The sequence below is a fragment of the Arsenicicoccus sp. UBA7492 genome (assembly GCF_002479615.1).
Taxonomy (GTDB): Bacteria; Actinomycetota; Actinomycetes; order Actinomycetales; family Dermatophilaceae; genus Arsenicicoccus; species Arsenicicoccus bolidensis.
This window is the reverse complement of the sequence record NZ_DLOE01000003.1, coordinates 57,169-107,134: the sequence shown is the minus strand read 5'-3', so window position 1 is coordinate 107,134 and position 49,966 is coordinate 57,169. Positions and strand designations below refer to the sequence as shown.

Below are 49,966 nucleotides of genomic sequence, written 5' to 3'. Positions count from 1 at the left end.
CCTCAAATGGCACGAGTCAGGCGCATCGCGGGGCACAAGGCGTTCGACGCCTCGCAGGACTGGTTCCAGGACCTGCTGCGCCAGGTCGGCCAGGCCTGACCGCCCCTCCCCCCCTCGGCTCCCTCGCAGATCTTCGGGTTGCAACCCGGAGATCTGCGAGGCGCGTGAGGGCCGCCTCGTCCACAGGGCGATCGCCGCGCGCGGATTGCCGCGCCGCCGTCCACAGGGTGGCGCCAGGACGTTCGCCGCGGGCACCGGTCCGGCCACCCTGCCCGCATGGACCTCCCCCAGAGCTGATCGCCCGCCCCGTCTTCTCGACGGCGGAGGCTCGTGCCTGCGGTGTCACGTCGGCAGACCTCGCCTCGGCACGGCGAGAGGGGCGGATCTCGTCCGTACGGCGCGGGTGGTGGACCGCCAGGTCGGTGCGCTGGCCGTCGGAGCGTGGCGCGCCTCGCCGCGGTCCTGCACCTCGTGGACGTGAGGCACGAGTCCCCCGGAGAGTCTCGTATGACGTGGGTGGCGCACGGCCTGAGATACCGCCTAGAGCCCCAGGTGCCGGTCATGACCCGGCGCGGGCCCAGGCGACTGGACGCCATGCTCGAGGGGGAGTGGGTGGCCCTCGAGCATGACGGTGAGGTCAAGTACGTCGCCGGCCCGCAGGACACGACGCGCAACGACGTGCTGCTGCGCGAGAAGGTCCGCGAGGACGACGTCCGCGACCTCGGGGTGGAGTTCGTGCGGGTGAGCAAGGCGATGCTCGACACCCCCGCGCTCCTGCTCGAGCAAGTCGAGAGGGCACGGGTGCGCGCCCGTCGTCGCCACGGTCAGGCCCGTCGCCGAGCCGGCCGCATCTGAGTCGTCCGCCTGCTCAAGCCCGCCTCCTCGTACGCACTCGCTCCCTCGTCCAGCCTGCATTCGCCTCCGTGGCAGATCTTCGGCTTCCAACCCGAAGATCTGCGACGGATCCGAGTAAACTAGTCAGACGCCCTAGGTAGACAGGCTGATTAAGTAGAGATACTGTCTAGCCATGCCCCAGCAACCGTGGCCGAGCGAATGGCTCCGAGGACTCCTCACCCTGGCGGTCCTCCGGGTCCTGGCGGACGGCCCCACCTATGGCTACGCCATCGCGACGACCCTCGAGGACAACGGGTTCGGCGCGATCAAGGGCGGGACGCTCTATCCCTTGCTCAGCCGCCTGGAGACGGCCGGTCAGGTCACCACCGAGTGGCGCCAGGGCGACGGCGGCCCCGGCCGCAAGTACTTCCAGCTCACCGACGACGGCCGAGAGGCCCTGGGGTGGCAGTCCACCCAGTGGCGGGAGTTCGCCCACCACACCACACGTTTCATCTCCGAGGGGGAGCAGTGATGACCATGACGGCACAGGACGGGAAGTGGATCGAGGAGCTCGTCATCGCGCTGCGGCTGCGAGACGTGCGCGGGGACGCGATCGGCGACGCCGTCGCGGCCGTCGAGTCCCACTGCGCGGAGAGCGGTGAGACCCCCCACGAGGCCTTCGGCGACCCGCACGACTACGCCGCCAGCCTGGACTTCCCGGACGACCTGTTGATCACCACCACGGCCAGGGATTGGCTGGGCCTCCTGGGGCCGGTCGTGGCGGGCCTGATGGGTCTTACGGCAGCCACCGCCACGGTCCGGGCCGTGCGCCTGGGGCAGGAGGTCGAGATCTCTGTCGGTCAGCTGGCCTCGTTCGCCTTCCTGGCCGTGTTCGTGCTCCTGACCGCGCGGGTCCTGGCCGCGTTGCTGCGTCACGTGGTGGCCGGGTCCCTCTTCCTGGGCGCCGGGCTCGTGGGCGCGACCGCCCTTTCGGTCGTGCTCCAGCAGACGGCGTTCTCAGCGGATCCGTTGGTCATGGGCCTCGTGGCGGCACTGCTCCTGGCGTGCTCCGTGGTCGGCAACCGGCGTCTGGCCGGCCGTCCGACCGACCCGGTCCGCGACCCGCGGGATGGTCGCGACCGCTACGACCGATCTGACACTGCCGGCGGTGGGCTCGCCGCGGGACGGGCCCTCGCTGCCGCCAGTGGCTGGGTCTACGTGCTGGCCGCGGTGGCGCTCGGCGCCCTCACCTGGTTCACGGCCGGCTGACACGGCACCGCGCGGTGCTGTAGGAGCTCGGGGCGGGGTGCGCGTCAGGGGAGGCGCACCCCGCCCCGTCATACGGCAGACTGACCGCCATGCCTGCCGAGGACCGCAACCGCCCCGCCATCCTGGTCGTCAGCGGTGCGCACGGCCCCGACATCGAGCGGGAGCTGGCGGCTCGCTACGGCACCGACTACGACCTGGTCCTCACCACCGGGCTGCACGAGGCCCTCGACGTGGCCCAGGGGTTCGCGGCGCGCCAGCGGCTCGTGGCACTGGTCGCGGCCGAGGTGGAGCTGCCCGACAGCACGGCGCTCCTGGCCCTGCGGGTCCTGCACCAGGCACTGCCGACGGCCAAGCGCCTCGTGCTCCTCGTCGGTCCGGACGCCACGCAGCACTTCCCGGCCATGCGCGAGGCGCAGCAGCGCGGCGCCATCGACACCTATCTCATGCTGCCGCGGGGGCCGCGGGACGAGGAGTTCCACGCAGCCGTCACCGACCTGCTCTCCGACTGGGGCGCCACGGTCGCGGCCCCCGAGGTGCCGATGCTCACCATCGTGTGCGAGACGAACTGCCCTCGCACCGCAGGGATCCGGGACTTCCTCGACCGGATGGGCATGCCCTGCCGCTCGGTCGTCGACAGCTCCGAGGAGGGGCGGGCGATCCTCGACGGCCTGGCTCGAGAGGGCCACGAGACCCCCGTCCTCCCGGTCATCGTCGCGCACGGGCGCGAGACCATCGTCGACGCGACCATCGCGGACGTGGGGCGCGCGCTCTACGGCGGGTTCGACGCCCTGGGTGAGGGATTCGTGGCGGACCTGGCCGTGATCGGAGCCGGTCCGGCGGGCCTGGCGGCGGCCGTGTATGGCGCCAGCGAGGGCCTCACCACCGTCGTCGTCGAGGCCGACGCCATCGGCGGGCAGGCTGGGAGCAGCTCGATGATCCGCAACTACCTCGGCTTCCCGCGCGGCATCTCGGGGATGCGGCTGGCGCAGCGAGCCCGCATGCAGGCCATCAGGTTCGGGGCGCGCTTCTTCGCAGGCAACCCCGTCGAGGCGCTCGAGCCCGGGCGGGTGCACGGCGCCGAGCTGCGGCCCGGCGGGTTGCACCGCATCACCGTCGCTGGCGGAGCAGCCCTGGAGGCCCGCGCCGTGGTCATCGCGACGGGCGTGACCTATCGCCGGCTCGGCGTGGAGCCGCTGGAGGCCCTCGTGGGACGCGGCGTGCACTACGGCGCCGCCGCCTCCTCGGCCCGTGAGGTCGCCGGCCAGGACGTCTACGTCGTCGGAGGAGGCAACTCCGCGGGGCAGGCGGCCCTGCACCTCAGCCGCTTCGCCCGGTCGGTGACGATCGTCATCCGGCGCGACGACCTGCGAGCGACCATGAGCGACTACCTGATCCGCGAGCTCGACGGCAACCGTCGGATCACCGTCCTGCCCCGCACCCAGGTCGTCGACGGCGGCGGCGACCCGCGCCTCGCCTGGCTCACGCTGCGGGACACCACCGGCGACGAGCGACGGGTGGAGGCGGCCGGCCTCTACCTCCTCCTCGGTGCCCAGCCCCACTGCGCGTGGCTGCCGCCCAAGGTGTCCCTGGACCAGCGCGGGTTCGTGCGCACGGGGCCCGACACGGACGAGACCTGCTGGTCCGACGGCCGCCCGCCGGCGTCGCTCGCCACCAACCTGCCGGGCGTCTTCGCCGTGGGCGACGTCCGCGCCGGCTCCATGAAGCGCGTCGCCTCGGCCTCCGGCGAGGGCGCCGCGGTCGTGCCCCTCGTCCACGCCTACCTCGACGAGCACGCGCAGGACGCGCAGCCCGGGCGCGACCCGCAGCACCTCCGCACCGCCGCACCCTGACGAACGACGACGCCGACCAACCCCTACGGTGGTGGGCATGAGCCGGATGTCGCTGAGGGGCCAGGTCCCGCCGTTCCACGTCATGGAGGTCATGAAGTCCGCTGCGCGGCGGCGGATCACGCACGGGGACGTGATCGGCCTGCACGTCGGTCAGCCCAGCACGGGCGCACCCCGGGCAGCGCGGGACGCCGCCATCGCCGCGATCGACGGTCAGGTGCTCGGCTACACCGAGGCGGTGGGGGACCTCGTTCTGCGGGAGGCGATCTGCGAGCACTACGCCGCGACATACGACCTCGACGTCCACCCGGGGCAGGTGATCCTCACGACGGGGAGCAGCGGAGGGTTCACGGCGCTGTTCCTCGCGGCCTTCGAGGCCGGCGACGAGGTCGTGGTGACCCGGCCGGGCTACCCCGCCTACCGCAACACCCTCGAGGCCCTCGGGTGCCGCGTCGTCGACCTCGACTGCGGGCCGGAGACGGCCTACCAGCCCACGATCGCGATGCTCGAGGCGCTCGCGACCCCACCAGCCGGCCTGATCCTCGCCAGCCCCGCCAACCCCACGGGCACCGTCGTCCCGCCGGACGAGCTCGCGGCCGTCGCGCGCTGGTGCGAGGCGAACGACGTCCTGCTCGTCAGCGACGAGATCTACCACGGGATCTCGTATGCCGGCGCGCAGCCCACCACGGCGTGGAGCACCTCCCGCGCGGCCGCCGTCGTCGGCAGCTTCTCGAAGTACTTCTCGATGACGGGCTGGCGGCTCGGCTGGATGCTCCTGCCGGACCACCTGCTGCGGCCGGTGGAGCTGCTCCTCGGCAACCTCAACCTGTGCCCGCCCGCCGTCAGCCAGGCGGCCGCGCTCGGCGCCCTCACGCCGGACGCGCAGGACGAGCTGCGCTCGCACGTCGAGCGATACGCCCACAACCGTGACCTCGTGCTGCAGCGGCTGCCGGAGATCGGCGTGCACGACCAGGTGCCGCCGTCCGGCGCGTTCTACGCGTGGTGCGACGTCGCGCACCTCACGAGCGACTCGGTCGCGTGGTGCACCGAGGTCATGGAGCGCACGGGCGTGGCCCTCACCCCCGGCGTGGACTTCGCCCCCTCACGGCCGGGTGGCGACCCGGCGCTGGACGGCAGCCACTTCGTGCGCATCTCCTACGCCGGCAGCCCGGCCGACGTCACCGAGGGCTTCGACCGCCTGGCCCGGTTCGTCACCGGCTGACCGCCCCGGCCCTGCACCTCCCCGCTCCCCGCTGTCGGGGATGAGGTGGGGGGCTCAGCGGTCGTCGACCTGCTCGTATGCCGCCGGCCGCCGCTGGATCGCGGCGATCCGCGAGGCGTCGAGCTTGGGGGAGCGGTCGAAGGCGTAGATGCCGTTCTGCTCCTGGAAGACGTCGGTGAGCTGGGTGTAGCAGTAGCCCGCCACGCCGGGGTCGTCGAGCAGCACGCGTGTGAGCCCCTCGTAGCGCGAGTACAGCTCGTCCAGGTCCCGCACCCGCTGCCCGTAGCCCCACGAGCTGTCCTGGTCGGTCCCGTCGGCGTGAGCCCCCTCGGCGTGAGTCCCGTCCTGCCCCTCGGCTCCGCCGGACGCGTCACCCGATCCCCCTGGCGCCCACCAGATCCCGCCGTACTCCGACACGAGATAGGGCTGTCCGGCGTACGGCACGGACCAGTCCTGGCCGGGCAGGTCGACGAGGGGCTCGCCCGCGGCCAGCCCCTCCATGAGGACCCGGAACCTCCACGGTCGCTGCTCGTAGCAGTGGGCGTCGTAGACGTCGGTCTCGGGCACGCGGTGCGACCACCCGGACGCGTCGATGACCGGTCGGGTGGGGTCGATCGCCTTGGTGGCCAGGAACATCGCCCGCGTCACGTCGTCCAGCACGGTGATGTCGTCGGCGAGGTCCTGCTCGGTCTCGTTGAGCGGGCACCACCCGATGATCGACGGGTGGTTGACGTCCCGCTGCAGCACCTCGACCCACTGGGTGACGAAGGACGCTGTGGGGGACTGGATCTCGCCGTGCCCCTCGCGCACCTTGGCGCCCCAGTCGCCGAACTCGCCCCACACGAGGTAGCCCAGCCGGTCGGCGTGGTAGAGGTAGCGCTCCTCGAAGACCTTCTGGTGCAGCCGGGCTCCGTCGAATCCCGCCGCCAGGCCCAGCCGGATGTCGAGCTCGAGCGCGGCGTCCGACGGGGCCGTCATCAGCGTCTCGGGCCAGTAGCCCTGGTCCAGGACGAGCCGCTGGAACAGTCGCTCGCCGTTGAGGCGGATCTCGTTGCCGTGCACCGAGATCGAGCGCAACCCGGCGTATGACGCCAGCTCGTCGACGACCTCCCCGTCGCGGTCGACCAGCCGCACGACGAGGCCGTAGAGGTGTGGGTCGCCGGGTGACCAGGGACGAATCTCTGGCTCCGGCAGCGTGATTCGCACCCGTGGCGCGAGGTCGAGGTCGGATCGCGTCGTGGCGGAGGCGATCACGACGGCGGCCCCGGCGTCGGCGTCGTCGGTGCAGTCCGTGACGTCACCCGACCCGCCACCGTCGTCCCCCGGCCCAGCACCGGCGTCGCCCAGCCCTGCGTCGCGCGTGACCTCCACGACGACCCGGCCACCGGGCAGGTTGCCGCTCAACGGGATCGACACGTCCAGCGCCCCGCCCGCGAGGTCGGGCGAGACGTGCAGCCGTCGCACGTGCACCGGTGGGACGGCCTCGAGCCAGACGGTCTGCCAGATGCCGGTGGTGCGGGTGTAGAAGCAGCCCGACCGGGCATAGCTCGTCGCCTGCTTGCCCCGCGCCTGCGGCCCGCGGCGCGGGTCACGCGCCCGCACGACGATCTCGACGGTGTCGCCCGGGCCCACCCCGGCGCGGGACAGGGGCGCGGACACCGGCGTGAACCCGCCGCGGTGGCGGGCGATCTCGACGCCGTTGGCCCACACGGTCGCGTCGTGGTCGACGGCGCCCAGGTGCAGCCACGCGTCGGCCCCGGCCCAGGACGCCGGCACGACCACCGTCCGGCGATACCAGACCGCCTCGTGGAAGTCTTCGTCCCCGATGCCGGACGCCGTCGACTCCGGGCAGAACGGCACGAGGATCCGGCCCGACAGCGGGCGGGACACCAGCCCCCGCTCGTAGCCGCTGTCGCCGCGGTCGGTCTCGAACTCCCACTCGCCGTTGAGGTTCAGCCACCGCGTCCGCACCAGCTGCGGACGCGGGTGCTCGGGGCGCGGGACGCCCGACCCCACCCCGACGGACAGGTCCGGCGCCGCTCCCAGCACCGGCTGGGCAGCCGGCCGCAGGGAGGGGCGTCGGCGCCATACGGCCTGCTGGGCCCGCCACGCGAGGCGGGCCGCCCGCCCGGCGAGCCTCACCCGATGGTCCACGTGTCCTTGCCGCGCAGCAGGGCGTCGAGGTCGGCGTCGCCCGCGGGGCCCCCGGCGGAGGTGACCGCACCGGCGATCTGGCCGCGCACGAGGTCGTCGTAGGTCGGTCGGGAGACGGACCGGAAGATGCCCATGGGCACGTGCAGGTGGTCGCCGGAGTCGAGCCGCGACAGCGCGAAGGCCTGGGCGGGGTCGTCGGCGCCGGCGTCGTGGACGACGATCCGGCGCTCGTCCGTCACCGAGCCCTCGTGGACGACGTCGAGCGAGCCGGAGTCGGACCGCACGACGACGTGGTCGGCACCCGCGCGGACCGGCTGTCCGTCCTCGAGGTGCACGAGCCGGGCCGCCGCCTCGCCGCGGTCCTTGAGCAGCTGGAACGCGCCGTCGTTGAAGATCGGGCAGTTCTGGTAGATCTCGACGAAGGCCGTGCCGCGGTGCTCCGCCGCCGCGCGCAGCACCTCGAGCAGGTGCTTGCGGTTGGAGTCCATGGTGCGGGCGACGAAGGTCGCCTCCGCGCCGAGCGCCAGCGAGAGCGGGTTGAACGGGTGGTCCACCGAGCCGGCCGGGGTCGACTTGGTGACCTTGCCGACCTCGGACGTGGGGGAGTACTGCCCCTTGGTCAGGCCGTAGATCTGGTTGTTGAACAGCAGGATCGTCATGTTGACGTTGCGGCGCATCGCGTGGATGAGGTGGTTGCCGCCGATCGACAGGCCGTCGCCGTCACCGGTGACGACCCAGACCGACAGGTCGGGACGCGCCGTCACCAGACCGGTCGCGATGGCCGGGGCACGGCCGTGGATCGAGTGCATGCCGTAGGTGTCGAGGTAGTACGGGAACCGGCTCGAGCAGCCGATGCCCGAGACGAAGGCGATGTTCTCCCGCTTGAGGCCCAGGTCGGGCAGGAAGGACTGCACGGCGGCCAGCACGGCGTAGTCGCCGCACCCGGGGCACCAGCGCACCTCCTGGTCGGAGGTGAAGTCCTTCTTGTTCTGAGGGGCGTCGCCCTCTGCGAGGCGCGGCACGCCGCTGAGCCCGTGGGTGGGGATGCCGAGGTCGATGGTGGTCATGCGCGCTCCTCCTTGGGGGTCGCGGGAGCGGGGGTATGACGGGGGTCCAGCTCGTGCAGCGCCTCGTGGATGGCGTCGGACAGCGTGCTCGCCGTGAACGGCAGGCCCCGCACCTGGGTGAGCGCCCGCACGTCCACCAGGTATTCCGCGCGCAGCATCGTGGTGAGCTGGCCCATGTTCATCTCCGGGACGATCACGCGGTCGTAGGCGCGCAGGACCTCGCCGAGGTTGGCGGGGAAGGGGTTGAGGTGGCGGATGTGGGCCTGCGCCACCTCGGCGCCGGTGGAGCGGGCGTAGCGCACGCCCGCGCTGATCGGCCCGTAGGTCGAGCCCCACCCGAGCATGAGCACCTTGGCCTCGCCGGTGGGGTCGTCGACCTCGACGTCGGGTATGCCGGCCACGCCCGCGACCTTGGCCGCCCGCAGCCGGGTCATCCGGTCGTGGTTGTCGGGGTCGTAGGAGATCTCGCCGGTGACGTCCTTCTTCTCGATCCCGCCGACGCGGTGCTCGAGGCCGGGCGTCCCGGGGATCGCCCACGGGCGGGCCAGGGTGTCGGGGTCCCGCAGGTAGGGATGGAAGACGGGGGTGCCGTCGGCGGCGGTGGCGTTGGGCTCGGTCGCGATGCCCGGGTCGATCGAGGCGATCTCGGACACGGAGGGGACCTGCCACGGCTCGGACCCGTTGGCGAGGTAGCCGTCCGAGAGCAGGAACACGGGCGTTCGATAGGTCACGGCGATGCGCACGGCCTCCAGCGCCGCGTCGAAGCAGTCGCTGGGGGACTGCGCGGCGACGATCGGGACCGGTGCCTCGCCGTTGCGGCCGTACATCGCCTGCAGCAGGTCGGCCTGCTCGGTCTTGGTGGGCAGGCCGGTGGAGGGGCCGCCGCGCTGGACGTCGACGATCACGAGGGGCAGCTCGAGCGAGACGGCGAGGCCGATGGTCTCGGTCTTGAGGGCGATGCCGGGGCCCGAGGTGGTCGTGACGCCGAGGGCGCCGCCGAAGGAGGCGCCGAGCGCCGCGCCGATGCCCGCGATCTCGTCCTCCGCCTGGATCGTGGTGACGCCGTACCTCTTGAAGCCGGACAGGGCGTGCAGGATGTCGCTGGCCGGGGTGATCGGGTAGGCGCCGAGCACGAGCGGCAGACCGGCCTTGTGCGCGGCGGTCGCGAGGCCGTAGGCGAGGGCGGTGTTGCCGGTGATGTTGCGGTAGAGCCCGGGCCGCATCGGCGCGGGGCCGATCTCGTAGGCCACCGCGAAGTCCTCGGTGGTCTCGCCGTAGGCGTGGCCGGCGTGCAGCGCGGCGACGTTGGCGGCGAGGATGTCGGGCTTGCTGCCGAACTTGGCGGACAGGAAGCTCTCGGTCGAGTCCAGCGGCCGGGTGTAGAGCCAGGACAGCAGCCCGAGGGCGAACATGTTCTTGGCCCGCTCCTTGTCCTTGCGGGACAGCGGGAAGTCGGCCAGGGCCTCGACGGTGATCGAGGTCAGCGGCAGGGCGTGCAGGTGATAGCTGTCCAGCGAGCCGTCCTCGAGCGGGTTGCTGTCGTAGCCGACCTTGCCGAGGTTGCGCTTGGTGAACTCGTCCTGGTCGGCGATGACGGTGGCGCCGCGGGGCACGTCCGGCAGGTTGGCCTTGAGCGCCGCCGGGTTCATCGCCACGAGGACGTCGGGGTTGTCGCCCGGCGTGAGCACGTCGTGGTCGGCGAAGTGCAGCTGGAAGCTCGAGACGCCGGGGAGGGTGCCCTGCGGTGCCCGGATCTCGGCCGGGAAGTTCGGCAGGGTCGACAGGTCGTTGCCGAGGACGGCGGTCTGCGAGGTGAACCGGTCGCCGGTCAGCTGCATGCCGTCACCCGAGTCTCCTGCGAACCGGATGACGACACGCTCGAGCCGGTGGACTGCCTTGGTGGCCATAAGGGCGAACTCACTTCGCTTTCATCGACACGACATCTTTGGATCAACCAAACGCCATGTTATGCATGGCTGGCGCCGTCGGGCACCTTCGTCCATGGTAGGGCTCACATGCTGGGCGCCGACGTGCTGCGGCGGCGGGGGCTGGCGCCGGAGCAGGCGGTGGGGGCGTCGCCCCGATTTCATCCTTCGGCCCAACCCGTGTATTTTGGTCGACGCACTCCCAACGAGTGCACTTCCGAGCGCCTAGGCACTCGGGCCCCCTTAGCTCAGTCGGCAGAGCGTTTCCATGGTAAGGAAAAGGTCGTCGGTTCGATTCCGACAGGGGGCTCTCGCAAGCCCCGTCCACCGCGGTGGGGCTTGTCCCAAGGCGGGGTAGCTCAGCTGGTTAGAGCGCACGACTCATAATCGTGAGGTCGCGGGATCGAGCCCCGCTCCCGCTACCAAGTTCATCGTTTCGCAAGGCCGGATCCTCCGGCACCCACTCCGAGAGCAGGTTGCCCCGTGGCTAGCAAGTCCGCAGACGTTCGCCCCAAGATCACCATGGCGTGCACTGACTGCAAGGAGCGCAACTACATCACCAAGAAGAACCGTCGGAACCACCCCGACCGGCTCGAGCTGGCGAAGTACTGCCCTCGCTGCAAGAAGCACACCGCGCACCGCGAGACCCGCTGAGCGCGTCCTCCGCATCCCGAGCGCCGTCTCTCCACCCGGAGGGGCGGCGCTCGTGCGTCATACCGGCTCGTATGCCGCACCGCCCCCCTCGTCGACCGGTCAGCTCCCGACGGGCCGCCCTCGAGCCGGCGGGTAACCGCACGACGCCGTTAGGGTGACGCCCATGCCAGTCAACGAGCAGTTCGCCGGGCGGACCTACCCGCCGACGGCGCCCTACCAGGTGGGCCGGGCCAAGATCGCGGAGTTCGCCGAGGCCGTCGGAGCCGTCGACGAGGTCCACACCGACGTCGAGGTCGCCCGCGCCCGCGGCTACGCCGACGTCGTCGCCCCGCCGACCTTCGCCGTGCTGATCGCCCAGCACGCCGACCGTCAGCTGATGGAGGACCCGGAGGCGGGTGTCGACTTCAGCCGCGTGGTCCACGGCGAGCAGAAGTTCGTGCACCACCACCCCCTGACCGCCGGGGACGAGGTCGTGGCGACGATGACCGTCGACACCGTCCGCCTCGTCGGCGGCCACGCGATGGTGACCACCCGCAGCGAGCTCGCGACCGTCGGCGGCGAGGCCCGCTGCACGGCGACGAGCACCCTCGTCATCCGGGGAGAGGACTGACATGACCGCCAGCAGCACCAGCAGCACCGATCTCGGTGCGGTCGAGGTGGGCCAGACCCTGCCCGAGCGGACCCTGCCCATCACCCGCGCGATGCTCGTGGCCTATGCCGGCGCGAGCCTGGACCGCAACCCGATCCACTGGGACGAGCGCTTCGCCACGGGCGTGGGGCTGCCCGACGTCATCGCCCACGGGATGCTCACGATGGGCTCGGCCGTCCAGGTCGTCGTCGACTGGTGCGGTGACGCGGGCCGCGTCGTGGAGTACTCCACCAAGTTCGTGGCCCCCGTCGTCGTCCCTCACGACACCGGAGCTGAGGTCGTCCTCGGTGGTGTCGTCAAGAAGGTCGAGGACGGACGGGCTACGGTCGAGATCAGCGCCACGTGCGAGGGCAAGAAGGTCCTCGGGCGCGCGCTCGCGGTCGTCCGCCTCTGACGGCGCCGCGCCACCTGGCCTCAGCGTCACTGGGCCTCAGCGTTACCAGGCCTCAGGGTCACCAGGCCTCAGCGCCGGTGGACCCGTCATACCTCCGATCCCCCGAAGGACATCCATGCAGGTCGAGCACGACGCGCCCCTCGCACCGCTCACCACGATGCGCGTCGGCGGCCCCGCCGCCCGGCTGGTGACCGTGGAGACGACCGACGAGCTCGTCGACGCGGTGCGCGAGGTCGACGACGCCGACGAGCCGCTGCTGCTCGTGTCGGGCGGGTCCAACCTCGTGATCAGCGACGAGGGCTTCGAGGGCACGGTCGTCCGGGTCGCCACGCAGGGCGTCGACGTGCAGTCGCAGGACTACTGCGGCGGCGCGTTCGTCCGGGTGGCGGCGGGGGAGTCCTGGGACGGCCTGGTCGAGCGGGCCGTGACCGAGGGCTGGGCGGGCATCGAGGCCATGTCCGGGATCCCGGGCCTCACCGGCGCCACCCCGGTGCAGAACGTCGGCGCCTACGGCCAGGAGGTCGCCCAGACCATCGCGCAGGTCCGCGTCTACGACCGGCGTGAGCAGCGCGTCCGCACGTTCTTCCCCGACGACTGCGCCTTCACCTACCGCCACAGCGTGTTCAAGGGCGCCGACCGCTATGTCGTCCTCGACGTCGCCTTCCAGCTCGAGGTCGCCGACCTCTCCCGCCCGGTGGCGTATGCCGCCCTCGCGGCCGGTCTGGACGTGCCGCTGGGCACGCGCGTGCCGCTGCAGGACGCCCGCGAGGCCGTGCTGGTGCAGCGGCGCCGGCGGGGGATGGTGCTCGACGCGGACGACCACGACACGTGGTCCTGCGGCTCCTTCTTCACCAACCCGATCCTGCTCGCGCGCGAGTTCGCGGACCTGCAGGAGCGGGCTCGCGCCCACCTCGGGGCGGACGGCCCGGAGCCGCCGCGCTTCGACGCGGGGGAGGGCATGGTCAAGACCAGCGCCGCCTGGCTCATCGACAAGGCGGGCTTCACCAAGGGCTTCGGGCTGCCGGGCGAGGCCTCGCTGTCCACCAAGCACACCCTCGCCGTCACCAACCGGGGCGGGGCCACGGCCGAGGACGTCCTGGCCCTGGCCGGCACGGTCCGCGACGGCGTCCACGAGGCATTCGGCGTGACGCTGGTCAACGAGCCGGTCCTCGTCAACCTCTCCCTCCCGACCTACCTCAGGTAGTCACATCTGCCCGCCTTCGCACGCCAGGCGGATGTGACTACCTCAGGTAGATCCGCGCGCGAGGCCCCGTCCAGACGCAGCGCCGCACCGACCAGCACCGACCAGCACCGACCAGCACCGAGTCAGCCGTCGGGCTGGGCCAGCCACACGTCGATGTCCTCCTCGGCCCGCGCCACGACGTCGCGCGGTGCTGTCGACGCCCGCAGCGACATGCGCGCCAGCCCCGCCAGCGCCTCGTCGTCGAGCCCGTGCACCTCTCTCGCCGCGCGATACTGGTCCACCAGCCGCGTCCCGAACAGCAGCGGGTCGTCCGCGCCCAGCGCCACCTGGATCCCCGCGCCCAGCAGGGTCCGCAGCGGCACGGCGGGCGCGGCGTCATACACCCCGAGGGCGACGTTGCTCCCGGGGCACACCTCCAGCGCGACCCCCTCGCGGGCCAGCCGCTCCAACACCCGGGGGTCCTCGGCGGCGCGCACCCCGTGGCCGATCCGGTCGGGCAGGAGCGCGTCGAGGGTCCGTATGACGGCCTCCGGCCCCACGAGCTCGCCGCCGTGGGGCACGAGGGCCAGACCCGCACCGCGGGCGATCCCGAACGCCGGCGCGAAGTCCTCGACCGCGCCTCGGTGCTCGTCGTTCGACAGCCCGAAGCCCACCACCGCACCCGTGCCCTCGCCGGCGTACCGCGCCGCGAGACGGGCCAGCGTCCGGGCATCCATGGGGTGGCGGATCCGGCTGGCGGCCACCACCACGCCCACCCCGATGCCGGACTCCGCCGCCGCGGCGGTCGCCGACTCCAGGACCTGCTCGAGGGCTGGGGTCAGCCCCCCGCAGAAGGGCGCGTAGGACGTCGGGTCCACCTGGATCTCGAGCCACCGCGACCCCTCGCTGGCGTCGTCGAGCGCCGCCTCCCGCACGATCCGGCGCATGGCCTCCGGCGACCGGACGCAGGCCCGGGCGGCGTCGTACAACCGCTGGAACCGGAACCACCCGCGCGACTCGACCGAGGTGAGCCGCGGCGGCCACTCGTCGACGAGGGCGTGGGGGAGCCGCAGGCCCTCGGTGGCCGCGAGCTCGGCGAGCGTGGACAGCCGCATCGACCCGGTGAAGTGCAGGTGCAGGTGCGCCTTGGGGAGCTGGTCGAGGGGGCGGGGCATGTCGTCATCCTCACAGACGGTGGCGAACGCTCGGCCACGGTGGCCGCCCGCGCGCCGCGGCCGCCGACGCAGGGGGCTGTGCCTACGGTGGGGTCGCTCCACCCGGAGCGTCCGCCACACCCAGCCGCGCAGCACGCCCTGTCGCCGCCCGTCGTCGAGCTCACCGAGGTCACCGATGCCCAGCCCAGACCCCTTGCTCAGCCGTGCCCGCCGCAGCACCACGGTCGGGCTGCTGGCCGTGGTCGCGACCGCCGTCACCGCCGGGGGCCTCTCGGTCGTGGACGCCTTCGGCCCTCCCGACCCCACGCCGGCCACGCTCGCACGCGAGGCAGCCTCCCCGGCGGCCCGGTCGTCCGCCATCCCCACCTCGGCCGCGGGCGGAGCCGGCTCGACCGTCGCGCCGCCCCGCACTGCCTCGCCGACGACCGGTTCCAGGCGCCAGGGCGTGCCGGGGGCCCAGCCCATCACCCTCGCGTTCGGGGGCGACACCCAGGCCCACGGGTCCGCCGGGCGCATCGTCGACGAGGGCCTCGGCGCGACGGGGAAGCTGCTCGCCCGCGCCGACCTCGCGATGGTCAACCTCGAGACGGTCGTGGCGGCCGACCGCACGGGGCTGCGACCTCAGCCCAAGCCGTTCACCTTCGTCACGGGCCCCTCGATCCTGGGTGCGCTGCACAAGGAGGGGGTCGACGTGGTCACGGCGGCCAACAACCACACGATGGACTTCGGCGACCGCGGCATGACGCAGATGCTCGCCGCCAAGGCATCCTCGCCGGTGCCGATGGTGGGTCTGGGCAAGGACGACACCGAGGCCTGGGCGCCCTGGTCGACGCAGGTCCAGGGGCGCAGGGTGGTGGTGTTCGGGGCGACGGACGTCCTCGACGCGCACCTGGACTGGAAGGCCGGTCCCGGCAAGCCCGGTCTGGCCAAGGTCAGGGACGAGGAGGGCTTCGACAAGCTCCTCGACGGCGTGCGCCGGGCCCGCGCCGCCGGTCCGACCGACGTCATCGTCGTCTACCTGCACTCCGGGATCGAGAAGCAGCGCTGCCCGACGCCTCGTCAGGTCCTCACGGACTCCGCGCTCGCCGAGGCGGGCGCGACCGTCGTGGTGGGGGCGCACGCGCACGTGCTGCAGACGACGACGACCGTGGGGGACACGGCGGTGGCCTACGGCATCGGCAACTTCGTCTTCGGCAGCGGGAGCAGCGCCGAGACCCGCGCGTCCGGCGTCCTGACGGTGACCGTCCCGGGCGACGCGGGCGCACCCACCATGACCTTCGACCCGGCCCGGGTGACCCAGGGCCTGCCCGTCCTGCTCGAGGGAGCCGAGCGGGAGCGCGCCCTCCAGACCTGGCGGGCGCGCGGCGAGGGCTGCTCCTGACCGTATGCCGTCCGCCCGGCGTCACGGCCGGTCGCTGGGCTCACGCGTCGGTTCGCCTCGGGCCGTCCCTCTGACGTATGCTCGTCTCTTGGATGGATCCCGCGTCGATCGTCGCTGTGCTGCGCCGGCCGGCTCGAACCGTCCTGAAGGGTAGTAGCTCAATTGGTAGAGCACCGGTCTCCAAAACCGGCGGTTGGGGGTTCGAGTCCCTCCTGCCCTGCGGATCACGTGATCATCTGACGAAACGAGGGGCCGTGAGCGAGGTCAACACCCGTGGTGGTGCTGGGCGCGACACCGCGACCCGTCGTGGCTTCTTCGGACGCATCGCGTTGTTCGTCGCCCAGGTGCTGGACGAGCTCCGCAAGGTCGTCCGTCCCACCCGCGAGGAGCTGATCACCTACACCACGGTCGTCATGGTCTTCGTGATCGCGGTCATGCTGTTCGTCGCGGCCCTCGACTACGGGATCGGCAAGCTCGTCTTCTGGGCGTTCGCCGGCAGCTGACGGCCCGACCGGCCCTCCGGTCAGCATCGCCCCGTGGCGGCACCCGCCCGATCACCAGCAAGGAAGTAGGCCCGCACCGTGTCCGACCAGCCCTCGAACGACCCGTTCGCCACCCGCGACGAGGCCGACGTCGACGCTCCTGTCGAGACGACCGAGGTCCTGACGGACGAGGTCGAGGTCGACGCACCCACCGAGACCGAGGCCCTCGACGTCGAGACGCCCGCCGAGGCCACCGACGTGGACGCGCCGCTCGAGACCCCCGTGGACGCCGACACCGAGGCCGACGACGCCGAGGCTGTCGAGCCGGTCGACACGGAGGAGCAGCCCTCCGTGCCGGACGCCCCCGCGGTCAACCCCCTCGAGGAGTTCAAGCGCGACCTGCGCATGCTCGAGGGCGACTGGTACGTCGTGCACTCCTACGCGGGCTACGAGAACCGCGTCAAGACCAACCTCGAGACCCGCGTGACCAGCCTCAACATGGAGCCCTACATCTTCCAGGTGGAGGTCCCCATGGAGGAGGTCACCGAGATCAAGAACGGCCAGCGCAAGGTCGTCCGCCGCGTGCGGATGCCCGGGTACGTCCTGGTGCGCATGGACCTCACCGACGAGAGCTGGGGCGCCGTGCGGCACACCCCGGGCGTGACGGGCTTCGTGGGCCACACCCACCAGCCGGTGCCGCTGAGCCTCGACGAGGTCGTCACGATGCTGGCCCCCAAGTTCGAGGAGCCCGCGGCCCCCGCCGCGTCCGGCACCGCCGGTCAGACCGGCTCCGGCCAGGCGGCCTCCCCGCGCCCCACGGTGGACGTGGAGTTCGAGGTCGGCGAGTCGGTCACCGTCATGGAGGGCCCCTTCGAGACCCTCGACGCCACGGTCTCCGAGATCAACGTCGAGACCCAGAAGCTCAAGGTTCTGGTGTCGATCTTCGGCCGGGAGACCCCGGTCGAGCTGGGCTTCAACCAGGTCGCCAAGATCTGATCGCAGCCCTCCGGCCCCGCGGCACCCCGCGGCGGTCCTGCAACCGGGTCATCGCCCACGGCGTCGGCCCATCACACAGCAAGGAAGTTCCACATGCCTCCCAAGAAGAAGGTCTCCGGCTTCATCAAGCTGCAGATCCAGGCCGGTGCCGCGACGCCGGCCCCGCCCGTCGGTCCCGCCCTGGGTCAGCACGGTGTCAACATCATGGAGTTCGTCAAGGCCTACAACGCCGCGACGGAGGCCCAGCGTGGCAACGTCATCCCGGTCGAGATCACGGTCTACGAGGACCGCTCGTTCACCTTCATCACCAAGACCCCGCCGGCCGCCGAGCTGATTAAGAAGGCCGCGGGCGTCCCCAAGGGCTCCGGCGTCCCCAACAAGACCAAGGTCGCGACGCTGTCCGCCGACCAGGTCCGCGAGATCGCCCAGCAGAAGATGGACGACCTCAACGCCAACGACATCGAGATGGCCGCCCGCATCATCGCCGGCACCGCCCGCTCGATGGGCATCAACACCCCCGGCTACGAGTCCTGAGCTCGTGACCTGCGGGCCCACCGGGTCCGCTGTGGCAGGACCAGCGCTGGTCCGATCGACCACGACTCCCGCAGGGTGAGCCTCCGGGCCACCCGACATCCTCGAAGGAGAAGCACATGAAGCGCAGCAAGGCCTACCGCGCCGCCGCCGACAAGATCGACGACGCCAAGCTCTACGCCCCGCTGGAGGCCGTCCGTCTCGCCAAGGAGACGGCGTCCAACAAGTACGACGCGACCGTCGAGGTGGCCTTCCGCCTCGGCGTCGACCCGCGCAAGGCGGACCAGATGGTGCGCGGCACCGTCAACCTGCCGCACGGCACGGGCAAGACCGCTCGCGTCCTGGTCTTCGCCAACGGCGACAAGGCCGAGGCCGCCCGCGCCGCCGGCGCCGACTTCGTCGGTTCCGACGACCTGCTCGAGAAGGTCCAGGGCGGCTGGCTCGACTTCGACGCCGTCGTCGCGACCCCGGACCTCATGGGCAAGGTCGGTCGTCTGGGCAAGGTGCTGGGCCCCCGTGGCCTCATGCCCAACCCCAAGACCGGCACCGTGACGATGGACGTGACCAAGGCCGTCAACGACATCAAGGGCGGCAAGATCGAGTTCCGCGTCGACAAGCACGCCAACCTCCACTTCATCATCGGCAAGGTCTCCTTCGACGAGAAGAACCTGGTGGAGAACTACGCGGCGGCGCTCGAGGAGATCCTGCGCCTCAAGCCGTCCGCCTCCAAGGGTCGCTACATCACCAAGGCGACCATGGCGACGACGACGGGCCCCGGCATCCCCTTGGACGCCAACCGCACCCGCAACCTCACCTCCGAGGAGGAGGTCCAGGCCTGAGCCTGACCTCCAGCCGCGATGCCCGGACCGACCTCGTCGGCCCGGGCATCGCGCTTCCCGGGTGAGCCTTCCCGTATGCCGTCCGCCCGGCCTCTAGGATCGGTGATCATGCGCGCTGCCCGTCCCGACCTCCGGCCGACGCCCCCCGCAGGCCCCGTGCGGGTCTCGCGGCGCGCCGGCGGTGTCCTCGCTCTCGGCGCGGCGCTGCTGCTGTCGGGGTGCGTCGCGGGTTCGCACACGACGACCTCCACGCTGGGGGCGGCGACCTCGGCGCCGACGACGACCGCCACGGCGACCCTGCCCACCGACGGGGCCTCCCTGGCGGGAAGCACGCCGGATCCGAACGCCCAGCCGGTGCCGTCCGGCGAGGGCGTGCCCGGCGACCAGTTCGCGCAGACGATCAAGGACCTCGTCGCCGCCAAGGGTTCGGTCCGCATGGCGATGACCACCCCGGCGGGCGCCGCCAAGGCCCAGGTCGACACCCGGACCAAGGCCATGCGGGTCGAGGTCGACGCGTCCGGACGCGCCGTCACCCTCGTCCACCTCGGCGACCGCACCTGGGTCAAGGGGGCGGGCACCGTCCAGGTCCCCGTGCCCGCGGCGACGCCCGGCGCCAGGCCCAAGCAGGACGTCCGCCGCTGGCTGCTCCTCGACCCGAGCGGCACCGACGCCATCAGCCAGAAGCTCGGCCCCCAGGCGCACGTGGCCGAGACCCTCGACCCTGCTCGCTTCACGGCCATGCTGGGCGGCCTGCTGGGGGACCGGACCCCGCGCGGGGACGGGGCGCAGGTGGCGTTCACGGTGCCGGCCACCCAGTACCTCGACGCCGTGTCGGCGCCCGCTGCCCTGCGCGGCGCCGTCACCAAGCCGGTCAAGCTCGTGGTGGTGCTCGACGCGTCCGGTGCGCCCACGTCGGTGACGGCGACCATCCCCACCAAGAAGTCCGACCTCGTGGACCGCACGGAGTACTCCCGCTGGGGCGAGCCGGTGTCGATCGAGGCGCCGGCGGCCGACGACGTGGCTCCGGCGCCGGGTTCCCAGCGCGCGGCAGCCACATCCACGCCCACCGCCAGCGCCAGCACCAGCACAGCGCGCTGACCAGCCGATTTGGTGGTGGGCCGGGCGCCCCGTACGCTTAGCGAGACCAATGACCGCCGGTCTGCCGTGATCACCCCGAGTCCTGCTCGGGTCCGATAGCGGCACGAAGGTCCCGTGACGGGGCGTCCAGCGCAGGCTACGACGATCGTGCTCGCCCCTGGCGAGACCTCGAGCTCCGTGCGCCTGCGCCGGGGCTCTTTTTCATGTGGCCACCGGCTTCACGCTACGGAAGGAGGCCACATGGCAACCGCTGAGAAGCACGCTGCCATCGCCGAGATCGCGGACAAGTTCCGCAACTCGGGTGCGGCCGTGCTGACGGAGTACCGCGGTCTGACCGTGAAGCAGCTCTCGGAGCTGCGCGGCTCGATCCGTGAGCACGCAACCTACGCCGTGGTCAAGAACACGCTGACCCAGCGTGCCGCCGAGGAGGCCGGTATCACGGCCTTCGACGGGCACCTGAGTGGTCCGAGCGCCATCGTCTTCATCACCGGTGACGCGGTGGAGACGGCCAAGGGCCTGCGTGACTTCGCCAAGGCCAACCCGGCCCTTGTGATCAAGGCCGGTGTGCTCGACGGCAAGCCGTTGAGCCCCGAGGACATCACCAAGCTCGCGGACCTCGAGTCCCGCGAGGTGCTCCTCTCCAAGCTGGCGGGCGCCATGAACGCCTCGCTCAGCAAGGCTGTTTACCTCTTCGCCGCTCCTCTGTCGCAGACGGCCCGCGTGGTCGACGCCCTGCGCGCAAAGGTCGAGGCGGAGGGCCCCGTCGAGGCTGCTCCGGCTGCCGACGACACCGCCGAGGCCACGGCCGAGGCTACCGACGACGTCGCCGCGGGTGGCGACGAGAGCTGATCCGTTCGGATCCGCTCGTACCCAGCACGCGCCACTCACGGCACAGACAGGAAGGAAGCCACCATGGCTAAGCTCAGCAACGACGAGCTCCTTGAGGCCTTCAAGGAGATGACCCTGATCGAGCTCTCCGAGTTCGTCAAGCAGTTCGAGGACACCTTCGGTGTCACCGCTGCCGCCCCGGTTGCCGTCGCGGCCGCCGGCGCCCCCGCCGGCGGTGCCGGCGACGCCGCCGCTGCGGAGGAGAAGGACGAGTTCGACGTCATCCTCACCGCCGCCGGTGACAAGAAGATCCAGGTCATCAAGGAGGTGCGCGCGCTCACGTCCCTCGGTCTCAAGGAGGCCAAGGACCTGGTCGACGGCGCCCCGAAGCCGGTCGTCGAGGGTGTCAACAAGGAGACCGCGGAGAAGGCCAAGGCTGCCCTCGAGGGCGCCGGCGCTTCCGTCGAGCTCAAGTGATCTCGGGCCGGATGACGTCCGGCCACTGATCCACCTCACGAGGCGGGTCGCATCCCCCGGGATGCGACCCGCCTCGTCGTGATGCGCGCGCGGTGGCGGTGCTGCCGCTGCTCACGGCGGCCACGCACGCGGGCGGTCCGCCATCCCCACGGGGTGTGCCAGCCTGCGGCGATCGGGGTAACGATCGGCGCGTCGCGGGGCGTTGCCCTTGACGCCGTCCCAGGCCACGCCCATAGTGATGGGGCATCCGCCTCCCCGGCGGTGAGGCCCGTGTCCCCGGCGGTGAGGTCCGTGGTCCTGGGCCCGGGGGAGTCGGGCTGGACGCAGGGTGGCGTCTTGTACTATGCTGTCGCTTTGCGCTGCCTCATAGCCCCGCGTCCTGGTGGACGTGCGGCACGTGCTCGCTTCGACTCCATAGCTCCAGGCCCGTGGAAGGACCATCCTTGGCTGCCTCGCGACCCGCGACCCAGACTGTGTCCACTGCTCAGACGGCTTCCGGTCGTCTGTCCTTCGCAAAGATCAAGGAGCCGCTGGAGGTCCCGGACCTCCTGGCGCTCCAGACGGAGAGCTTCGACTGGCTGCTCGGCAACGAGCGCTGGCAGGCCCGTGTGGCCGCCGCGAAGGACGCCGGTCGCAACGACGTCCCCAACCGTTCCGGTCTGGAGGAGATCTTCGAGGAGATCTCTCCGATCGAGGACTTCTCCGGCTCCATGTCCCTCTCGTTCCGCAACCACCGGTTCGAGGAGGAGAAGCACTCGATCGAGGAGTGCAAGGAGCGGGACATGACCTACTCCGCCCCGTTGTTCGTGACGGCGGAGTTCATGAACACCAACACCGGTGAGATCAAGTCCCAGACGGTGTTCATGGGTGACTTCCCGCTCATGACCGAGCGCGGCACGTTCATCATCAACGGCACCGAGCGTGTCGTGGTGTCCCAGCTGGTGCGTTCCCCGGGCGTCTACTTCGAGCGGACCCCGGACAAGACCTCCGACAAGGACATCTACTCCGCCAAGGTGATCCCGAGCCGTGGCGCGTGGCTGGAGTTCGAGATCGACAAGCGCGACATGGTGGGCGTGCGCGTCGACCGCAAGCGCAAGCAGTCGGTCACGGTGCTGCTCAAGGCGCTGGGCTGGACCGAGGCGCAGATCCTCGAGGAGTTCGGCGAGTACGAGTCGATGCGCCAGACCCTGGAGAAGGACCACACGGCCGGCCAGGACGACGCGCTGCTGGACATCTACCGCAAGCTGCGCCCGGGCGAGCCGCCGACCAAGGAGGCCGCCCAGGCTCTCTTGGACAACCTTTACTTCAACCCCAAGCGCTACGACCTGGCCAAGGTCGGTCGCTACAAGATCGACAAGAAGCTCGGCATCGAGGCGGGTCTGGACGAGTCCGTCCTGCGCATCGATGACGTCGTCGCGACGATCAAGTACCTCGTGGCCCTGCACAACGGTGACGCGACCCTGCCGGGCTCGCGTGGCGGCGAGGGCGTGGACGTGCGCGTCGAGGTCGACGACATCGACCACTTCGGCAACCGCCGTCTGCGCAACGTCGGCGAGCTCATCCAGAACCAGGTCCGCACCGGCCTGTCCCGCATGGAGCGCGTCGTCCGCGAGCGCATGACCACGCAGGACGTCGAAGCGATCACCCCGCAGACCCTGATCAACATCCGCCCCGTGGTGGCCTCGATCAAGGAGTTCTTCGGCACCTCGCAGCTGTCGCAGTTCATGGACCAGAACAACCCCCTGTCCGGCCTGACGCACAAGCGTCGTCTGTCCGCGCTGGGCCCGGGTGGTCTGTCCCGTGACCGTGCCGGCATGGAGGTTCGTGACGTCCACCCGTCGCACTACGGCCGCATGTGCCCGATCGAGACCCCTGAGGGTCCCAACATCGGTCTGATCGGCTCGCTGGCGTCCTACGGGCGGATCAACCCGTTCGGCTTCGTGGAGTCCCCCTACCGCAAGGTCAACGAGGGCGTCGTGTCCGACGAGGTGCACTACCTGTCGGCCGACGAGGAGGACGAGCTCGTCATCGCGCAGGCCAACGCCCCGATGGAGGCGGACGGTCGCTTCTCCGAGGAGCGCGTCCTGGTCCGCACCAAGGGCGGCGAGGTCGACTTCGTGCCGGCCGCGGACGTCGACTACATGGACGTGTCCCCGCGCCAGATGGTGTCGGCCGCCACGGCGCTGATCCCGTTCCTGGAGCACGACGACGCCAACCGCGCGCTCATGGGCTCCAACATGATGCGTCAGGCCGTGCCGCTGGTGCGCTCGGAGTCCCCACTGGTCGGGACCGGCATGGAGCACCGCACGGCGCTCGACTCCGGCGACGTGGTCCTGGCGACCAAGCCCGGCGTGGTCCAGGAGGTCTCGGCCGACCTGGTCAGCGTCGCCAACGACGACGGGTCCTACCAGACCTACCGGATCATGAAGTTCTCCCGGTCCAACCAGGGCAACTGCTACAACCAGCGCGTCATCGTCAGCGCCGGCGACCGGCTCGAGGTCGGCTCGGTGATCGCCGACGGTCCCGCGACCGACGGCGGCGAGATGGCCCTGGGCAAGAACCTCCTCGTGGCGTTCATGCCGTGGGAGGGCCACAACTATGAGGACGCGATCATCCTCTCCCAGCGCCTGGTGCAGGACGACACCCTGTCCTCGATCCACATCGAGGAGCACGAGGTCGACGCCCGCGACACCAAGCTGGGCGCCGAGGAGATCACGCGGGACATCCCCAACGTCTCCGAGGAGGTCCTGGCGGACCTGGACGAGCGCGGGATCATCCGCATCGGTGCCGAGGTCCGCGACGGCGACCTGCTGGTCGGCAAGGTCACGCCCAAGGGTGAGACCGAGCTGACCCCGGAGGAGCGGCTGCTGCGCGCGATCTTCGGCGAGAAGGCCCGCGAGGTCCGCGACACGTCGCTGAAGGTCCCGCACGGCGAGACCGGCACGGTCATCGGCGTCAAGGTCTTCGACCGCGAGGAGGGCGACGAGCTTCCCCCGGGCGTCAACCAGCTGGTGCGCGTCTACGTCGCCAACAAGCGCAAGATCACCGACGGCGACAAGCTCGCCGGTCGTCACGGCAACAAGGGCGTCATCTCCAAGATCCTGCCGATCGAGGACATGCCCTTCCTGGAGGACGGCACGCCGGTCGACGTCGTGCTAAACCCCCTGGGTGTGCCGGGCCGCATGAACGTCGGTCAGATCCTGGAGATCCACCTCGGGTGGGCGGCCAGCCGCGGCTGGAACGTCCCCGAGGGCGCCGAGTGGGCCGTCCGCATCCCGGCCGACGCCCACGAGGCCCCCGCCGGGTCCCGCGTGGCCACGCCGGTGTTCGACGGCGCCAAGGAGGAGGAGATCAAGGGTCTGCTCGAGTCGACCAACGTGACCCGCGACGGGCAGCGCCTGGTCGGCGAGTCCGGCAAGTCCCGCATGTTCGACGGCCGCTCCGGCGAGCCGTTCCCCGAGCCGGTCTCGGTGGGCTACATGTACATCCTCAAGCTCCACCACCTGGTCGACGACAAGATCCACGCCCGCTCGACCGGCCCGTACTCGATGATCACCCAGCAGCCGCTCGGTGGTAAGGCCCAGTTCGGTGGCCAGCGCTTCGGCGAGATGGAGGTGTGGGCCCTGGAGGCCTACGGCGCCGCCTACACGCTGCAGGAGCTGCTCACCATCAAGTCCGACGACGTCCCCGGCCGCGTCAAGGTCTACGAGGCGATCGTCAAGGGCGAGAACATCCCCGACTCGGGCATCCCGGAGTCGTTCAAGGTCCTCCTCAAGGAGATGCAGTCCCTGTGTCTCAACGTCGAGGTCCTGTCCAGCGACGGCAACACCATCGAGATGCGCGACGCCGACGAGGAGGTCTTCCGCGCGGCGGAGGAGCTCGGCATCGACCTGAGCCGGCGCGAGCCGAGCAGCGTCGAGGAGGTCTGACGGTTTCGTGACGTATGACGAGGCGCGGCTGCCCAGCCGCACGGCCGAGCAGCCGCGCCCGCCATACGGCCGAGACCCGCACGACATCGATCGCCGCCCCGACCCGGGGTCGGCCACGAACACCGTTCAGACCCACAGACTTTGAATCAGTCGCAAGACGAGAGAAGGACACACGTGCTCGACGTCAACTTCTTTGACGAGCTGCGTATCGGCCTCGCCACGGCGGACTCCATCCGCCAGTGGTCCCACGGCGAGGTCAAGAAGCCCGAGACCATCAACTACCGCACCCTGAAGCCGGAGAAGGACGGGCTCTTCTGCGAGAAGATCTTCGGCCCCACCCGTGACTGGGAGTGCTACTGCGGCAAGTACAAGCGCGTGCGCTTCAAGGGCATCATCTGCGAGCGCTGCGGCGTCGAGGTGACCCGCGCCAAGGTGCGCCGCGAGCGGATGGGCCACATCGAGCTCGCCGCCCCGGTCACCCACATCTGGTACTTCAAGGGCGTGCCGAGCCGCCTGGGCTACCTGCTCGACCTGGCTCCGAAGGACCTCGAGAAGGTCATCTACTTCGCGGCCTACATGATCACCTCCGTCGACGAGGAGTCGCGTCACCGCGACCTGCCGTCGCTCGAGGCGCAGATCGAGGTCGAGAAGAAGGAGCACGTCAACCGTCGTGACGCCGACGTGGAGACCCGCGCCAAGAAGCTCGAGACCGACCTCGCGGCCCTGGAGGCCGAGGGTGCCAAGTCCGACGTCAAGCGCAAGCTTAAGGACTCCGCCGAGCGCGAGATGAACGCCATCCGCAAGCGTGCGGACGTGCAGATCGAGCGCCTCGAGCAGGTCTGGGACCGCTTCAAGAACCTCAAGGTCCAGGACCTCGAGGGCGACGAGATGCTCTACCGCGAGATGCGTGACCGCTTCGGTCTGTACTTCGAGGGTGGCATGGGCGCCGCGGCGATCCAGAAGCGCCTGGAGACCTTCGACCTGGACGCCGAGTCCGAGTTGCTGCGCGAGATCATCGCCACCGGCAAGGGGCAGAAGAAGACCCGCGCCCTCAAGCGCCTCAAGGTCGTCACGGCCTTCCAGACGACCAGCAACAGCCCCACGGGCATGGTGCTGGACTGCGTCCCGGTCATCCCGCCGGACCTGCGCCCGATGGTGCAGCTCGACGGTGGCCGCTTCGCGACGTCGGACCTTAACGACCTCTACCGCCGCGTTATCAACCGCAACAACCGCCTGAAGCGCCTCCTCGACCTCGGTGCGCCCGAGATCATCGTCAACAACGAGAAGCGCATGCTCCAGGAGGCCGTGGACGCGCTGTTCGACAACGGTCGCCGTGGTCGCCCGGTCACGGGTCCTGGCAACCGTCCGCTGAAGTCGCTGTCCGACATGCTCAAGGGCAAGCAGGGCCGCTTCCGTCAGAACCTCCTCGGCAAGCGCGTCGACTACTCCGGCCGTTCGGTCATCGTCGTCGGCCCGCAGCTCAAGCTGCACCAGTGCGGTCTGCCCAAGCAGATGGCGCTCGAGCTGTTCAAGCCGTTCGTGATGAAGCGTCTGGTCGACCTCGACCACGCGCAGAACATCAAGTCGGCCAAGCGCATGGTCGAGCGCCCCCGCCCGGTCGTGTGGGACGTCCTCGAAGAGGTCATCACCGAGCACCCCGTGCTGCTCAACCGTGCGCCCACGCTGCACCGCCTCGGCATCCAGGCCTTCGAGCCGCAGCTCGTCGAGGGCAAGGCCATCCAGCTGCACCCGCTCGTCTGCGGCGCGTTCAACGCCGACTTCGACGGTGACCAGATGGCCGTGCACGTGCCGCTGTCGGCCGAGGCCCAAGCCGAGGCCCGCATCCTGATGCTGTCCTCCAACAACATCCTGAAGCCGGCCGACGGCCGTCCCGTGACCATGCCCACCCAGGACATGATCATCGGGCTGTTCCACCTCACCTCCGAGGTCGAGAACGGCAAGGGTGCCGGCCGTGCCTTCCGCACGGCGGACGAGGCCCGCATGGCCTTCGACGCCGGCGAGATCGAGCTGGGCTCGCCCATCAAGGTCCGGCTGCAGGACACCGTCCCGCCGATGGGCCAGGAGCTGCCGGAGGGCGTGGAGCTCGGCGCCGAGGGTCGTGGGGACTTCGTCCTCGACACGACGCTGGGTCGCGCGATCTTCAACCTGACGCTGCCCGTGGACTACCCCTTCGTCAACGAGCCGGTCGACAAGAAGCGCCTGTCCGCGATCGTCAACGACCTCGCGGAGCGTTACCCCAAGGTGCTCGTCGCCAACTCGCTGGACGCGCTCAAGGAGACCGGCTTCCACTGGGCCACGCGCTCGGGCACGACGGTCGCCATCTCCGACGTGGTCACCCCCTCCAACAAGGAGGCGATCCTCGAGGGCTACGAGGCCAAGGCCGCCAAGGTCCAGGTCCAGTTCGAGCGCGGTCTGACGACCGACGACGAGCGCCGTCAGGAGCTCATCGAGATCTGGCAGCAGGCGACCAACGAGGTCTCCAAGGAGATGGAGGCCAACTTCCCGCGGGACAACCCGATCTTCCGCATGGTCAACTCGGGTGCTCGTGGTAACTGGTTCCAGCTCCGTCAGATCGCCGGCATGCGTGGCCTGATGGCCAACCCCAAGGGCGAGATCATCCCGCGACCGATCAAGTCGAACTTCCGCGAGGGTCTGTCCGTGCTGGAGTTCTTCATCTCCACCCACGGTGCCCGCAAGGGTCTGGCCGACACCGCTCTGCGTACCGCCGACTCGGGCTACCTCACCCGTCGTCTGGTCGACGTGTCGCAGGACGTCATCATCCGTGAGGACGACTGCGGCACCGACCGCGGCCTGATGATGCCGATCGCCGTCCGCGGCGCCGACGGCTCGCTGCGCGAGCACGAGGACGTCGAGTCCAGCGTCTACGCCCGCACCCTGGCCGAGGACGTCGTCCACGAGGGCGAGACGCTGGCCGAGGCCGGCATCGACCTCGGCGACGTGGTCATCGACGCGCTCGTCGCGGCCGGCGTGGAGGAGGTCCGGGTCCGCTCGGTCCTCACCTGCGAGTCCCGCGTCGGCACCTGCGCCAAGTGCTACGGCCGCTCGCTGGCCACGGGCAAGCTCGTCGACATCGGCGAGGCCGTCGGCATCATCGCGGCCCAGTCGATCGGTGAGCCCGGCACGCAGCTGACCATGCGTACCTTCCACACCGGTGGTGTGGCCGGTGACGACATCACCCAGGGTCTGCCCCGTGTGGTCGAGCTCTTCGAGGCTCGCACCCCGCGCGGTGTCGCCCCGATCGCCGAGGCCACCGGCCGCGTGCAGATCGAGGACACCGACAAGGCCCGTCGCGTGGTGCTCGTGCCCGACGACGGCACCGACGAGCACGCCTACCCGGTCAGCAAGCGCTCGCGCCTGCTCGTCGGCGACGGCGACCACGTGGCCGTCGGCACCCAGCTCGTCCAGGGCGCCATCGACCCCAAGCAGGTGCTGCGCATCCTCGGGCCCCGCGCGGTGCAGATGCACCTCGTGGACCAGGTCCAGGCGGTCTACCGCCAGCAGGGTGTGTCGATCCACGACAAGCACATCGAGGTCATCGTGCGGCAGATGCTGCGCCGCGTGACGATCATCGAGGCCGGCGACGCCGACCTGCTGCCGGGCGAGCTCGCCGAGCGTGGCCGGTTCGAGTCCGAGAACCGTCGCGTCGTGTCCGAGGGCGGCAAGCCCGCCTCCGGTCGTCCCGAGCTCATGGGCATCACCAAGGCCTCGCTGGCCACGGAGTCCTGGCTCTCGGCGGCGTCCTTCCAGGAGACGACGCGCGTCCTCACCGAGGCCGCGATGCACGCCAAGAGCGACCCGCTGCTGGGCCTCAAGGAGAACGTCATCCTCGGCAAGCTCATCCCCGCCGGGACGGGCCTGCCGCGGTACCGCAACGTCAAGGTCAACCCCACCGAGGAGGCCAAGGCAGCGATGTACTCCATGCCGGGCTACGACCAGTTCGACTACACGGCCTTCGGGCCGGGGTCGGGCGAGGCGATCCGTCTCGACGACATCACGCTGGGCTTCGACACCCACTGATCGTCGCTGACGTCCACGGCGCGGGCCGGTTCCCTCTGGGAGCCGGCCCGCGCCGCTGCGTCCCCACGTCACCGACACGGGGGAGGGGCCGGTGGATGCCTTCGGGCCGCCCGGGGTCTACGCCGCGCAGTCTGCCGAGGGGCCCGCCCGCCTCGACGGAAACGCCACACGCCCCGGCGACGGCATCCCGGGCTGGCTCACGGTGGTGATCCTCCTGCTGGCCGTCATGTTCGCGCCGTACGCCTTCGTCCTCGTCCTGGCCCCGTTCGTCGTCGCAGCCGGCGGAGCAGCCTACGCGGGGGCCGGAGGCTCGTCGTGCCGATCCTGCTGTCGCTGGCGGTGGCGGGTCTGACCTGGTGGGCGGCTCGGTCCTATCGCCTCCGCGCGGGCGCGTCCACCCTGGGGGCGTGGGTGGTCGAGGCCGGGGTGCTCATGCTCGCAGGCATGGCCGTCATCGCGGCGAGCGGCTTCGCGGTCTTCCAGACGACGGCGAGCCAGCAGTGCATGTTCGTGGACGGCGAGAGCAGTGCACGAGCAGCAGCGGCTCGTCACCGATGGCCGTGAGCCTGCCCGAGCTGCTCCTCCTCGGGGGTCTGGTCCTGCTGGTGGCCGTCCTGGCGGCCGTCGTCCTGCGGGCCCGGCGCCGCTCACCTGCACCACGTCCGCCATGGGCGCTCCGCCATACGGCACTCGCTCGCCGGCTGCTGATGACCCCTCCACCTCGTCGCCACCCTCGTCGTGCCCCACCTCGTCGTGCCCCCACCTCGTCGTGCCCCCAGCGATCGTGAGTGTTTCGTCCAAGGATCCTGGGCGAAACACTCACGATCTCGGGGGCGAGCGAGGCGTGAGCGGGGGTCGGGCGGGGAGCGCCGGTCGGTGATTTGGAGCGCTCCGTGATATCGCGGTAATCTTGTCCACTGTGTCGTGCTTGACACGGACACTGCGTGCCCTCTCCACCGAGCGGGCCATGGGGGCTGATGGCCCCCGGGGCGGCTCGGGGGATGACCACACACCCTCTGCCTGGCGCCCACGACCTCTGGTCGGGGGAGTGCGGGGAGGGGCACCGCTCGACACGCCCGACCTCGGGTCACGGCGAGCGGCATGACAAGGAGTCCGGCCGGGAGACCGGTGGGGCTGACCATCAGATACGTACGGAGACTACGTGCCAACCATCAACCAGCTCGTCCGCAAGGGGCGGCAGGACAAGGTCGACAAGAGCAAGACCCCTGCCCTCAAGGGCAGCCCGCAGCGCCGCGGCGTCTGCACCCGCGTGTACACCACCACCCCCAAGAAGCCGAACTCCGCGCTGCGCAAGGTCGCTCGCGTGAAGTTGACCTCGGGCATCGAGGTCACGGCCTACATCCCGGGTGTCGGTCACAACCTGCAGGAGCACTCGATCGTGCTCGTGCGTGGTGGCCGTGTGAAGGACCTTCCCGGCGTCCGCTACAAGATCATCCGCGGCTCGCTCGACACCCAGGGTGTCAAGAACCGCAAGCAGGCTCGCAGCCGCTACGGCGCCAAGAAGGAGAAGAAGTAATGCCTCGTAAGGGCCCCGCTCCGAAGCGCCCCCTCGTCGTCGACCCGGTCTACGGCTCGCCGCTCGTGACCCAGCTGGTCAACAAGATCCTGCTGGACGGCAAGAAGTCCATCGCCGAGAACATCGTCTACGGCGCCCTCGAGGGCTGCCGCGACAAGACCGGCTCGGACCCCGTGCTGATCCTCAAGCGCGCCCTGGACAACGTCAAGCCGGCCCTCGAGGTCAAGAGCCGCCGTGTCGGTGGCGCGACCTACCAGGTCCCGGTCGAGGTCAAGCCCGGCCGTTCCACCACGCTGGCCCTGCGCTGGCTCGTGGGCTACTCGCGCCAGCGTCGCGAGAAGACCATGACCGAGCGTCTGATGAACGAGATCCTCGACGCCAGCAACGGCCTCGGCGCCGCTGTCAAGCGTCGCGAGGACACCCACAAGATGGCCGAGTCCAACAAGGCCTTCGCGCACTACCGCTGGTAAGACCTGCACGCCGGCGACCCGGGCACCACCTGGGTCGCCGGCACCACCGGGCCTCCCGATCGCGGAGCCACCCGGCCTGCTTCATCACCGACTCGAAGAGATGAGAAAACAGACGTGGCACTCGACGTCCTGACGGACCTGAAGAAGGTCCGCAACATCGGCATCATGGCCCACATCGATGCCGGCAAGACGACGGCGACCGAGCGGATCCTGTTCTACACCGGCATCAACTACAAGATCGGTGAGACGCACGACGGCTCGGCGACGATGGACTGGATGGAGCAGGAGCAGGAGCGCGGCATCACCATCACGTCCGCCGCGACGACGTGCTTCTGGGAGGGCCACCAGATCAACATCATCGACACCCCCGGGCACGTCGACTTCACGGTCGAGGTGGAGCGCTCGCTGCGCGTCCTCGACGGTGCGGTCGCGGTGTTCGACGGCAAGGAGGGTGTCGAGCCGCAGTCCGAGACCGTGTGGCGCCAGGCCGACAAGTACCAGGTCCCACGCATGTGCTTCGTCAACAAGATGGACAAGCTCGGCGCGGACTTCTACTACACCGTGCAGACCATCGTGGACCGCCTCGGCGCGGAGCCCCTGGTCCTGCAGATCCCGATCGGCTCCGAGAGCGACTTCGTCGGTGTCATCGACCTCGTCTACAACCGCGCGCTCGTGTGGCACGGCGACGTCAAGATCGGTCAGGACTACGAGATCGAGGAGATCCCGGCCGAGCTCGCCGACAAGGCCGAGGAGTGGCGCAGCAAGCTCGTCGAGCGCGTCGCCGAGTCCGACGAGGAGCTGCTGGAGAAGTATCTCGGTGGCGAGGAGCTGACGCCCGAGGAGATCAAGGCGGCCGTCCGCAAGATCACCCTCGCGGGCGAGGTCAACCCCGTCCTGTGCGGCACCGCGTTCAAGAACAAGGGCGTGCAGCCCCTGCTCGACGCGATCGTCGACTACCTCCCCTCGCCGCTGGACGTGCCGGCCATCCAGGCCCACGACCCCAAGGACGAGGAGAAGATCATCGAGCGTCACTCCGACGCGTCGGAGCCCTTCTCGGCGCTGGCCTTCAAGGTCGTGTCGCACCCGTTCTTCGGCCGCCTCACCTACGTCCGCGTCTACTCCGGCGAGGTCAAGCAGGGCGACATGATGCTCAACGCGACCAAGGGCAAGAAGGAGCGCGTCGGCAAGCTCTTCCAGATGCACGCCAACAAGGAGAACCCCGTCGACCACGCGACCGCGGGCCACATCTACGCGATGATCGGTCTGAAGGACACGACGACGGGCGACACCCTGGCAGCCCAGGACCAGCCGGTCCTGCTGGAGTCCATGACCTTCCCCGAGCCGGTCATCAACGTGGCCATCGAGCCCAAGACCAAGGGTGACCAGGAGAAGCTCTCCACGGCCATCCAGAAGCTCGCCGAGGAGGACCCGACCTTCCGCGTCGAGCTCGACGAGGAGACCGGCCAGACCATCATCAAGGGCATGGGCGAGCTCCACCTCGACATCCTCGTCGACCGCATGCGTCGCGAGTTCAAGGTCGAGGCCAACGTCGGCAAGCCGCAGGTCGCCTACCGCGAGACCATCCGCCGCGCCGTCGAGAAGTACGACTACACCCACAAGAAGCAGACGGGTGGTTCGGGCCAGTACGCCAAGGTCCAGCTGACCTTCGCGCCCATGGACACGTCCGAGGGCAAGATGTACGAGTTCGAGAACAAGGTCACCGGTGGCCGCGTCCCGCGCGAGTACATCCCGTCGGTCGGCGCTGGCATCGAGGAGGCCATGAACCAGGGCGTCCTCGCCGGCTACCCGATGGTGGGCGTCAAGGCCACCCTGCTCGACGGCGCCTACCACGACGTCGACTCCTCGGAGATGGCGTTCAAGATCGCCGGCTCGATGGCGTTCAAGGAGGCTTCCCGCAAGGCCGACCCGGCCCTGCTCGAGCCCATGATGGCCGTCGAGGTGCGTACGCCCGAGGACTACATGGGCGACGTGATCGGCGACCTCAACTCCCGCCGTGGCCAGATCCAGGCCATGGAGGACATCAGCGGCGCCAAGATCGTTCGCGCGCTCGTCCCGCTGTCCGAGATGTTCGGTTACGTTGGCGACCTGCGTTCCAAGACCCAGGGCCGCGCCAACTACACGATGCAGTTCGACTCCTACGCCGAGGTTCCCAAGAACGTCGCGGAGGAGATCATCAAGAAGACCCGAGGCGAGTAACCGATTCGGAGGTCTGGCGGCTTGCCCGCTAGACTTCCGGATTGCGTCTCAAACAAGCACCATCCCTGACAGACGACGCCACGTCCTGCTTGGTCGTACGGCGTAACACCAAAGAAGTCCTGAGGAGGACCCCCAGTGGCGAAGGCTAAGTTCGAGCGGACCAAGCCGCACGTCAACATCGGCACCATTGGTCACATCGACCACGGTAAGACGACGCTGACGGCTGCGATCTCGAAGGTTCTGCACGACGCGTACCCGGACCTGAACCCCCAGTTCGCGTTCGAGGACATCGACAAGGCTCCCGAGGAGCGTCAGCGCGGCATCACGATCTCGATCGCTCACATCGAGTACCAGACCGAGGGTCGTCACTACGCGCACGTCGACTGCCCGGGTCACGCCGACTACGTCAAGAACATGATCACCGGTGCTGCTCAGATGGACGGTGCGATCCTGGTCGTCGCCGCCACCGACGGCCCCATGCCGCAGACGAAGGAGCACGTCCTCCTGGCCCGCCAGGTCGGCGTCCCCTACATCGTCGTGGCGCTCAACAAGACCGACATGGTCGACGACGAGGAGATCCTCGAGCTCGTCGAGATGGAGGTCCGTGAGCTCCTGTCCGAGTACGAGTTCCCGGGCGATGACCTGCCGGTCGTGCGCATCTCCGCGCTCAAGGCGCTTGAGGGCGACCCCGAGTGGGGCAAGTCCGTGCTCGAGCTCATGAACACCGTGGACGAGTACATCCCGGAGCCGGCTCGCGACACCGACAAGCCGTTCATGATGCCGATCGAGGACGTCTTCACGATCACCGGTCGTGGCACCGTCGTCACCGGTCGTATCGAGCGCGGCATCCTCAAGGTCAACGAGGAGGTCGAGATCGTCGGCATCCAGGAGCGCACGCAGAAGACCACGGTCACCGGCATCGAGATGTTCCGCAAGCTCCTCGACGAGGGTCGTGCGGGCGAGAACGTCGGTCTGCTGCTCCGCGGCACCAAGCGCGAGGACGTCGAGCGCGGGCAGGTCGTCTGTAAGCCCGGCTCGATCACCCCGCACACCGAGTTCGAGGCCAGCGTCTACATCCTGTCCAAGGACGAGGGCGGCCGTCACACGCCGTTCTACGACAACTACCGTCCCCAGTTCTACTTCCGTACCACTGACGTGACGGGCGTCGTCCACCTCCCCGAGGGCACCGAGATGATCATGCCCGGCGACAACACTGAGATGAAGGTCGACCTCATCCAGCCCATCGCCATGGAGGAGGGCCTGAAGTTCAACATCCGTGAGGGTGGCCGCACCGTCGGTGCGGGTCAGGTCACCAAGATCCTGAAGTGATCTGAGCTCCCGCGGGAGCGATCTCGAGGCGGGGTCCGGACATCATGTCCGGGCCCCGCCTTCGTCATACCCGCCACCATGCGGCAGGCTGGGCACCGGCATCCCGCGCACCCCACCACTGGAGGAAGTCCCATGGACCTCGGCACCTTCGAGACCCTGCTGGTCGAGCAGGACGGCGACGCGCTCGTCGTCACCGTCAACCGCCCGTCGGCGATGAACGCCCTGGCCGGACAGGTCATCGCCGACCTGGAGGCCCTCACCGTGGCGGTCGAGTCCCAGGTGGGCTCCGCCGGCCGCTGGCCCGTCAAGGGCATCATCGTCACGGGGGCGGGGGACAAGGCCTTCGTGGCGGGGGCGGACATCGTCGAGATGCAGAGCATGAGCCCGGACGAGGGGGAGGCCTACTCGCGCCGGATGCAGGGAGTCACCGAGCGGCTCGAGGCACTGCCGCTGCCGGTCATCGCCGCCGTCAACGGCTTCGCCCTCGGTGGTGGGTGCGAGCTCGCCATGGCCTGCGACTGGATCTATGCCTCCGAGAACGCCAGGTTCGGCCAGCCTGAGGTCAGCCTCGGCCTCGTGCCAGGCTTCGGGGGATCGGTCCGTATGGCGCGGCGCGTCGGTGCGGCCATGGCTCGCGAGCTGATCTTCACGGGGCGCATGGTCAAGGCCGACGAGGCCCTGCGCATCGGCCTGGTCAATCGCGTGTATGCCGACCCGGCCGCCCTGCTCGAGGGCGCCAAGGCCACCGTCGCCGAGCTGGCGACAAAGAGCCCTGTGGCGGTCGCCGCCTGCAAGGCACTGATGTCCGAGGTGGCTCCGCTCCCGGTGCCGGAGGGTCTGGATCGTGAGGCCCAGGCCTTCCGCCGGGCCTTCGAGACCGAGGACAAGGTCGAGGGCGTGCGGGCCTTCGTGGCCAAGGAGAAGCCGGCCTTCCCCGGACGATGAGGGGGATGTCGACCGGGCGACGGACTCAGCGTCCGTCGGGGTCGACGAGGTCGCCCGGGTTGCAGCCCGCCGCGACGGTCGCCGGATAGCCGACGTCGGGCCTGCCCGGCTCGAGGTTCCACCGCTCCTTGCTCGCGGCGAAGGCCATGTGGCAGCGCAGCTGGTCAGCCATCCCCGGGCGCGTCATCTCCGGGTAGGCGGAGCGCAGCCGGGTGACGAGGGCCTCCGTGGCGCCCGGCCACGAGCGCGCCACCCATGACGGCGTCACCTGCAGCGACCGCACGGTGCCCCGTCGCACCCAGCGCGCCCGGTCCACGAGGGTGGAGGTCGTGCGCACCACGCGGGTGCCTGCCCGGTCGGAGCAGGCACGACCGTCCTGGACCGAGAGCCGAGCGCCCTCCGGGGTGACCTGCCACCCGGACACCATGTCGCCGTCGGCGATCACGACCCAGGTGCCTGACAGGCCCTCGACGAGGTCCTGCCCGGGCGTGAGGCGCGCAGCGGACGGCACGGCGTGGCGACAGGTCGCGGCGGGGGAGTCCCCGCTGCTCGAGACCAGGCCCGGGCCGGCGGGTGCCCGGCCCCCGGTCGAGGGGGACGCCAGGGTCGCCGGCGCGGACCCGACCGGACCTGCTGGCTGCTGACCGCCCTGGCACCCCCCGATCGAGAGGGCTGCCGCCAGGGCGACGGCTCGCGTCAGCCCTGCGGTGCGAGCCACGGCTCGACGGCCTCGAGCAGGGACCTGATGTGCTGCTGCACCCGTCCCGCGTGCTTGACGGAGCGAGGACGCTCGGCGGGGACCCGGCCGTCCACGAGGACGTAGAGGCTGCGCAGCGTGCGACAGGTGTTGATGGTGTGCGCCGGTATCGGCACGGTGGGGTCGCCCACCCTGGGCGTCAGCTCCTTGATCCACCGGGTCGCGACCTTCTCGGTCAGGTCGTCCTGCAGCAGCACCTGCGCGATCGCCAGCGCCAGACGGTCCTCCTCCTGGTCGCGCCACACGGTGGCCGCCGGGTGGAGAAGCCTGCGGGACACCGCGGCGAGCAGCTGCGCCGCCGGCACGGTCCCCGTCTCGCCGAGCACCCCCACCACGTCGGCGCCGTGCGCCACGGCGTGCACCCAGCCGAGCTGGGCGTCGTACCCACGCTGGTCCGGCTCCTCCGCCCACCAGGTCAGGAAGGGCTCGGTCCACGCCCGCCGCCAGGCGTGCGCGCGAGCGAGGTAGGCCAGCGGCACCGCCGCGAAGGACCGGGTGTGGGCGTCGGGGGCCTGCAACAGCTCCACGAGCTGGTTGCCGAGCGCCTGGCGCTCCTTGCGTCCCATCGCTCCGGCCTCGCGCAGCAGATCGGCGACCGCCTGCTCCCGCGCGGTGGCGTCACGGGCCGTCAGCCCGGTGAGGGCCGTCGCCGGCGCTGGGCGCAGCGCCGAGGAGGACGAAGCGGGGTCGGTTCCGGGCATGGCCCCCATGCTCCCAGACGGACGAGAGAGGACGGTGACGGCGTGTCGGCTGGCGCCGGTGCTGGGACCCGCTCCGCCGGGCGTCCCAGGATTTGGATCCTGCTCGTCGATCTGTCAGACTAGACAGGTTGCTTGACGCGTGGTCGACGCCTGTCCTCACGGACATGTCGGCGCCACCGTCCCTCGCGAGAGGTTACTAGCACCACCGGACGGTCCTCGGACTGGCTGATGGCCTGTGACTTCCCTGCGGGGGAGCTCGAGCCCCGGCCCAGACGGACCGGCCCCATCACGGGTTAGCCCGCAGATCCTGCGTGCGCTCGTGCCGCGAAGCGGGTGCGACACGCCCGACCGCGGGGGCCGGAGGACGACTGGATCGGCCACAGACCAGCAGGACAGACGAGAGAGAGTCAACGAAGCGATGGCGGGACAGAAGATCCGCATCCGGCTTAAGTCGTACGACCACGAGGTCATCGACAGCTCGGCGCGCAAGATCGTGGACACCGTGACCCGTGCGGGCGCGACGGTGGTGGGCCCCGTGCCCCTCCCGACGGAGAAGAACGTGTTCTGCGTCATCCGTTCGCCCCACAAGTACAAGGACAGTCGCGAGCACTTCGAGATGCGGACGCACAAGCGTCTCATCGACATCATCGACCCGACGCCCAAGGCCGTCGACTCGCTGATGCGTCTCGACCTGCCGGCGGACGTCAACATCGAGATCAAGCTCTGAGGAACCCGACATGACTAACGCTGCTATCGAGCGCAACGTCAAGGGCGTCCTTGGCGAGAAGCTCGGCATGACCCAGGTCTGGGACGCGGACAACCGCCTCATCCCCGTCACGGTCATCAAGGCGGGCCCCTGCGTCGTCACGCAGGTCCGCGACGCCGAGAAGGACGGCTACCAGGCCGTCCAGATCGCCTTCGGCGCGATCGACCCGCGCAAGGTCAACAAGCCCATGACCGGCCACTTCGAGAAGGCCGGTGTGTCGCCGCGCCGCCACCTGGTCGAGCTCCGCACCTCCGACTCCGCGGACTACTCCGTCGGCCAGGAGATCACGGCGGAGGCCTTCGAGGTCGGCTCGGACGTCGACGTCACGGGCACCACCAAGGGCAAGGGATTCGCGGGCGTCATGAAGCGCCACGGGTTCAAGGGCGTCTCGTCCTCCCACGGTGCGCACCGCAACCACCGCAAGCCGGGCTCGATCGGTGGCTGCTCCACCCCGGGTCGCGTCTTCAAGGGCATGCGCATGGCCGGCCGCATGGGCGGCGTGCGCCAGACCACCCAGAACCTCACGATCCACGCCGTGGACGCCGACAAGGGCCTGCTGATCATCAAGGGTGCCGTCCCCGGTCCCCGCGGTGGCGTGGTCCTCGTGCGCACGGCCGCCAAGGGGGCCTGATCCACATGACGACCATCGACATCCTGGACGCCAAGGGCGCCAAGGCCGGCTCCGTCGAGCTGCCGGCCGAGGTCTTCGACGTCCAGACCAACATCCCGCTGATCCACCAGGTCGTGGTGGCCCAGCTCGCCGCCGCTCGTCAGGGCACGCACAAGGCCAAGACGCGCGCCGAGGTGCGCGGCGGTGGCGCCAAGCCGTACCGCCAGAAGGGCACCGGTCGCGCCCGTCAGGGTTCGACGCGTGCGCCGCAGTTCGCCGGCGGTGGCGTCGTCCACGGGCCCGTGCCGCGTGACTACTCGCAGCGCACCCCCAAGAAGATGAAGGCCGCCGCCCTGCGTGGCGCCCTCTCGGACCGCGCTCGTCACGGTCGCGTCCACGTCCTGTCCTCCCTCGTCGAGGGTGACGCGCCGTCCACCAAGGTGGCCGCGAACGTCCTCGGTGGCATCAGCGGGCGCAAGAACCTGCTCGTCGTCATCGAGCGCGAGGACACGCTGGGCATGGCGTCCGTCCGCAACATCGCCAACGTGCACATCCTGGTCGCCGACCAGCTCAACACGTACGACGTGCTCTGCGCGGACGACGTGGTCTTCACCCAGGGCGCTCTCGAGGCCTTCCTGGCCAAGGGCACCCCGGCGGCCGCCAAGGCTGAGGAGGACACCAAGTGAGCACCATCAAGGACCCCCGCGACATCCTGCTCGCGCCGGTCGTCTCCGAGAAGTCGTACGGACTGATGGACCAGGGCAAGTACACCTTCGTGGTGGACCCCCGGGCCAACAAGACCGAGATCAAGATCGCCATCGAGCAGATCTTCAAGGTCAAGGTGGACTCCGTGCACACGCTCAACCGCCCGGGCAAGACCCGCCGCACGCGGTTCGGCCTCGGCAAGCGCAAGGACACGAAGCGCGCGATCGTCACCCTCAAGGAAGGGTCGATCGACATCTTCGGAGGCGCTGGCGTCTGACGCCGGCGACCGAGGATCGACTAGGACACTGAGGGATCAGACATGGCTATCCGTAAGTACAAGCCCACGACGCCGGGTCGTCGTGGCTCGAGCGTCGCGGACTTCGTAGAGGTCACGCGCAGCACACCTGAGAAGTCGCTGGTGCGCCCGCTGCCCAAGAGCGGTGGACGCAACTCGAGCGGCCGCATCACCACCCGCCACATCGGCGGTGGCCACAAGCGCGCCTACCGCGTGATCGACTTCCGTCGTCACGACAAGGACGGCGTGCCCGCCAAGGTCGCTCACATCGAGTACGACCCCAACCGCACCGCCCGCATCGCGCTGCTGCACTACGCGGACGGCGAGAAGCGCTACATCCTCGCGCCGAACCGCCTGTCCCAGGGCGACATGGTCGAGAACGGCCCGGGCGCCGACATCAAGCCCGGCAACGCGCTGCCGCTCAAGAACATCCCCGTGGGTACGGTCATCCACGCCATCGAGCTGAAGCCCGGTGGCGGGGCCAAGATCGCCCGCTCGGCCGGTGCTCGCGTGCAGCTCGTCGCCAAGGACGGCCCCTACGCCCAGCTGCGTATGCCGTCCGGCGAGATCCGCAACGTCGACCTGCGCTGCCGCGCCACGGTCGGCGAGGTGGGCAACGCCGAGCAGAGCAACATCAACTGGGGCAAGGCCGGCCGCATGCGGTGGAAGGGCAAGCGCCCGACCGTCCGTGGTGTCGCCATGAACCCGATCGACCACCCGCACGGTGGTGGTGAGGGCAAGACCTCCGGTGGTCGCCACCCGGTGAGCCCCTGGGGCCAGCCCGAGGGTCGCACCCGCAAGCCGGGCAAGCCGAGCGACAAGCTCATCGTCCGTCGTCGTCGTACTGGCAAGAAGCGCTGATAGGAGCCTTTGGACATGCCTCGTAGCCTGAAGAAGGGCCCCTTCATCGACGACCACCTTCAGAAGAAGGTGGACGCCCAGAACGAAGCCGGCACCAAGAACGTCATCAAGACCTGGTCGCGCCGTTCGGTGGTCTCGCCGGACATGCTCGGTCACACCCTCGCCGTCCACGACGGCCGCAAGCACGTCCCGGTGTTCGTCACCGAGTCGATGGTCGGCCACAAGCTCGGCGAGTTCGCCCCCACCCGTACCTTCAAGGGTCACGAGAAGGACGACAAGAAGGGGCGTCGTCGCTGATGGCCAACAACGACAAGGAATTCCAGATGGAAGCCAAGGCCGTTGCGCGCCACGTGCGCGTCACGCCCATGAAGGCTCGCCGCGTCGTCGACCTGATCCGCGGCAAGCAGGCCGGCGAGGCTATCGCCACGCTGCAGTTCGCCCCGCAGTCGGCGAGCGACCCGGTGCTCAAGGTTCTCCAGAGCGCCATCGCCAACGCCCGCGTCAAGGCCGACCAGGCCTCGCAGGCCTTCGACGACCGCAACCTCGTCATCACCAAGGCGTACGTGGACGAGGGCCAGACCATGAAGCGGTTCCAGCCGCGGGCCCAGGGTCGCGCCTTCCGCATCCGCAAGCGCACGAGCCACATCACCGTCTTCGTGGCCCAGCCGGAGGCCGCTAGCAAGGGAGGCACCCGCTAATGGGTCAGAAGGTCAACCCGCACGGTTTCCGCCTCGGTATCACCACCGACCACCGCAGCCGGTGGTTCGCCGACAGCACCAAGGCCGGTCAGCGGTACCGCGACTACGTGAAGGAAGACGTCGCCATCCGTCGTCTCCTGTCCAACGGCATGGAGCGCGCCGGCATCTCCCGCGTGGAGATCGAGCGCACCCGTGACCGCGTCCGCGTGGACATCCACACGGCGCGCCCAGGCATCGTCATCGGTCGCCGTGGCGCCGAGGCCGACCGCATCCGCGGCGAGCTCGAGAAGCTCACGGGCAAGCAGGTCCAGCTGAACATCCTCGAGGTCAAGAACCCCGAGGTCGACGCCCAGCTGGTCGCCCAGGGCATCGCCGAGCAGCTCTCGGCCCGCGTCTCGTTCCGTCGCGCCATGCGCAAGGGCATGCAGTCCGCCCAGCGCGCCGGCGCCCAGGGCATCCGGGTCATGTGCGCCGGACGTCTCGGCGGCGCCGAGATGTCCCGCTCGGAGTTCTACCGCGAGGGCCGTGTCCCGCTGCACACGCTGCGCGCCAACATCGACTACGGCTTCTACGAGGCTCGTACGACGTTCGGTCGCATCGGCGTCAAGGTGTGGATCTACAAGGGCGACGTGACGGCCAAGGAGCTGGCTGCCCAGCAGGCCGCCGCCCCGCGTCCGTCCCGCGGCCCGCGCCGCGACGGCGCCGACCGCCCCGGCCGTGGTGGCCGTGGCCCCCGTCGTGACAGCAACCGCGACGCCGCCCCGGCCGAGGCCGGCGCTGCGTCCGACACCGCGCAGGCCCAGCCTGCGGAGCAGGGAGCTGAGTCCTGATGCTGATTCCCCGTCGTGTGAAGCACCGCAAGCAGCACCACCCCGGTCGCAGCGGCGCAGCCAAGGGCGGCACCACGGTCGCGTTCGGTGACTACGGGATCCAGGCGCTCGAGCCGGCCTACGTCACCAACCGTCAGATCGAGTCCGCTCGTATCGCCATGACGCGTTACATGAAGCGTGGTGGAAAGGTCTGGATCAACATCTACCCGGACCGCCCGCTGACCAAGAAGCCCGCCGAGACCCGCATGGGTTCCGGAAAGGGCTCGCCCGAGTGGTGGGTCGCCAACGTCAAGCCCGGCCGCGTGATGTTCGAGCTGGCCGGCGTCCCGGAGCCCGTCGCCCGTGAGGCCATGCGCCTCGCGATGCACAAGCTCCCGATGAAGTGCCGTTTCGTGGCGCGTGAAGGTGGTGACATCTGATGGCAGTCGGATCCAAGGACCTGACCTCCGAGCAGCTGCGTGGCCTCGGCGACGACCGTCTGGTCGACGAGCTGAAGAAGGCCAAGGAGGAGCTGTTCAACCTCCGCTTCCAGTCGGCCACGGGCCAGCTGGAGAACCACGGCCGTCTGCGCGCTGTCCGCAAGGACATCGCTCGCATCTACACCGAGATGCGCGAGCGCGAGCTCGGCATCGGCGCCGCCCCCGCGAAGGGTGGCCAGGCATGAGCGACAACCAGAAGGAAGCTGCCATCACCGTGAGCGAGACCACCCTCGAGCGCAACGACCGCAAGACCCGTCAGGGCTACGTGGTGAGCGACAAGATGGACAAGACCGTCGTGGTCGAGGTCGAGGACCGCGTCAAGCACGCGCTCTACGGCAAGGTCCTGCGGCGCAGCAGCAAGGTCAAGGCGCACGACGAGGAGAACTCGGCGGGCATCGGCGACCGTGTCCTGATCATGGAGACCCGTCCGCTGTCCGCCTCCAAGCGGTGGCGCGTGGTCGAGATCCTCGAGCGCGCCAAGTAGTTCGGCCGCTCACCCGCAAGCATCGGCCCCAGGATCACCTGAGGCCAGCCCGACCAACAGTTCGGCCAGGCTCAACCGGAGGGATCCGGTGAGAACCAGCTCGACGACAGGAGTTCGACAGTGATCCAGCAGGAGTCGCGACTGCGCGTCGCCGACAACACCGGTGCCAAGGAGATCCTTTGCATCCGCGTGCTCGGCGGTTCGGGTCGTCGGTATGCCGGCATCGGCGACGTCATCGTCGCCACCGTCAAGGACGCGATCCCCGGTGGCAACGTGAAGAAGGGCGACGTGGTCAAGGCCGTCATCGTCCGCACGACCAAGGAGCGTCGTCGTATCGACGGTTCCTACATCAAGTTCGACGAGAACGCGGCCGTCATCCTCAAGAACGACGGTGACCCGCGTGGCACGCGCATCTTCGGCCCGGTGGGCCGCGAGCTGCGTGACAAGAAGTTCATGAAGATCATCTCTCTGGCGCCGGAGGTGCTGTAACCCATGGCGAAGATGAAGATCAAGAAGGGTGACCTGGTCCAGGTCATCACCGGCCCCGACAAGGGCAAGACGGGCAAGGTCATCTCGGTGAGCACCGAGACCGGGCGCGTCCTGGTCGAGGGCATCAACCGGGTGACCAAGCACACCAAGGCCGGCCAGGGTGCCAACCGCACCGGTGGCATCGTCCACACCGAGGCGCCGATCCACGTGTCCAACGTGCAGGTCGTCGACCCGGAGACCAAGAAGCCGACCCGTACCAAGACGCGCGTCGAGACCGTCGAGCGTGACGGTCGGTCCAAGACCGTCCGCACGCGCGTGTCCGTCCGCTCGGGCAAGGACCTGTGACATGACTGCTACCACCTCTGAGAAGACGCAGCCTCGCCTCAAGGCGCGCTACGCCGCGGAGATCAAGCCCGCCCTGCGGGAGGAGTTCTCCTTCGCCAACGTCATGCAGGTTCCCGGTGTCGTCAAGGTCATCGTGAACATGGGTGTCGGCGAGGCCGCTCGCGACTCGAAGCTGATCGAGGGCGCGGTGCGCGACCTGACCGCCATCACCGGTCAGAAGCCCACCGTGACCAAGGCTCGCAAGTCGATCGCTCAGTTCAAGCTGCGCGAGGGCATGCCGATCGGCGCGCACGTCACCCTCCGCGGTGACCGCATGTGGGAGTTCCTCGACCGTCTGCTGTCGGTCGCCCTCCCGCGCATCCGCGACTTCCGGGGTCTCTCCGGCAAGCAGTTCGACGGTCGCGGCAACTACACCTTCGGTCTCAACGAGCAGTCGATGTTCCACGAGATCGACCAGGACAAGATAGACCGGGTTCGCGGCATGGACATCACCATCGTCACCACCGCCACGAACGACGACGAGGGGCGCGCCCTGCTCAAGCAGCTCGGCTTCCCGTTCAAGGAGAACTGACCGTGGCCAAGACCGCTCTGATCAACAAGGCGAACGCCAAGCCGAAGTTCAAGGTGCGCGCCTACACGCGTTGCCAGCGCTGCGGCCGTCCGCACTCGGTGTACCGCAAGTTCGGCCTGTGCCGGATCTGCCTGCGCGAGATGGCGCACGCGGGAGAGCTCCCCGGCGTCACCAAGAGCAGCTGGTAAACCCAAACCTCGAATTTCCACTCCGCTCTACATCGCAGGTCGGCACGACGGCCGGGCACCGAGATTCCTCGGCGCCAGGCCCCGTCACTGAAACCGCGGTGAGGAAGGGCAAGCAGCCCAATGACCATGACTGACCCGATTGCGGACATGCTGACCCGCGTCCGGAACGCCAACTCGGCGCACCACGACGTCGTCTCCATGCCGTTCTCGAAGCTGAAGAAGAACATCGCGGACATCCTCGAGGCCGAGGGCTACATCGCCGGCTCGAAGATCGAAGAGGCCGAGGTGGGTCAGACGCTGACCATCAACCTCAAGTACGGCCCCAACCGCGAGCGGTCCATCGCAGGCGTGCGCCGGGTGTCCAAGCCCGGTCTGCGCGTCTACGCGAAGTCCACCAACCTGCCCAAGGTCCTCGGCGGCCTCGGCGTGGCGATCATCTCCACGTCGACCGGCCTCCTGACCGACAAGCAGGCTGCCCAGAAGGGCGTAGGTGGGGAAGTCCTCGCCTACGTCTGGTAACCCACGGCGCGAAAGGAGAATCTCATGTCCCGAATTGGACGACTCCCGGTCTCCGTGCCTATGGGTGTGGAGGTCAACATCGACGGTCAGACCGTCACCGTCAAGAAGAACAACGCCGAGCTGAGCCACGTCGTGGCCGAGCCGATCACGGTCGAGAAGACCGAGGACGGCACGATCGAGGTCAAGCGTCCCAACGACGAGCGCCAGTCCCGTGCCCTGCACGGCCTGACCCGTTCGCTCATCGCCAACATGGTCGAGGGCGTGACCAACGGCTACGAGAAGAAGCTCGAGATCTTCGGCACCGGTTACCGCGTGATGGCCCGGGGCAGCAACCTCGAGTTCGCCCTCGGCTACTCGCACCCGATCGTCGTCGAGCCGCCGGAGGGCATCACCTTCCAGGTCGAGGCCCCGACGAAGTTCTCGGTCAAGGGCATCGACAAGCAGCTCGTCGGCGAGGTCGCTGCCAACATCCGCAAGCTCCGCAAGCCCGACCCCTACAAGGGCAAGGGCGTCCGCTACGCGGGCGAGCAGATCCGCCGCAAGGTCGGAAAGGCTGGTAAGTAAGCCATGGCACGACTCATCGTCAAGCGCGGCAAGGGCAAGAGCGCCGCTCGCGGCCGCCGCCACCTGCGTCTGCGCAAGCGCATCGCCGGCACCACGACGCGTCCTCGTCTCGTGGTCAACCGGTCCGCGCGCCACATGTTCGTCCAGGTCGTCGACGACTCCGTCGGCAAGACCCTGGCGAGCGCGTCCACGATGGAGGCCGACCTGCGCTCCTTCGAGGGCGACAAGACGGCCAAGGCCAAGCGCGTCGGCGAGCTCGTGGCCGAGCGCGCCAAGGCGGCCGGGGTGTCCGCGGTCGTGTTCGACCGTGGCGGCAACCAGTACCACGGCCGCATCGCCGCGATCGCCGACGGCGCCCGCGAGGGTGGTCTGGACCTGTGACCGCTCACCAGACGTACGTTTCAGGAAAGAGGAACATCTGATGCCAGGACCTCAGCGCCGCGGAACCGGCGCCGGCACCGGCCAGAACGGTGGCGAGCGCACCAACGACCGCCGTGACCGTCGCGAGCGCAACGACCGTCGCGACTCCGCCGAGAAGAGCCAGTACATCGAGCGCGTGGTGACCATCAACCGCGTCGCCAAGGTCGTCAAGGGTGGCCGCCGCTTCAGCTTCACCGCGCTCGTCGTGGTGGGCGACGGTGACGGCACCGTGGGCGTGGGCTACGGCAAGGCCAAGGAGGTGCCCGCCGCGATCGCGAAGGGCGTCGAGGAGGCCAAGAAGGCGTTCTTCCGCGTCCCCCGCATCCAGGGCACCATCCCGCACCCCGTCCAGGGTGAGAAGGCCGCGGGCGTCGTGCTCCTGCGTCCGGCGGCTCCCGGTACCGGTGTCATCGCCGGTGGTCCGGTGCGCGCCGTGCTCGAGTGCGCCGGCATCCACGACGTGCTGTCCAAGTCGCTCGGCTCGGACAACTCGATCAACATCGTCCACGCGACGGTCGAGGCCCTCAAGGGTCTCGAGCGCCCCGAGGCCGTTGCCGCCCGCCGCGGCAAGTCCCTCGAGGACGTCGCACCCGCCGCTCTGCTGCGCGCCCGTGCCGCTGGGGCTGGTGCCTGATGTCTCGACTCAAGGTGACCCAGACCCGCGGCCACGTCGGCTGCAAGCAGAACCAGCGCGAGACCCTGCGCACGCTCGGTCTCAAGCGCATCGGTGACGTCGTCGTCAAGGAGGACCGCCCGGAGATCCGGGGCATGGTCCGCACCGTGGCGCACCTCGTGACCGTCGAGGAGGTTGACTGATGGCTACCGCCAAGAAGTCCGGCGAGCAGGAGCTCCCTGCCGACGGCACCACGCACGCCCTGAAGGTTCACCACCTTCGTCCCGCCCCCGGCGCCAAGACCCCCAAGACCCGCGTGGGTCGCGGTGAGGGCTCCAAGGGCAAGACGGCCGGTCGTGGCACCAAGGGCACGAAGGCCCGTTACCAGGTGCCCGAGGGCTTCGAGGGTGGTCAGACGCCGCTGCACATGCGTCTGCCCAAGCTGCGCGGCTTCAAGAACCCGTTCAAGACCGAGTACCAGGTCGTGAACCTCGACAAGATCTCGGCGCTGTACCCCGAGGGTGGCGACGTCACCGTGGAGGGTCTCGTGGAGAAGGGCGCGGTCCGCAAGGGCTCGCTCGTCAAGGTGCTCGGCCAGGGCGAGATCACCGTCAAGGTCAACGTGACCGCTGACAAGTTCTCCGGCTCTGCCAAGGACAAGATCGAGGCCGCGGGCGGTTCCACCACCCAGGCCTGATCGCCGGGGGAGGCCGGCACCGCCGGTCCCGCCCGACATCACCCGCACCAAGGCCCCGGAAGCGTCGCTTCCGGGGCCTTGGGCGTGCGGGGCACCAGGGGTGCGGATGCTACCCTGCGTAAGTTGTCGTGGTCGCCGAGGAGGACCTGTGCTGTCGGCCTTTACCCGTGCGTTCAAGACGCCGGACCTTCGCAAGAAGATCTTGTTCACCCTGTTCGTGATGGCGCTGTTCCGCGTCGGGTCGATCGTGCCCACGCCCGGTGTCAGCTACACGGACGTCCAGGCCTGCCTGCAGGGTGCCGAGACCAACACCGGCGCCCTCGGCATCCTCAACCTGTTCAGCGGCGGCGCCCTGCTGCAGCTGTCGATCTTCGCGCTGGGCATCATGCCCTACATCACCGCGAGCATCATCGTGCAGCTGCTGACCGTGGTCATCCCGCGGTTCGAGGCCCTCAAGCAGGAGGGCCAGTCGGGGCAGACCAAGCTGACGCAGTACACGCGCTACCTCACGATCGGGCTGGCGATCCTGCAGTCCGCCACGTACGTGACCTACGCCCGCAACCCCGACCAGCTGTTCGGCGGCCAGTGCACCTCGATCATGCCCGACGAGTCGCTGCCGGCCTTGCTGATCATGGTCGTCACCATGACCGCCGGCACGGGCCTGGTCATGTGGATGGGCGAGCTCATCACCGACCGCGGCGTCGGCAACGGCATGTCGCTGCTGATCTTCACCTCCATCGTCTCCAGCTTCCCCGGCACCCTGTGGGGCTCGGTCGCGGCGAACGGCCGCCAGCTGGGACGCTTCTTCCTCGTGATGCTCGTCGGCCTGGTCATCGTCGCCATCGTCGTCTTCGTCGAGCAGTGCCAGCGTCGCGTGCCCGTGCAGTACGCCAAGCGCATGGTCGGCCGCCAGGTGTACGGCGGCACCAGCACCTACATCCCGATGAAGATCAACATGGCCAATGTCATCCCGATCATCTTCGCGTCGTCGCTGCTGCAGCTGCCCACCATGGTGGCGACCTTCCAGCGCAACAACGCCAACCCGCCCGCCTGGGCCGAGTGGATCCAGACCCACCTCGGGATGGGTAGCGGGCCGTGGTACTCCCTGATCTTCTTCACGCTGATCGTGTTCTTCACGTTCTTCTACGTGTCGATCACCTTCAACCCGGAGGAGGTCGCCGACAACATGAAGAAGTACGGCGGCTTCATCCCCGGCATCAGAGCCGGCCGTCCCACCGCGCAGTACCTCGACTACATCCTGACCAGGCTGACGTCGGTGGGCGCGCTCTACCTCGGGCTGCTGTCGCTGATCCCCGTCATCGCGTTCACGACGATGAACGTGCAGAGCGACTTCCCGTTCGGCGGCGCCTCCCTGCTGATCATGGTGGGTGTGGGCCTGGAGACGGTGAAGCAGATCGAGTCCCAGCTCCAGCAACGCCACTACGAAGGGTTCCTGCGCTAATGCAGCTGATCATCATGGGTCCGCCCGGTGCCGGCAAGGGCACCCAGGCCGCACGACTCGTCGCGGACCTCGGGATCCCCGCGATCTCGACGGGCGACATCTTCCGCGCCAACATCAAGAACGAGACCGAGCTCGGTCTCAAGGTCAAGGAGATCATCGCCGGCGGCGGCTACGTCCCCGACGAGATCACGGACGCGATCGTGGCCGACCGGCTCTCCGAGCCGGACTGCGAGCCGGGCTTCCTGCTCGACGGCTACCCGCGAACCGTGGGGCAGGTCGAGGCACTCGACGGGATGCTGGACCGCATGGGCCGCGCTCTGGACGCGGTGCTCGTCCTCACGGTCGACACCGACGCCGTGGTGCAGCGACTGCTCAAGCGGGCCGAGGTCGAGGGGCGCGTGGACGACACCGAGGAGGTCATCCGCGAGCGCATGGCGATCTACACCCGCGAGACGCAGCCCCTCATCGATCTCTACCGCGAGCGCGGCCTGATCCGCGAGGTCGACGGCATGGGCGACGTCGACGACGTGACCGCGCGGCTCCTGCAGACCGTGCGGGGCTGAGCCGCCCACGTGTTCGGACGTTCCAGGATCCAGACCAAGACCGCCGACCAGATCCGCGCGATGCGTCGCGCCGGGCTGGTCGTCGGCCGCACCCTGCAGATGCTCTCCGAGGAGCTGCGGGACGGCATGACCACCGGTCGTCTCGACGAGCTGGCCGAGACCTTCATTCGCGACCACGGCATGTTCCCCAACTTCGCCGAGGTGCCGGGCTACCGCCACACCCTGTGCGTCTCCGTCGGCGAGCAGATCGTCCACGGCATCCCCGGGGACCGCGTGCTGCGCGACGGTGACCTCGTGTCGGTCGACTGCGGCTGCTACGTCGTCGAGGACGGCACCCAGTGGCACGGCGACGCGGCCCGCACGTTCTTCGTGGGGGGGCGCGAGGCGGCCAGGCCCGCCGAGCTCGCCCTGTCCGACGCCACCGAGGCCTCCCTGTGGGCCGGCATCGCCGCCCTGCGCGTCGGTGGCCGCCTGCACGACGTGGGGGCCGCGGTGGAGGACTCCATCGAGGCCGCCGGGCAGCGCGACGGGGTCGACTACGGGATCGTCGAGGACTACGTCGGGCACGGGATCGGCACGGCGATGCACATGGACCCGCAGGTCTACAACTACCGGGTCCGCGACCGGGGGCCGGCGGTGCGCAGCGGGGTGACCCTGGCGATCGAGCCCATGATCACCCTGGGGTCGGCGGACAACCACGTGCTCGCCGACGAGTGGACGGTCGTCACCGACGACGGGTCGGCCGCGAGCCACTGGGAGAACTCCGTGGCGGTCACCGACGCGGGTCTGTGGGTCCTCACGGAGGTCGACGGGGGAGCCGAGCGCCTGAGGGCGGCCGGCGCGGCATACGGCCCGCTC

General features: G+C 69.7%; 56 protein-coding genes and 3 tRNA genes (1 of these 59 cut by a window edge). 53 read left to right on the top strand and 6 right to left on the bottom strand.

Features of this window, described 5'->3' with window-relative positions:
• The first annotated feature begins 561 nt into the window (after positions 1–561).
• The 5 genes from B4E97_RS00635 (at position 562) to B4E97_RS00615 (ending at position 5,172) form a co-directional block, all read left to right on the top strand.
• On the top strand, positions 562–855 hold the full coding sequence (locus B4E97_RS00635; protein WP_286958271.1) for a hypothetical protein: 294 nt from the start codon (positions 562–564) through the stop codon (positions 853–855).
• A 172-nt stretch (positions 856–1,027) separates the two neighbouring features.
• Positions 1,028–1,366, top strand: a complete 339-nt coding sequence (locus tag B4E97_RS00630) for a PadR family transcriptional regulator (protein ID WP_029211267.1) — start codon at positions 1,028–1,030, stop codon at positions 1,364–1,366.
• Between the two features lie 5 nt (positions 1,367–1,371).
• Positions 1,372–2,103, top strand: coding sequence for a hypothetical protein (locus B4E97_RS00625; protein ID WP_286958269.1), 732 nt, complete (start codon positions 1,372–1,374; stop codon positions 2,101–2,103).
• An 89-nt stretch (positions 2,104–2,192) separates the two neighbouring features.
• Positions 2,193–3,953, top strand: coding sequence for an FAD-dependent oxidoreductase (locus tag B4E97_RS00620; protein ID WP_286958267.1), 1,761 nt, complete (start codon positions 2,193–2,195; stop codon positions 3,951–3,953).
• 37 nt (positions 3,954–3,990) lie between these two features.
• Positions 3,991–5,172: an aminotransferase class I/II-fold pyridoxal phosphate-dependent enzyme gene (locus B4E97_RS00615; protein ID WP_286958265.1), complete on the top strand. Its 1,182-nt coding sequence runs from the start codon at positions 3,991–3,993 to the stop codon at positions 5,170–5,172.
• 54 nt (positions 5,173–5,226) lie between these two features.
• On the opposite strand, the gene B4E97_RS00610 is transcribed toward B4E97_RS00615, so the two are convergent.
• The 3 genes from B4E97_RS00610 to B4E97_RS00600 form a co-directional block, all read right to left on the bottom strand.
• Positions 5,227–7,188, bottom strand: coding sequence for a glycoside hydrolase family 2 protein (locus B4E97_RS00610; RefSeq protein WP_286958273.1), 1,962 nt, complete (start codon positions 7,186–7,188; stop codon positions 5,227–5,229).
• A 122-nt stretch (positions 7,189–7,310) separates the two neighbouring features.
• Positions 7,311–8,393, bottom strand: a complete 1,083-nt coding sequence (locus tag B4E97_RS00605) for a 2-oxoacid:ferredoxin oxidoreductase subunit beta (protein ID WP_239264127.1) — start codon at positions 8,391–8,393, stop codon at positions 7,311–7,313.
• Positions 8,390–10,300: a 2-oxoacid:acceptor oxidoreductase subunit alpha gene (locus B4E97_RS00600; protein ID WP_286958263.1), complete on the bottom strand. Its 1,911-nt coding sequence runs from the start codon at positions 10,298–10,300 to the stop codon at positions 8,390–8,392. Before B4E97_RS00600 ends, B4E97_RS00605 begins: the two co-directional genes overlap by 4 nt.
• Positions 10,301–10,555: 255 nt before the next feature.
• Between B4E97_RS00600 and B4E97_RS00595 the strand changes: the two genes are divergently transcribed.
• The 6 genes from B4E97_RS00595 (at position 10,556) to B4E97_RS00570 (ending at position 13,219) form a co-directional block, all read left to right on the top strand.
• Positions 10,556–10,628, top strand: a tRNA-Thr gene (locus tag B4E97_RS00595).
• A 38-nt stretch (positions 10,629–10,666) separates the two neighbouring features.
• Positions 10,667–10,743 (top strand) — tRNA-Met (locus tag B4E97_RS00590).
• A gap of 58 nt (positions 10,744–10,801) precedes the next feature.
• On the top strand, positions 10,802–10,972 hold the full coding sequence (rpmG, locus tag B4E97_RS00585; RefSeq protein ID WP_029211260.1) for a 50S ribosomal protein L33: 171 nt from the start codon (positions 10,802–10,804) through the stop codon (positions 10,970–10,972).
• Between the two features lie 163 nt (positions 10,973–11,135).
• On the top strand, positions 11,136–11,582 hold the full coding sequence (locus B4E97_RS00580) for an FAS1-like dehydratase domain-containing protein (protein ID WP_286958262.1): 447 nt from the start codon (positions 11,136–11,138) through the stop codon (positions 11,580–11,582).
• Position 11,583: 1 nt separating this feature from the next.
• The gene (locus B4E97_RS00575; protein WP_286958261.1) at positions 11,584–12,015 is read left to right on the top strand and encodes a MaoC family dehydratase; all 432 of its coding nucleotides are present in this window, start codon (positions 11,584–11,586) and stop codon (positions 12,013–12,015) included.
• Positions 12,016–12,130: 115 nt separating this feature from the next.
• Positions 12,131–13,219: a UDP-N-acetylmuramate dehydrogenase gene (locus tag B4E97_RS00570; RefSeq protein ID WP_239264131.1), complete on the top strand. Its 1,089-nt coding sequence runs from the start codon at positions 12,131–12,133 to the stop codon at positions 13,217–13,219.
• Between the two features lie 122 nt (positions 13,220–13,341).
• Here B4E97_RS00570 and B4E97_RS00565 read toward each other — a convergent pair whose 3' ends face one another.
• Positions 13,342–14,373, bottom strand: coding sequence for an adenosine deaminase (locus B4E97_RS00565; protein WP_286958260.1), 1,032 nt, complete (start codon positions 14,371–14,373; stop codon positions 13,342–13,344).
• Between the two features lie 175 nt (positions 14,374–14,548).
• Between B4E97_RS00565 and B4E97_RS00560 the strand changes: the two genes are divergently transcribed.
• From B4E97_RS00560 to B4E97_RS00475, 18 genes are all read left to right on the top strand, one after another.
• Positions 14,549–15,754, top strand: a complete 1,206-nt coding sequence (locus B4E97_RS00560) for a CapA family protein (protein WP_286958259.1) — start codon at positions 14,549–14,551, stop codon at positions 15,752–15,754.
• Positions 15,755–15,901: 147 nt separating this feature from the next.
• Positions 15,902–15,974: transfer RNA gene (locus B4E97_RS00555), tRNA-Trp, on the top strand.
• A gap of 34 nt (positions 15,975–16,008) precedes the next feature.
• Positions 16,009–16,257, top strand: a complete 249-nt coding sequence (gene secE, locus B4E97_RS00550; protein ID WP_286958257.1) for a preprotein translocase subunit SecE — start codon at positions 16,009–16,011, stop codon at positions 16,255–16,257.
• 78 nt (positions 16,258–16,335) lie between these two features.
• Positions 16,336–17,232 (top strand): transcription termination/antitermination protein NusG, encoded by an 897-nt coding sequence (gene nusG / locus B4E97_RS00545; protein ID WP_286958256.1) that lies wholly within the window; start codon positions 16,336–16,338, stop codon positions 17,230–17,232.
• A gap of 93 nt (positions 17,233–17,325) precedes the next feature.
• On the top strand, positions 17,326–17,766 hold the full coding sequence (gene rplK, locus B4E97_RS00540; RefSeq protein ID WP_029211252.1) for a 50S ribosomal protein L11: 441 nt from the start codon (positions 17,326–17,328) through the stop codon (positions 17,764–17,766).
• A gap of 116 nt (positions 17,767–17,882) precedes the next feature.
• Positions 17,883–18,602, top strand: a complete 720-nt coding sequence (rplA, locus tag B4E97_RS00535; protein ID WP_286958254.1) for a 50S ribosomal protein L1 — start codon at positions 17,883–17,885, stop codon at positions 18,600–18,602.
• A gap of 108 nt (positions 18,603–18,710) precedes the next feature.
• Positions 18,711–19,700, top strand: a complete 990-nt coding sequence (locus tag B4E97_RS00530; RefSeq protein ID WP_286958253.1) for a hypothetical protein — start codon at positions 18,711–18,713, stop codon at positions 19,698–19,700.
• Between the two features lie 240 nt (positions 19,701–19,940).
• Complete coding sequence (rplJ, locus tag B4E97_RS00525) at positions 19,941–20,549, top strand: 50S ribosomal protein L10 (protein ID WP_019286366.1); 609 nt, start codon at positions 19,941–19,943, stop codon at positions 20,547–20,549.
• A 63-nt stretch (positions 20,550–20,612) separates the two neighbouring features.
• The gene (gene rplL, locus B4E97_RS00520) at positions 20,613–21,005 is read left to right on the top strand and encodes a 50S ribosomal protein L7/L12 (RefSeq protein ID WP_019286365.1); all 393 of its coding nucleotides are present in this window, start codon (positions 20,613–20,615) and stop codon (positions 21,003–21,005) included.
• Between the two features lie 443 nt (positions 21,006–21,448).
• Positions 21,449–24,934, top strand: a complete 3,486-nt coding sequence (gene rpoB, locus B4E97_RS00515; protein ID WP_286958251.1) for a DNA-directed RNA polymerase subunit beta — start codon at positions 21,449–21,451, stop codon at positions 24,932–24,934.
• Positions 24,935–25,108: 174 nt separating this feature from the next.
• Positions 25,109–28,993 carry a DNA-directed RNA polymerase subunit beta' gene (locus B4E97_RS00510; protein ID WP_286958250.1) on the top strand — a complete coding sequence of 1,295 codons (3,885 nt, stop codon included), beginning with the start codon at positions 25,109–25,111 and terminating at the stop codon, positions 28,991–28,993.
• Between the two features lie 91 nt (positions 28,994–29,084).
• The gene (locus B4E97_RS00505) at positions 29,085–29,345 is read left to right on the top strand and encodes a hypothetical protein (protein ID WP_286958249.1); all 261 of its coding nucleotides are present in this window, start codon (positions 29,085–29,087) and stop codon (positions 29,343–29,345) included.
• The gene (locus tag B4E97_RS00500; protein WP_029211821.1) at positions 29,309–29,557 is read left to right on the top strand and encodes a hypothetical protein; all 249 of its coding nucleotides are present in this window, start codon (positions 29,309–29,311) and stop codon (positions 29,555–29,557) included. The genes B4E97_RS00505 and B4E97_RS00500 overlap by 37 nt, the downstream gene beginning before the upstream one ends.
• Before the next feature lie 598 nt (positions 29,558–30,155).
• Positions 30,156–30,530: a 30S ribosomal protein S12 gene (rpsL, locus tag B4E97_RS00495; protein WP_019286362.1), complete on the top strand. Its 375-nt coding sequence runs from the start codon at positions 30,156–30,158 to the stop codon at positions 30,528–30,530.
• Positions 30,530–31,000 carry a 30S ribosomal protein S7 gene (gene rpsG / locus B4E97_RS00490; protein ID WP_019286361.1) on the top strand — a complete coding sequence of 157 codons (471 nt, stop codon included), beginning with the start codon at positions 30,530–30,532 and terminating at the stop codon, positions 30,998–31,000. Before rpsL ends, rpsG begins: the two co-directional genes overlap by 1 nt.
• Positions 31,001–31,114: 114 nt before the next feature.
• Positions 31,115–33,217, top strand: coding sequence for an elongation factor G (gene fusA / locus B4E97_RS00485; protein WP_029211822.1), 2,103 nt, complete (start codon positions 31,115–31,117; stop codon positions 33,215–33,217).
• A 135-nt stretch (positions 33,218–33,352) separates the two neighbouring features.
• Complete coding sequence (gene tuf / locus B4E97_RS00480) at positions 33,353–34,546, top strand: elongation factor Tu (RefSeq protein ID WP_029211823.1); 1,194 nt, start codon at positions 33,353–33,355, stop codon at positions 34,544–34,546.
• A 132-nt stretch (positions 34,547–34,678) separates the two neighbouring features.
• Positions 34,679–35,491, top strand: a complete 813-nt coding sequence (locus B4E97_RS00475) for an enoyl-CoA hydratase-related protein (RefSeq protein WP_286955233.1) — start codon at positions 34,679–34,681, stop codon at positions 35,489–35,491.
• Between the two features lie 25 nt (positions 35,492–35,516).
• Here the strand turns inward: B4E97_RS00475 and B4E97_RS00470 are convergent, their stop codons facing one another.
• A complete protein-coding gene (locus B4E97_RS00470) occupies positions 35,517–36,209 on the bottom strand; it encodes a DUF2599 domain-containing protein (protein ID WP_286955235.1) in 693 nt (230 codons plus the stop codon).
• Positions 36,188–36,949: a DUF2785 domain-containing protein gene (locus tag B4E97_RS00465; protein WP_286958248.1), complete on the bottom strand. Its 762-nt coding sequence runs from the start codon at positions 36,947–36,949 to the stop codon at positions 36,188–36,190. The genes B4E97_RS00470 and B4E97_RS00465 overlap by 22 nt, the downstream gene beginning before the upstream one ends.
• A 418-nt stretch (positions 36,950–37,367) precedes the next feature.
• On the opposite strand from B4E97_RS00465, the gene rpsJ reads away from it, so the two are divergent.
• The 24 genes from rpsJ to map form a co-directional block, all read left to right on the top strand.
• Positions 37,368–37,676 (top strand): 30S ribosomal protein S10, encoded by a 309-nt coding sequence (rpsJ, locus tag B4E97_RS00460; protein WP_012867945.1) that lies wholly within the window; start codon positions 37,368–37,370, stop codon positions 37,674–37,676.
• 10 nt (positions 37,677–37,686) lie between these two features.
• A complete protein-coding gene (gene rplC, locus B4E97_RS00455) occupies positions 37,687–38,346 on the top strand; it encodes a 50S ribosomal protein L3 (RefSeq protein ID WP_051274124.1) in 660 nt (219 codons plus the stop codon).
• Between the two features lie 5 nt (positions 38,347–38,351).
• Positions 38,352–39,011: a 50S ribosomal protein L4 gene (gene rplD, locus B4E97_RS00450; RefSeq protein ID WP_029211828.1), complete on the top strand. Its 660-nt coding sequence runs from the start codon at positions 38,352–38,354 to the stop codon at positions 39,009–39,011.
• Positions 39,008–39,307, top strand: coding sequence for a 50S ribosomal protein L23 (rplW, locus tag B4E97_RS00445; protein ID WP_019286353.1), 300 nt, complete (start codon positions 39,008–39,010; stop codon positions 39,305–39,307). The genes rplD and rplW overlap by 4 nt, the downstream gene beginning before the upstream one ends.
• 42 nt (positions 39,308–39,349) lie before the next feature.
• Complete coding sequence (rplB, locus tag B4E97_RS00440) at positions 39,350–40,186, top strand: 50S ribosomal protein L2 (protein ID WP_029211830.1); 837 nt, start codon at positions 39,350–39,352, stop codon at positions 40,184–40,186.
• A 15-nt stretch (positions 40,187–40,201) separates the two neighbouring features.
• Positions 40,202–40,483, top strand: coding sequence for a 30S ribosomal protein S19 (rpsS, locus tag B4E97_RS00435; RefSeq protein ID WP_019286351.1), 282 nt, complete (start codon positions 40,202–40,204; stop codon positions 40,481–40,483).
• Positions 40,484–40,509: 26 nt separating this feature from the next.
• Positions 40,510–40,884 (top strand): 50S ribosomal protein L22, encoded by a 375-nt coding sequence (gene rplV, locus B4E97_RS00430; protein ID WP_286958272.1) that lies wholly within the window; start codon positions 40,510–40,512, stop codon positions 40,882–40,884.
• Positions 40,884–41,714, top strand: a complete 831-nt coding sequence (gene rpsC, locus B4E97_RS00425; protein ID WP_019286349.1) for a 30S ribosomal protein S3 — start codon at positions 40,884–40,886, stop codon at positions 41,712–41,714. Before rplV ends, rpsC begins: the two co-directional genes overlap by 1 nt.
• Complete coding sequence (gene rplP / locus B4E97_RS00420) at positions 41,714–42,133, top strand: 50S ribosomal protein L16 (RefSeq protein WP_019286348.1); 420 nt, start codon at positions 41,714–41,716, stop codon at positions 42,131–42,133. Before rpsC ends, rplP begins: the two co-directional genes overlap by 1 nt.
• A complete protein-coding gene (gene rpmC, locus B4E97_RS00415; protein ID WP_019286347.1) occupies positions 42,133–42,378 on the top strand; it encodes a 50S ribosomal protein L29 in 246 nt (81 codons plus the stop codon). The genes rplP and rpmC overlap by 1 nt, the downstream gene beginning before the upstream one ends.
• Positions 42,375–42,677, top strand: a complete 303-nt coding sequence (gene rpsQ, locus B4E97_RS00410; RefSeq protein ID WP_286958247.1) for a 30S ribosomal protein S17 — start codon at positions 42,375–42,377, stop codon at positions 42,675–42,677. The genes rpmC and rpsQ overlap by 4 nt, the downstream gene beginning before the upstream one ends.
• A gap of 120 nt (positions 42,678–42,797) precedes the next feature.
• On the top strand, positions 42,798–43,166 hold the full coding sequence (rplN, locus tag B4E97_RS00405; RefSeq protein WP_029211833.1) for a 50S ribosomal protein L14: 369 nt from the start codon (positions 42,798–42,800) through the stop codon (positions 43,164–43,166).
• A 3-nt stretch (positions 43,167–43,169) separates the two neighbouring features.
• Positions 43,170–43,511 (top strand): 50S ribosomal protein L24, encoded by a 342-nt coding sequence (gene rplX / locus B4E97_RS00400; RefSeq protein ID WP_019286344.1) that lies wholly within the window; start codon positions 43,170–43,172, stop codon positions 43,509–43,511.
• A 1-nt stretch (position 43,512) separates the two neighbouring features.
• Positions 43,513–44,082, top strand: a complete 570-nt coding sequence (rplE, locus tag B4E97_RS00395; RefSeq protein WP_029211834.1) for a 50S ribosomal protein L5 — start codon at positions 43,513–43,515, stop codon at positions 44,080–44,082.
• A 2-nt stretch (positions 44,083–44,084) separates the two neighbouring features.
• Positions 44,085–44,270, top strand: coding sequence for a type Z 30S ribosomal protein S14 (locus B4E97_RS00390; protein ID WP_019286342.1), 186 nt, complete (start codon positions 44,085–44,087; stop codon positions 44,268–44,270).
• Positions 44,271–44,390: 120 nt separating this feature from the next.
• Positions 44,391–44,789: a 30S ribosomal protein S8 gene (gene rpsH, locus B4E97_RS00385; protein WP_019286341.1), complete on the top strand. Its 399-nt coding sequence runs from the start codon at positions 44,391–44,393 to the stop codon at positions 44,787–44,789.
• 24 nt (positions 44,790–44,813) lie between these two features.
• Entirely contained in the window at positions 44,814–45,353 is a 540-nt protein-coding gene (rplF, locus tag B4E97_RS00380; RefSeq protein ID WP_029211835.1) for a 50S ribosomal protein L6, read from the top strand.
• Between the two features lie 3 nt (positions 45,354–45,356).
• On the top strand, positions 45,357–45,734 hold the full coding sequence (rplR, locus tag B4E97_RS00375) for a 50S ribosomal protein L18 (protein WP_019286339.1): 378 nt from the start codon (positions 45,357–45,359) through the stop codon (positions 45,732–45,734).
• 40 nt (positions 45,735–45,774) lie between these two features.
• Positions 45,775–46,407 carry a 30S ribosomal protein S5 gene (gene rpsE, locus B4E97_RS00370; protein WP_029211836.1) on the top strand — a complete coding sequence of 211 codons (633 nt, stop codon included), beginning with the start codon at positions 45,775–45,777 and terminating at the stop codon, positions 46,405–46,407.
• Entirely contained in the window at positions 46,407–46,589 is a 183-nt protein-coding gene (gene rpmD / locus B4E97_RS00365) for a 50S ribosomal protein L30 (protein WP_019286337.1), read from the top strand. The genes rpsE and rpmD overlap by 1 nt, the downstream gene beginning before the upstream one ends.
• Positions 46,589–47,083 (top strand): 50S ribosomal protein L15, encoded by a 495-nt coding sequence (gene rplO / locus B4E97_RS00360; RefSeq protein WP_051274125.1) that lies wholly within the window; start codon positions 46,589–46,591, stop codon positions 47,081–47,083. Before rpmD ends, rplO begins: the two co-directional genes overlap by 1 nt.
• A gap of 148 nt (positions 47,084–47,231) precedes the next feature.
• Positions 47,232–48,545 (top strand): preprotein translocase subunit SecY, encoded by a 1,314-nt coding sequence (gene secY / locus B4E97_RS00355; RefSeq protein WP_239263909.1) that lies wholly within the window; start codon positions 47,232–47,234, stop codon positions 48,543–48,545.
• Positions 48,545–49,108 (top strand): adenylate kinase, encoded by a 564-nt coding sequence (locus B4E97_RS00350; RefSeq protein ID WP_029211839.1) that lies wholly within the window; start codon positions 48,545–48,547, stop codon positions 49,106–49,108. Before secY ends, B4E97_RS00350 begins: the two co-directional genes overlap by 1 nt.
• Positions 49,109–49,117: 9 nt before the next feature.
• Positions 49,118–49,966 carry the 5' portion of a type I methionyl aminopeptidase gene (map, locus tag B4E97_RS00345; RefSeq protein ID WP_019286333.1) on the top strand. It continues 12 nt past the right edge of the window, so the window shows 849 of its 861 coding nt (coding positions 1–849); the start codon lies at positions 49,118–49,120; the stop codon falls past the right edge of the window.

Coding starts and splice junctions, on each gene's coding strand:
- B4E97_RS00565 (WP_286958260.1), bottom strand. CDS start 14,373: ATGCCCCGCCCCCTCGACCAGCTCCCCAAGGCGCACCTGCACCTGCAC.
- rplO (WP_051274125.1), top strand. CDS start 46,589: ATGGCTACCGCCAAGAAGTCCGGCGAGCAGGAGCTCCCTGCCGACGGC.
- B4E97_RS00530 (WP_286958253.1), top strand. CDS start 18,711: ATGCGCGCTGCCCGTCCCGACCTCCGGCCGACGCCCCCCGCAGGCCCC.
- B4E97_RS00475 (WP_286955233.1), top strand. CDS start 34,679: ATGGACCTCGGCACCTTCGAGACCCTGCTGGTCGAGCAGGACGGCGAC.
- B4E97_RS00580 (WP_286958262.1), top strand. CDS start 11,136: ATGCCAGTCAACGAGCAGTTCGCCGGGCGGACCTACCCGCCGACGGCG.
- rplK (WP_029211252.1), top strand. CDS start 17,326: ATGCCTCCCAAGAAGAAGGTCTCCGGCTTCATCAAGCTGCAGATCCAG.
- B4E97_RS00575 (WP_286958261.1), top strand. CDS start 11,584: ATGACCGCCAGCAGCACCAGCAGCACCGATCTCGGTGCGGTCGAGGTG.
- B4E97_RS00620 (WP_286958267.1), top strand. CDS start 2,193: ATGCCTGCCGAGGACCGCAACCGCCCCGCCATCCTGGTCGTCAGCGGT.
- rpsH (WP_019286341.1), top strand. CDS start 44,391: ATGACCATGACTGACCCGATTGCGGACATGCTGACCCGCGTCCGGAAC.
- rplC (WP_051274124.1), top strand. CDS start 37,687: ATGACTAACGCTGCTATCGAGCGCAACGTCAAGGGCGTCCTTGGCGAG.
- rpmC (WP_019286347.1), top strand. CDS start 42,133: ATGGCAGTCGGATCCAAGGACCTGACCTCCGAGCAGCTGCGTGGCCTC.
- rplP (WP_019286348.1), top strand. CDS start 41,714: ATGCTGATTCCCCGTCGTGTGAAGCACCGCAAGCAGCACCACCCCGGT.
- rplE (WP_029211834.1), top strand. CDS start 43,513: ATGACTGCTACCACCTCTGAGAAGACGCAGCCTCGCCTCAAGGCGCGC.
- rpsQ (WP_286958247.1), top strand. CDS start 42,375: ATGAGCGACAACCAGAAGGAAGCTGCCATCACCGTGAGCGAGACCACC.
- rplV (WP_286958272.1), top strand. CDS start 40,510: ATGGAAGCCAAGGCCGTTGCGCGCCACGTGCGCGTCACGCCCATGAAG.
- rplJ (WP_019286366.1), top strand. CDS start 19,941: ATGGCAACCGCTGAGAAGCACGCTGCCATCGCCGAGATCGCGGACAAG.
- rpsC (WP_019286349.1), top strand. CDS start 40,884: ATGGGTCAGAAGGTCAACCCGCACGGTTTCCGCCTCGGTATCACCACC.
- B4E97_RS00465 (WP_286958248.1), bottom strand. CDS start 36,949: ATGCCCGGAACCGACCCCGCTTCGTCCTCCTCGGCGCTGCGCCCAGCG.
- rpsG (WP_019286361.1), top strand. CDS start 30,530: ATGCCTCGTAAGGGCCCCGCTCCGAAGCGCCCCCTCGTCGTCGACCCG.
- rplX (WP_019286344.1), top strand. CDS start 43,170: ATGGCGAAGATGAAGATCAAGAAGGGTGACCTGGTCCAGGTCATCACC.
- B4E97_RS00635 (WP_286958271.1), top strand. CDS start 562: ATGACCCGGCGCGGGCCCAGGCGACTGGACGCCATGCTCGAGGGGGAG.
- B4E97_RS00615 (WP_286958265.1), top strand. CDS start 3,991: ATGAGCCGGATGTCGCTGAGGGGCCAGGTCCCGCCGTTCCACGTCATG.
- B4E97_RS00625 (WP_286958269.1), top strand. CDS start 1,372: ATGACGGCACAGGACGGGAAGTGGATCGAGGAGCTCGTCATCGCGCTG.
- B4E97_RS00600 (WP_286958263.1), bottom strand. CDS start 10,300: ATGGCCACCAAGGCAGTCCACCGGCTCGAGCGTGTCGTCATCCGGTTC.
- rplB (WP_029211830.1), top strand. CDS start 39,350: ATGGCTATCCGTAAGTACAAGCCCACGACGCCGGGTCGTCGTGGCTCG.
- B4E97_RS00570 (WP_239264131.1), top strand. CDS start 12,131: ATGCAGGTCGAGCACGACGCGCCCCTCGCACCGCTCACCACGATGCGC.
- B4E97_RS00560 (WP_286958259.1), top strand. CDS start 14,549: ATGCCCAGCCCAGACCCCTTGCTCAGCCGTGCCCGCCGCAGCACCACG.
- rplD (WP_029211828.1), top strand. CDS start 38,352: ATGACGACCATCGACATCCTGGACGCCAAGGGCGCCAAGGCCGGCTCC.
- rpsS (WP_019286351.1), top strand. CDS start 40,202: ATGCCTCGTAGCCTGAAGAAGGGCCCCTTCATCGACGACCACCTTCAG.
- B4E97_RS00350 (WP_029211839.1), top strand. CDS start 48,545: ATGCAGCTGATCATCATGGGTCCGCCCGGTGCCGGCAAGGGCACCCAG.
- rplL (WP_019286365.1), top strand. CDS start 20,613: ATGGCTAAGCTCAGCAACGACGAGCTCCTTGAGGCCTTCAAGGAGATG.
- rpsJ (WP_012867945.1), top strand. CDS start 37,368: ATGGCGGGACAGAAGATCCGCATCCGGCTTAAGTCGTACGACCACGAG.
- rpmD (WP_019286337.1), top strand. CDS start 46,407: ATGTCTCGACTCAAGGTGACCCAGACCCGCGGCCACGTCGGCTGCAAG.
- B4E97_RS00605 (WP_239264127.1), bottom strand. CDS start 8,393: ATGACCACCATCGACCTCGGCATCCCCACCCACGGGCTCAGCGGCGTG.
- rplR (WP_019286339.1), top strand. CDS start 45,357: ATGGCACGACTCATCGTCAAGCGCGGCAAGGGCAAGAGCGCCGCTCGC.
- rplF (WP_029211835.1), top strand. CDS start 44,814: ATGTCCCGAATTGGACGACTCCCGGTCTCCGTGCCTATGGGTGTGGAG.
- rpsE (WP_029211836.1), top strand. CDS start 45,775: ATGCCAGGACCTCAGCGCCGCGGAACCGGCGCCGGCACCGGCCAGAAC.
- B4E97_RS00630 (WP_029211267.1), top strand. CDS start 1,028: ATGCCCCAGCAACCGTGGCCGAGCGAATGGCTCCGAGGACTCCTCACC.
- rplA (WP_286958254.1), top strand. CDS start 17,883: ATGAAGCGCAGCAAGGCCTACCGCGCCGCCGCCGACAAGATCGACGAC.